The following is a 55544-nucleotide window of genomic DNA, read 5'->3' as shown; positions in this document are numbered from 1 at the left end:
CGCACGCGCACGGCTATAGCGACAGCAAGGGCATCATGTCCGCGCGTCGCGCGGTCGTCTCGCGTTACGAGCAGGAGCCGGGCTTCCCGCAGTTCGACCCCGACGACGTCTACCTCGGCAACGGCGTGTCGGAGCTCATCACCATGACGATGCAGGCTCTCCTCGACGAGGGCGACGAGGTGCTGATCCCGGCTCCGGACTACCCGCTGTGGACAGCGATGACGAGCCTCGCCGACGGCACGCCGGTGCACTATCGCTGCGACAACGAGAACGGCTGGCAGCCGGACCTCGAAGACATCCGCGCCAAGATCACGCCGGGCACCAAGGCGATCGTCGTCATCAATCCCAACAACCCGACCGGCGCGGTCTACACGCGCGACGTGCTGCAGGGCATCGTCGAGATCGCCCGCGAGCACTCGCTGCTGCTGCTCTCGGATGAGATCTACGACCGGATCCTGTACGACGACGCACAGCACATCCCGCTGGCGACGCTTGCCCCGGATCTGCTGTGCCTGACGTTCAACGGCCTGTCCAAGACCTACCGGGTGGCGGGGTTCCGCTCGGGCTGGCTCGTCATCACCGGACCGAAGAAGCACGCCGCCGGCTTCCTCGAGGGCATCCAGCTCCTCGCCTCGACGCGGCTGTGCCCCAACGTCCCGGCGCAGCACGCCGTGCAGGCGGCGCTCTCGGGGGTGCAGTCGATCGAGGCGCTGGTCGCTCCGACTGGACGTCTTCACGAGCAGAGGGATGCCGCGTGGGAGGGTCTCGAGCGGATCCCCGGTGTCACGTGCATCAAGCCGCAGGGTGCGCTCTACGCGTTCCCGCGGCTGGATCCCGAGGTCTACGAGATCCGCGACGATGCCAAGCTCGTCTACGACTTCCTCGTGGCCGAGCACGTGCTCCTGGTGCAGGGAACAGGTTTCAACTGGCCGACACCGGATCATCTCAGGATCGTGACGCTGCCCGAGGCGCGAGTGCTCTCGGAGGCCGTCGAACGGCTGGGCAACTTCCTGTCGTCGTACAAGCAGTGAGGTCGTGAGAGCGGCTTCGGGGCGTTCGTCAACCCCTTCCGTGACAGCGGTGCTCGTTCCTAGCCTCGCGGCATGGCCATTCAACTGAATCAGCCCGCCTTGCGGCACGCGCGGGCACTCATCCGCCAGGGCAAGGTCGTCCGCGACGAACGGGACGACTGGTCGGAGGCTGCGCCGACGGCCGATGAGGAGAACGCCTTCATCGAACGCGAGGGCTGGACGGAGTTCTCGCACTGGCATCTCGGCATCGATCGCCGCGAGGACCCCGAGACCAAGGGGGCGTACTCGTTCCCGGTCGGGGACTTCCGGCGCGTGCACCGCGCGGGAGTCATCTCAGCCGAGAGCCGGGCGGGGCAGTACGACCACTATGAGATCCGCGACGCTCTGAAGGCGCTTCTGCGCCTGATCGACGAAGACGACGAGAAGTGACGATCGGGCCGGCCACGACGCTGGGGTCGGCCCGTTCGCCTGTCGGGACCCGTGCTCAGAGCAGGGCGAGGGATGTCGCGCGCCAGCGCCCGTCCATGCCCTCCAGGCGCATGGCCACCGCGCGGGTGCGCGCCGGCCCCTGCACGATGACGACCGCCTCGATCACGCCGTCGGCGGGGGAGGACTCGTGCACCGAGAGGATCGCATGCGCCGGCCGCTTCGCCGGCACGCCGCGCGCGCTGCGCGCCCGGGTGGCGAGGTTCGAACGCGTCACCAGCTTGCGGTACGGGTCTTCGGTGAGCCATCGCGCGAGCTGATCGACCTCGCGCACGCCCGCCAGGACTTCGAGGACGCCCCTGGTGAGGTTGCGCAGGAAGGGCTCCGGATCGGGGAGCGCCGTGGACGGTGTGCGCTGCGGGGCGAAGAACTCGGAGAGTTCCGCGCCGCGCGGCGCATGGGAGACGCGGACCGAGCCCGCGGGCGTCGTTGCCATGGGTGCCTATCTCGACAGTGGGGGATGTCTTGGGGACAGTACAACACACGGCGAACTCTCAGGAAAATCCGCGGCCCGGTTCCTGTGGATAACTCGGTGGCCCGCCGCGGGGATTGCCCTAGCCTCGCTGAGTGCGCTGGGATCGCTTCTTCGACGACCTCGAGGATCAGCTCGCCTCCGAATGGGAGGCCGAACGGGCCGCGCTCGACACGGAGGCGGAGCGGCTGCGCCTGTCGCGGGTGGCCCTCACTGAGCGGCTGACGTTGCTCACCGGCGGCGAGGCGGGTGCGCCGGGCGCCGTGTTCGAGCTCGCCGACGGCACGACCCTGCGCGCCGGGGTGACCGGCGTGGGCGCCGACTGGGTGGCGCTCGCTCCGGCAGAGGGTCGTGCCGGCGCCGTTCTCGTGCCGATCGGGGCGATCGTGGCGATCGGGATGCCCCACGCCGACCTGCTGCGGACGGCACGGCCTGCGCCCGCCCGGCCGGCGCTCGCCGAGCGCCTCACATTCGGATTCGTGCTGCGCGACCTCGTGCGACGACGCGCGGGCGTCGCGGTGCATCTCTCATCGGGCAGGTCCTTCACCGGGACGATCGATCGTGCCGGCGTGGATCACTTCGACCTCGCGCTGCACGACCCCGGCGCCGCGCGCCGCGCGGAGGCGGTGTCGGGCTACCGGATCGTGCCGTTCGCTGCGGTCGCCTGGATCCGCGCCGATGAGGCGCCCGCGCTGCCCTGACGATCACAGGCGGGCGAGGGGATGATCGGCGGCGCGCCGCTCCGCTCGTCCGGCCGCGCGCTCAGTCCGGATTGCGGACCTGGCCGGTGCCCCACAGCTCGGGGAAGCTGGCGTTCTGCGACTGGCGCCACAGCGCCATGCGACGCGCCTCCTCGGCCTGCTCGTCGAGGTACTCCGACACACTCGCCCCGTCGATCCGCCAGCGGGCCGGTGCGCCGACGCGCATGCCGCGGAGTCGCCCCTCGTGGACCAGTGCCATGACCTCGTCGACCGACACGCCGAGCACCTCGCCCACCTGTGCGGGCGCGAGCAGACGCACGTCGGACGTCGGGTCTTCGGGCATGCCCCCATTATGGCGCGGTGCCCGTGGGCGGGGCCGGGTGCGCAGGGTGCTGTGGATAACGCCGGACGCTGCTCCGGCCGTTGGGCGACGATGGGAGGCATGACCGTGAGCGACCCCGTCCGCACTCCGCGCCGCGCCTTCTGGGGAGACGCGCGCTTCTTCCTCGGCATCCTCCTCATCGTCGCCTCCGTGGCCGGTGTCTGGCTGGTGGTCGCGGCGGCGCGCAACACGGTTCCGGTGTACGCGGCGACGCACACGATCGTGCCCGGCGAGCCCATCTCGGCCGACGACGTCCGGGTCGTCGACGTCGCGTTGGGACCGCTCGCCGACAAGTACCTCACCCCCGACGACATCGGCGAGGCGGCGGTCGCGACGCGCACGATCGACGAGGGAGAGCTCGTGCCGACGGCATCCGTCGGCGCCGCCGATTCGGCGCGCACCACCAGCGTGGTCGTGCGCAGCGCGGTCGATGTGCCGGCGTCGGTCGCCGCCGGCACGGTCGTGGAGGTGTGGTCGGCGCCGCTTCTCGAGCAGGGCAGGTACGACGCCCCGCGCATCCTGGTCGCCGACGCGACGGTGGTCTCGGTCACGCGCGACGAGTCGATGATCGGCGGCGGATCGGCGGCGCTCGAGCTGGTGATCCCGCGGGCCGACGTCGCGAGCACCCTTGCTGCGATGGCGGACGAGTCAGCTCTGTCGGTCGTGCCGACGGCGGGCGCCGGCTCGTGAAGGTCATCGTCGCGGTCGGTGACGACGACGCCGGCGTGATTCCCGCAGGGCTTCGCCGTGAAGGGATCGACGTGATCGCGGAGTTCGCGGCATCCGCCCTCGCGATGGCGGCGGAGGAACGGATGCTGGGCGCCGAGGCAGAGACGGTGCTGCGGGCGATCGCCGAGGCCGACGCGGTGGTCGTCGAGGTGTCTCGTGTGACGATGTCGCCCACCGTCGTGGCGATGTGCGACCGTGCGGGCACGCGGATCGTCCCGCTCTGCGACGACGAGGCCGATCGCCGGCTGGCGGCGGCCTGCGGGCTCGAGGCTCCCCTCGCGCGCGATGCCGACCCGTGGCGGATCGCCGATGCCCTCGTGGAGGCGCCGGGGCGCGAGCCCGCGGCATCTGCCTCCCGCCCGCAGCCCCGGGTGATCGTGGTGTGGGGGCCGGCGGGAGCGCCCGGCCGTTCGACCGTCGCCACCGAGCTCGCGGTCGAGCTCGCCCGTGGCGGGCGCCATGTCGGACTCGTCGACGCCGACACCCACGCGCCGTCGATCGCGCTCACGCTGGGTCTCGCCGATGAGGGGCCGGGGTTCGCCGCGGCGTGCCGCCAGGCCGAGCTCGGAGGGCTCGACGCGCGGGAGCTGACACGCATCGCCCTGCCGCTCGGGCGGACCGGCGTCGACGTGCTGACCGGGCTGAATCGTCCCTCGCGGTGGCCCGAGCTCAGTGAGCGCCGCGTGACGGCCGCCCTCGCCGCGTGCCGGGAGTGGGCCGACTACACGGTCGTCGACGTCGCCGCGCCGCTCGAGCGCGACGAGGAGATCATGAGCGACCTCGACGGCCCGCGCCGCAACGCCGCGACCCTGGCGGCGCTGCGTGCGGCCGACCTCGTGGTCGCAGTCGCCGGAGCCGATCCGCTCGGTGTGGCGCGGTTCCTGCGCGCGCACGCCGATCTGCGGGCGACCGTGGGCGCGACGCCCGTCGCGGTCGTCGCCAACGGGCTGCGACCGGGTGCGCTGGGAATCGACGCCCGCGGCCAGGTGCGCCGGACGCTCGACCGCTTCGGCGGCGTGGGGGAGGTGTGGTTCCTGCCACAGGACCCGCGGTCGGCCGATGCCGCGCTGCTGGCGGCGCGCCCGATCGCCGAGGTGGCGCCGCGGTCGCCGCTGACCCTGGCCGTCCGCCGGTTCGCCGGAGAGGCCGTCGTCGCCCCGCCCGAGGCATCGCAGACCGCGCGCGGCAACACCGCCCGCAGCATCCGCCCCGCCCGGCGGGTCGCGAGGCGGCGACCCTGGTCGCGGCGAGATGGCGGCGAACAGGCGGACCACCAGACGGACTCCGACCACACGCCCGTCGAGCGGTCGCGTGACGCGCGCGCCCTAGGCTAGGGACGTGTCGACCCTCAGCGATCTCGTCTACGCCCAGGGCCGTTCGAGCGAGGAAGACGTCGAATGGCTGCACCGACTCGCCGGTGACGGCCAGCTTCTGGCCGATCTGGCCTTCGCCGACATCGTGCTCTGGGTCCCGACCTCCGACGACGCCTTCGTCGCGGTCGCACACACCCGCCCGAGCGGCGCGGCGACGCTCTTCTATCGCGACATCGTGGGCGACCGGGTGCGCCCGCAGTGGCGCACGCAGGTGCGTGACGCGTTCCAGACCGCGAAGATCGTCGACTCGGCCTCGCCCGACTGGTTCGAAGAGACCCCGACGCGGGTGCGCGCCGTGCCGGTGGTGCGCGGCCGCGGCGCACAGGCTCAGACGATCGGGGTGCTGACCCGCCACACGAACCTCGGCGAGGCACGCACGCCGTCGCGGCAGCAGATCACGTTCAACGACTGCGCCGACGACATCTTCGGGATGGTCGCCTCGGGCGAGTTCCCCGATCTGGCCGCTCCCACCTCGCCGCGTCGCGGCGCGCCACGCGCCTCGGACGGGCTGATCCGGCTCGACGTCGACGGCATCACGACCTTCGCGAGCCCCAACGCGCTCTCGGCGTTCAACCGGCTCGGCTTCGAGGACGAGCTCGAGGGGGAGTCACTGGTCGAGGTCGTCACGCAGATCCTGCCCGCCAAGCGGCAGTTCGACGAATCGCTCCCGGTCGTCGTGACGGGGCGCGCGCCGTGGCGCACCGACCTGGAATCCCGCGGCGTCACCGTGTCGCTGCGCACCATTCCGCTGCGCGACAACGGCAGCCGCATCGGCGCGATCGTGCTGTGCCGCGATGTGACCGAGATCCGTCATCAGGAGCAGGAGCTCATCACCAAGGATGCGACGATCCGCGAGATCCACCATCGCGTCAAGAACAACCTGCAGACGGTCGCGTCGCTGCTGCGCATCCAGGCACGCCGTTCGCACACCGAAGAGGCGCGCGAAGCGCTGACGCAGGCCATGCGACGCGTGTCGGCGATCGCTGTCGTGCACGACACGCTCTCGGAGGGACTCGCGCAGAACGTGGACTTCGACGAGGTCTTCGCGCGTGTCCTGAAGCTCGTCGCAGAGGTCGCGGCGGCGCCGAACACCCGCGCGCGCACGCACTCGACGGGCACCTTCGGCACTCTGCCCAGCGAGTACGCCACACCGCTCGCGCTCGCACTGACCGAACTGGTCACCAACGCCGTCGAGCACGGCCTGGCCGGTCAGGAGGGCGACGTCGAGATCATCGCGGACCGCTCCGACGATCGCCTCGAAGTGCGCGTGCGCGACACCGGTTCGGGCTTGCCCGAGGGTCAGGTCGGCCGGGGGCTCGGCACGCAGATCGTCCGCACCCTGATCCAGGGCGAGCTCGGCGGCACGATCGACTGGCACACGATCATGGGCAGCGGCACCGAGGTCACGATCGACATCCCGCTGCGCTACATCGAGCGGGCCAAGCAATGAAAGAAGCGGATGCCGGGAGCCCCGGCATCCGCTTCTTGAAGGTCGTCGTTATGAAGCCCGTCGGGCCCGCGCAGCGCGGCGCTTGAGAGCACGGCGCTCGTCCTCGGACAGACCACCCCACACGCCGGAGTCCTGTCCGGACTCGAGTGCGTACTGGAGGCAGATCTCGGTCACCGTGCAACGCGCGCACACCGACTTGGCCTTCTCGATCTGGTCGACCGCCGGACCGGTGTTCCCTACAGGGAAGAACAGTTCGGGGTCGACGGTAAGGCAGGCGGCTTTGTCGCGCCAGTCCATGGTGATGCTCCTTGATGCAGTGGTGGGAGATGAGGGCCGGTTCGGGTCCGATACCCTGTGGGAAGTGCGAGACTTGCTCGCCCCACGTCGCTGTGGGAGCACACGGCTTCACCAATCGTCCCATAGCGGTTTACCTGAATCAAGGGTTGACCGGCGGGTACCTGTGGTACTTGCTGTGTGTTCTCTCAGTGGTATGGAGGATTCACACAAACCACCCCGCCGGGTGGGAAGGAGTCGACGGAGAATGCGGACAAACGTGTCCGGAAGGGTCGCCGCGGTCCTGGTCATCCTCGAGGGACTGGGCGTCCTCGTGCTCGCCGTCTGGCAGCTCGTCGCCCTGTTCTCAGGCGACACCGGTTCGATCGAGAGTGCGATCGCATTGGTGGTCCTGACCGTCGTCGGTGCGGCGGCTGTGCTGGCCTTCGGCGTCGCGACCTGGCGCGAGCAATCGTGGGGTCGTTCCGGCGCGATCGTCACGCAGCTGCTCATCCTCGCCGTCGCACTCGGCGCGGCAACCGGGGCCTACGCCGACCCGGGCATCGCTCTCGTGCTCGCCGTGCCCGCGGTCGTGGTGCTCGTCCTGCTGGTGCTCGCCGTCCGCGAGGCGGGCCGTGCCGCGCGCGGCGGCGGGCCGGTCTAGACGCCGACGAGCGTCCGGACGCGGGCGACGTGCCCCGTCGCCTTCACGTTGTACAGCGCCTGGTCGACCTTGCCGTCCTCGTCGATGACGAAAGTCGAGCGGATGACACCCATCACGGTCTTGCCGTAGTTCATCTTCTCGCCCCACACACCGTAGGCCTCGTGCACGGAGTGATCGGGGTCGCTCAGCAGGTCGTAGGTCAGCCCGTCGCGCTCGCGGAAGCGCCGGAGCTTCTCGGGCTCGTCGCGCGAGATCCCGAGCACGGTGTACCCCGCGGCCTGCAGCGGTGCGAGGCTGTCGCGGAAGTCGCACGCCTCGCTGGTGCAGCCCGGCGTCATCGCCTCCGGGTAGAAGAAGAGGATCACGCGCCGGCCGCGGAGGTCGCGCAGGCTCACGGGTCGCTCGTCCTGATCGACGAGGGTGAAGTCAGGGGCGGGGGAACCGGATTCGAGGCGCGTCGTGGTCACCGGTCCAGCCTAGGCCGGTCACGGCCGCAGGGCACGGTTCAATGGCGGTCGGTGAAGGTCTCGAGCAGACGTTGCAGCGACTCGAGACGCGCGGGGCCGCCCGGACCCAGACGGCCGGCTTCGACCGCTTCGGTGATCGCACAGTCCGGCGCATCGGCGCGATGGGTGCAACCGCGTGGGCAGTCCTCGGCGACCTCGGCGAGGTCGGTGAAGGCGCGCAGGATGTTGGCCACGTCGACGTGCCCGAGGCCGAACGAGCGCACGCCCGGGGTGTCGATCACCCACCCCCTGCCGTGTTCGCCGCTGTAGCGCAGCGACACTGTGGAGCTGGACGTATGCCGTCCGCGGCCCGTGACGACGTTGACGTGTCCGGTCGCGCGGTGCGCGTCGGGCACGAGCGCGTTCACGAGCGTCGACTTGCCGACGCCGGAATGGCCGACGAACACGGTCGAGTGGCCGGCGAGGGCTGCACCGATCCGGTCGAGGGGCATCTCTTCGCGGCCGCTCGTGAACACCTCGAGATCCAGCCCCTCGAAGTGCGCCAGGAACTCGGACGGATCGGCCAGATCCGTCTTGGTCACGACCAGCAGGGGACGGATGCCGGCATCCAGCGCCGCGACCAGGTAGCGGTCGACGAGCCTCGGCCGGGGCTCGGGATCGGCGGCCGCCACGACGACCAGCATCTGGTCGGCGTTCGCCACGACGACCCGCTCCACTTGATCGGTGTCGTCCGCGCTGCGCCGCAGCAGCGACGTGCGCTCCTCGATGCCCACGATACGGGCGAGCGTGCCCTCGGCCGCGGTGGTGTCGCCCACCACGCGCGCCCGGTCACCCGTCACGATGGGCACCTTGCGCAGCTCGCGGGCCCGGGTGGCCAGCACGGTGCGCTCGGACGGCAGGTCCTCGTCCACGAGGACGGTGTAGCGGCCCCGGTCCACGCCGAGCACGCGCGCGATCTCGGCGTCGGCGTGCGCCGGACGGCGCTTGGTACGGGGCCGATTGGCCTTCGGGTTCGGCCGGACCCGCACGTCGGCCTCGTCGAACTCGGGCTCGTCGTCGTCTTCGAGATCGTCGAGCCAGCTCACAGCATCCTCAAGTCAGCATCCGGGCGAGCCTCGTCACGAGGCGCGCATCGACTCCTCGGACATCGCCCCGGGCGCGCCCTCGCCGGCCAGCATGCGCTGCCACATCTGCGGGAACTCGGGCATCGTCTTGGCGGTGGTGCCGATGTCGTCGACTTCGACGCCGGGCACGGCGAGACCGAACAGCGCGCCGGTCGTGGCCATGCGGTGATCGTGGTGGGCGTGCCACGTGCCGCCGTGCAGCGGGCGAGGAACGATCCGGATGCCGTCGGCGAGCTCGTCCGCCTCGCCGCCCAGGCCGCGCAGCTCGGCCACGAGCGCCGCGATGCGGTCGGTCTCGTGCCCGCGGATGTGCCCGATGCCGTGCAGTGTCGACGGCGCGTCGGCGAATGCCGCCAGCGCGAAGATGGTGGGGACGAGCTCGCCGGCCGCCGACAGGTCGAGGTCGATCCCCTGGATGCCGGCGCCCGCGGTGATCGTGAGCGAACCGCCGCGGCGCACGGCGCGGGCGCCCATCAGGGTGAGGATCTCGGTGAGCATCGCACCGGGCTGAGTCGAGTGGGCAGGCCATCCCGGCACCGACACCGACCCGCCGGCGATCATGGCGGCGGCCAGGAACGGGGCCGCGTTGGAGAGGTCGGGCTCGATCGCGACATCCTTGCCGCGCACGGGGCCCGCGGGCACGATCCATTCGCCGGCGGCCGGTCGCTCGACGTGGACGCCGCGGTGCGCGAGCGTCTCGACGGTCATGTCAATGTGCGGGATGCTCGGGAGCCGTGCGCCCTCATGCACGAGGTGCAGTCCCACGTCGAAACGGGGGGCTGCCAGCAGCAGGCCGGAGACGAATTGGCTCGACGCGCTGGCGTCGATGGTCACCTCGCCGCCGCGGACGTGACCGTGTCCGCGCACGATGAACGGCAGCGCCCAGCGGCCGCCGTCGTCGATGTCGACGCCGACGTCGCGCAGCGCGGTGATCATGGCGCCCATCGGGCGGTGCAGAGCACTCTCGTGCGCCGTGAGGGTGACGTCGCCGTGAGAGAAACCGCCCAGCCCGGCGACGAACCGCATCACGGTGCCCGCCTGGCCGCAGTCGACCTCGGTGTCGCCGCGCAGGGGCCACACCGGGGTCACCTCGATGTCGTCGCCGTAGGCGCCCGATCCCGGCACCAGCTCGATGCCGACGCCCAACGCGCGCAGGGCGTCGATCATGCGAGCGGAATCGTCCGAGTGCAGCGGCGCCGCCAGGCGGCTGGGCGCGTCGGCGAGCGAGGCCAGGACGAGTTCACGATTGGTCAGCGACTTCGACCCCGGCACGGTCACCGTGGCATGGATCGGCCCGTCTGCGACAGGCGCACGCCAAGGCTCGCGCCCGATCGGCGCGGAGGTGGGGGAATACCCGTCGGCTCTCATCGGGTTCTACCCTACTGAACCCGACCCACAGCGGCCGGAAAGCACCACACCGATCCACCACGACGACCCATCACACGAGCGGAGCCGGATGTTCGCCACTCTCGATCGCCTCGACCTCGAGGGATCCCTCCGTCAGGCCACAGGGGCCCTGGCAGACGCCACCGTAGACTGGCGCGTGATGAGCGACTCGATCGACCAGGCCCACGAGAGCGACAAGGCACTGGATCCGCGAACCCAGTTCGAAGAGCAGGCGCTGCCCTTCATGGATCAGCTGTACGCCGCGGCCATGCGCATGACGCGCAATCCCGCCGATGCGGCGGATCTCGTGCAGGAGACGTTCGTCAAGGCGTTCGCGTCCTGGAAGACGTTCACGCAGGGCACGAACCTGAAGGCGTGGCTCTATCGGATCCTCACGAATACCTATATCAACACCTACCGCAAGAAGCAGCGCGAGCCCTATCAGGGCACGATCGACGAGCTCGAGGACTGGCAGCTCGGCGGCGCGGAATCCACGACGGCCACGAGCACGCGCTCGGCCGAGGCTGAGGCGATCGACCACATGCCGGCTTCGGTCGTCAAGGACGCGCTGCAGTCCATCCCGGAGGATTTCCGGCTGGCGGTGTACCTCGCCGACGTCGAGGGCTTCGCCTACCAGGAGATCGCCGACATCATGAAGACCCCCATCGGCACGGTCATGAGCCGTCTGCACCGTGGCAGGCGAATGCTTCGTGAACTGCTGGCCGACTACGCAAGAGAGCGCGGCATCACCCCCGCCGCCACGAGGAGCACGAAATGAGCGATTGCGGCTGCGAGAAGGCGCGGCGCGACCTGGAGGAGTACCTGCGCCACGAGGTCTGCAAGACCGAGCACTCCGACATCGCGGAGCACTTGGAGAACTGCGCGGGCTGCCGCGACGAGGCGCTGGTGGCGCGTACCCTCACCGAGGTCGTCGCGCGTGCCTGCAAGGAGTCGGCTCCCGAAGAGCTGCGCGACCAGGTCCTCGCGAAGCTGCGCGCGGTGCAGGCCGCGCACTGAGCGGCGTCAGACCCGCGGGCTGAAGACGGTGAGCGCTCCTCGCGCGACATCGATCGTCAGCGGCAGCGCCCCGATGGGATCGCCGTCGGCGTAGGCCGTCACGCCGGGCGCGGACAGACGCGCTGAGCGTGCTCGCCGCATCGTGACCTCGGGCACGCTCGCGTGCGTGCCGCGGTAGACGCGCGGCAGCAGGCGGAGCAGCCGCAGCCGTCCGGCCGGCCGGACGGTCACGATGTCGAGCAGCCCGTCGGCGGGATCGGCATCCGGGCAGATCGGGATGCCGCCGCCGTAGGTGCGGCCGTTGCCGACCGTCGCCATCACGAGGTCGCCGGTGAACCGCTCGCTCGTCCCGTCCGCGAGCTCGAGGACGATCTCGTAGGGGATGCCGCGCAGTGCCACGAACTCGCGGAGGATCGCGATGTTGTACCGTGACCCGCCGCGCGGCCACCGCATCGCGTTCGCCCGGTCGTTGACCTTCGAGTCGAATCCGCTCGCGAGTACCGACCCGAAGTAGGCGGCCGTGCCGTCGGCGCGGGTGACGCGTGCGAGGTCGACCCGGCGCGTCGCCCCGGCGGCGATGGCGTCGGCGGCCGCGACGACGTCGAGCTCGCGCAGTCCCAGCGTGGCCGCGAAGTCGTTGCCGGTGCCTACCGGGATGATGCCGAGCGGGATGCCGGTGCCCGCCAGCAGCTGGAGGGCGAGGTGGACGGTGCCGTCGCCGCCCGCGACGGCCACCGCGTCGACGCCGACGTCGATGGCGGTGCGCAGCAGTGACGAGGACTCGTCAGCGCTGCCGCCGCTGACGATCGCGGTCTGAACGCCGTGCTCGCGCAGCCGCCCGGCGGCGCGCATGGCCGCGCCCGCGTGCGCGCCGGCGCGGGCGGCCGGGTTGGCGAGGAGTGCGACCTTCATGCGCTGGGCGGTGCCGGGGGGCTGGGCGTGTGGGTGGGCGCCGTGTCTGCGTCCGAGAACGTGTCGGAGCCCGGCGGCACCAGTGCCCCGGGGTTCATGATCCCGTGAGGGTCGAGGGTGGCCTTCACCGCGCGGAGGATCTCGACTCCGAGGTCACCGATCTCGGCTGCCAGGTACGGCCGGTGATCCCGGCCCACGGCGTGGTGGTGCGTGATCGTCCCGTAGGCGTCGCCGATGGCGCGGGACGCGGCATCCTTCGCCCTCCTCCATTGGGTCTGCGGATCCTCGGCCAGCGCGGCGACGACGGTGAAGTACAGGGAGGCGCCGGCCGGGTAGACGTGCGAGATGTGGCACAGGACGATCGGCTTGGTGCCGGTGGAGGTCAGGCTGCTCGCGAGTGCCGCGGTCACGGCATCCTTCAAGGCGGGCAGGCGCGCCCACGTCGTCGCGGTCTCGAGCGTCTCGGCGAGCACGCCGACGTCCATGAGGGTGTCGCGCAGCGCCGGCGATGAGAACCGGCCGCGTTCCCACGAGCGCGCAGGATCCTCGCCGCGCGGCTTCGCGCCGTGCGCGCGGAAGATCGTGTCGAGCGCCGCGCAGACGGCTTCGGCCTCGGCGGGGCTCGTGCCGTCGACGGTGGCGACGGCGAGGCATCCGCTCATCCGTGTGAGATGGCCGCCCAGCACGGCGTTCACGCGCGTCTCGGTCTCGTCGCTCAGACGCAGGACAGTGGGACGAACTCCTCTGTGCGTCGCCTCGCGCAGCGCCGCGGCGCCCGCGGCGAAGTCGGGGAACGTCCATGCGCGGTACGCGGTGGCGACGGGGAGGGGCCGGATGCGGACCGTGACCTCGGTCAGGACTCCCAGCGCCCCCTCCGAGCCGAGGAAGAGCTGGCGCAGGTCCGGCCCCGCGGCGCTGGCGGGGGAGCGGCCGAGCGTGAGCTCGCCCGCCGGCGCGGCGATGCGCAGGGCGTGGACGAGGTCGTCGAAGCGACCGTAGCCACGCGAAGCCTGGCCGCTCGAGCGGGTCGCGGCGTAGCCGCCGAGCGAGGCGTACTCGAAGCTCTGCGGGAAATGGCCGAGCGTATAGCCGCGCGCGGCGAGCAGCTCCTCGGCCTGCGGCCCTGTGGTGCCGGCGCCGAAGGCCGCGAGCAGCGACGTCTCGTCGAGGTCGAGCAGGGCAGCCGTGCGCACCAGATCCAGGGCGACGACCGCGCGATGCGCGCCGCGTTCAGGTTCGACGCCGGCGACGACCGAGGTGCCGCCGCCGAACGGCACGACGGCGATGCGCCGCTCGACGCAGACGGCCAGGACGGCGACGACCTCGTCGTGCCCCGCGGGCGAGACGACGCCATCGGGCGCAGCCTGGCGTTCGTCCAGGCGCCGGCGCAGCAGATCCGGTGTGCTCTTGCCGCCGAGATGGAGGATGCGATCCGCGTCGTCGCGTGTCGCATTCGCGGGTCCGACCACTGCGGCGAAGGCGGCGAGGTCTTCGTCGGTGAGCCGCGAAGCCGTGAGCACCGGCCGCGCGCGACGCGGGACCGGATGCGCCTTGCCGGGGATGAGCGTCGCGATCAGCGCCTTCGCGCCGGCGGGCAGGTGGGCGGGCTTCGTGCCCCACGCGTCCCACGCCGACCGCGGACGCGGAGCCGGGACTGCGAGCGGGTGAGGCGGCGTCGCGTCGGGTGGCGTCGTCGGCATCGGGCCAGTATCGCACCGCGACCCGCGGTCGGCGCGACTCGTTGCGCCCTCGCGCCATCACGCGCCCGCGGGCTGCGCCATAGTGTGAGGGTGCAGACCCACATCATCGGCCGCACGGCGTTCCCCTCCGCACTGACGGCCGCGCGACGCGCACGCGAACTCGAGGCACTCGCGGAGGGCCCCGAGATCGACGTCCTCGTGATCGGCGGCGGCATCACCGGGGTGGGGATCGCGCTGGATGCCGCGAGCCGCGGCCTGCGCACGGTGCTGGTCGAACGGCACGATCTCGCTCACGGCACGAGCCGCTTCAGCTCCAAGCTGGTGCACGGCGGACTGCGCTACCTCGCGACGGGACAATTCGGCATCGCCCACGAGAGCGCGAGCGAACGTCATGTGCTCATGACGCGGACGGCGCCGCACCTCACGCGCCCGCTCGCGCAGATCGTGCCGCTGTACGAGCCCGGCGGGGCGAGCCGCGGCGCGTACATCGGACTCGGCTACGGACTGGGCGACGGTCTGCGGAGGGTCGTCGGCACACCGGGCACGCTCCTTCACGGGCCCTCGGCGGTGGGGCGTGCCGAGACGCTGCGGCTCGTTCCGGCGGTGCGCGCCGGCGCCCTCCGTGGCGCCGTGCGCGGCTGGGACGGCCAGCTCATCGATGACGCCCGGCTGGTCGTCGCGGTCGCACGGACTGCGGCCGGGTACGGGGCATCCGTCCTCACGCGGGTCGAGGCGGTGTCGGCGAGCGGAGACGGCGCTCAGCTGCGTGACGCGGTGACGGGGCACATTCTCGCCGTGCGGGCGCGCGCCGTGGTCAGCGCCACCGGCGTGTGGGCGGGCGAGCTCGCCCCGGATGTCCGGCTGCGCCCTAGCCGGGGCACGCATCTCGTGGTCGAGACGCATCGTCTGGGCGGAGCGGACGCGTCGCTCGCGGTGCCCGTCGCGGGGTCGTCGAGTCGCTTCGTCTTCACGCTGCCCGCCATGCACGGGCGCACCTATATCGGGCTGACCGACGTCCCGGCCGACGGGCCGGTGCCCGAGGTGGCCCTCGCGACGGATGCCGAGATCGACACCCTCCTGGACACCGTCAACACGGTGCTCGCCGAACCGCTGCGGCGCGACGACGTCGTCGCCACCTTCGCAGGACTGCGGCCGCTCCTGGACGCCGTGCGCGACGACGACACGAGCGACCTGTCGCGCCGGCATGCCGTCATCGAGTCGGCATCCGGGCTGCTGAACGTCGTGGGCGGCAAGCTCACGACGTACCGGCGCATGGCAGAGGACGCCGTCGACGAGGTCATCCGCCGAGATCCCGGATTCCCTGCCCGATCGTCGCGTACGCGCACGGTGCCGCTCGTAGGCGCCTGGCCACGGAACAGGCTCGGCGAGATCGCCGCGCCCGCGCGGTTCGTGCGACGATACGGCGCCGAAGCGACGTTCGCGCGCGGCCTCCCGGACGGTCCCGCCGCGGCCCGGGGCGTCACCGCGCAGGAGCTGCAGTGGGGGATCGCGGTGGAAGGCGCGCTGAGCATCGACGATCTCCTCGACCGGCGGACGCGCCTGGGCCTGGTGGAGGCGGACAGGACCGCGTCGACGGATGCCGCAGCCGCCGCCTTCGCCCGTGCCGGCGTGGAGCCGCTCGACGCCGGCTGACGGGCGGCGAGCCGCGCGGAATGGCAGGAATCCGCGCGAGGACGGCGCCGCACGCGCGGCCGGCTGTCGTCCGCCCCCGCGACACTGGGAGCATGGCCTCGCACACGGACGCACCCCGCGGCACCCTCGGCGTCGTCCAGGGCACCGCGCTGTACATCGCGTCGGTGCTGGGCACCGGGCTGCTCGTGCTGCCGGGGCTCGCCGCCGAGGTCGCCGGACCCGCCTCGATCGTCGCGGTGCTGGCCGTCATCGGCCTGTCGATCCCATTGGCCGGGACGTTCGCCGTGCTCGCCGCGCGCTATCCCGATCCCGGTGGCGTCGCGAGCTACGTGCGTCGGGCGCTGGGAGGGACCGCGGCGCGGATGACCGGGTACTGGTTCCTGTTCGGGGTGTGCGCCGGTGCCCCCGTGGTCGCCGTGCTCGGGGGCGAGTACGTGGTCGCCGTGCTGGGCGTCGACCGCGCCCTGGTGCCGGTGCTCGCGCTCGCCATCCTGGTGCCGCCGTTCGCGATCAACGCGTTCGGCGTGCGTGTCGCCGGCTGGGTCCAGTTCGTGCTCACCGCACTCCTGCTCACGGTCGTCGTGGGCGTCGTCGCGCTCGCGGCTCCGTCGGTCGAGCCGCAGAACTTCACGCCGTTCCTGCCGAACGGCTGGATGGGCGTCGGCACGGCCGTCAGTCTCTTCGTCTGGGCGTTCGCCGGCTGGGAGGTCGGCACGCACATCTCGGGCGAGTTCCGCGATCCGCGTCGTGCCATCCCCATCGGCACCGCGATCGCGCTGGTCGTCACCGGCGTCTGCTACCTCGTGCTGCAGGTCGTGACGGTGGGTGCGCTCGGCGACGAAGCGGGCGGCGGCGCCGTGCCGCTGCTCGAGCTCGCGCGGCTCGGCTCTCCCGGGTTCGGAGCCGCCGCGGTCGGCGCCATCGCCGCGATCGTGGCGCTCGGCGTGATGAACGCCTATCTGGCGGCGTTCTCGAAGCTCGGGGCATCCCTCGCCGCCAACGGAGACCTCCCGCGCTGGTTCGCCGCCGGCGCGGAGTCGGGTGGCGTTCCGCGTCGAGCGCTGAGTCTCACCGGCGTGGTCGTCGTGGTGTATTTCGCGCTCATGCTGTGGGCGGGCCTGGATCTGACGCCGTTCATCCTCGTGCACACCAGCAGCATGGTCGCGATCTACGCCGTCGGCATGGTGGCGGCGCTGCGGCTGCTGCGTCCTCGCACGGCCGGCTGGTGGATGGCACTCGTGGCCGCCGTCCTGTGCGCGGGCATGCTCGCCCTCGCGATCGGGTCGCTGCTGCCGGCCGCGATCCTCGCGGCCGCCGCCGTGACCGTGACGCTCGTGCGTCGCCGTCGCCGTGCGCGCACGGCCGCCGCGCTCTCCGCTGAGGTGAAGGCAGCGGAAGAAAGCACATCGTCCCTGGGCGCTACGCGCTCAGGGACGATGTGACGGCCGGCGTCGCCGCCGTCAGAGCGTCAGCGCCTTCTGAATGATCCCGGCCTGCTCGACCGCGTGGACCTTGGGCGACCCGGTGGCCGTCGAGGCGGCGGCCGGACGCGACACGCGCCGGATCGTGCGCCCGTTCAGGTGCTGCATGAGATCGAGCGCGATGAACGGCCAGGCGCCCTGGTTCTCGGGCTCGTCCTGGACCCACACCAGCTCGGCGTTCGGGTAGGCGTCGATGACGGCGTTGAGCTCGGCGACCGGTGCCGGGTAGAACTGCTCCAGGCGTACAAGGGCGATCCCGGGGTTCGGGTTCTTGTCGAGCTCGGCGCGCAGATCCCAGTGGATCTTGCCCGAGTGCAGCAGTACGCGCTTCACGGCCGACTTGTCGAGCCCGCGGTTGTCGTCGAGCACCGGCTCGAACTTGCCCGTCAGGAAGTCATCGACCGGGCTCGTCGCGCCGCGCAGACGCAGCATCGCCTTGGGAGTGAAGACCACGAGCGGGCGGCGCGGGCGGGCGTAGGCCTGCCGGCGCAGCAGGTGGAAGTACGACGCGGGCGTGGAGGGCCGGGCCACTGTCATGTTGTCCTGCGCGCACATCTGCAGGTAGCGCTCGATGCGACCCGATGAGTGGTCAGGTCCCTGACCCTCGTAGCCGTGGGGGAGCAGCAGCACGACGCTCGACTGCTGACCCCACTTCTGGTCGGCCGACGAGATGAACTCGTCGATGACCGACTGGGCGCCGTTGGCGAAGTCGCCGAACTGCGCCTCCCAGAGCACGAGGGCGTCGGCGCGCTCGACCGAATAGCCGTACTCGAACGCCATCGCCGCGTATTCGCTCAGCAGCGAGTCGTAGACCCAGAACCGCCCCTGATCGTCGCTGAGGTTCGCCAGCGGGATCCACTCCTGGCCGTTCGCACGGTCGTGGAGCACAGAGTGGCGCTGCACGAACGTGCCGCGGCGCGAGTCCTGGCCCGCCAGACGCACATTGGTCTTCTCCAGCAGCAGTGAGCCGAACGCGAGCAGCTCGCCGAAGCCCCAGTCGATCGAGCCGTTGCGGCTCATGTCGAGACGCTTCTCGAGCAGCTGCTGCAGCTTGTTGTGAACCGTGAAGCCGTCGGGCTTGTTCACGAACGTGTCGCCGATGAGGTGCACCACCTCGCGCGAGACCCCGGTGCTCTCGGGCTCTCCGGCGGCGGGCTCTGCCGGGGCATCCGGCACCACCACCGGCGAGGAGCCGGTCTCGGCCGCGTGCGTCTCGGCGAACGCGATCTCGAGGCGGTACTGGAAGTCCTGCTTGGCCTTCTCGTACTCCTCCTCGGTGATGTCGCCGCGTCCCACCAGAGCCTCGGTGTAGAGGCGGCGGACCGAGCGCTTCGCCTCGATGAGGTTGGTCATGAGCGGCTGCGTCATCGACGGGTCGTCGCCCTCGTTGTGACCGCGGCGCCGGTAGCACACCAGGTCGATCACGACGTCGCGGTGGAACCGCTCGCGGTACGCGAACGCGAGCTGGGCGACGCGGGTGACAGCCTCGGGGTCGTCGCCGTTCACGTGGAAGATGGGCGCCTGGATCGTCTTGGCGACGTCGGTCGCGTACACCGAGGTGCGCGCGTCGACCGGCGTCGTGGTGAAGCCGACCTGGTTGTTGACGACGACGTGGATCGTGCCACCGGTGCGATAGCCGCGCAGCTGCGACATCTGCAGCGTCTCGACCACCACGCCCTGACCCGCGAATGCGGCGTCGCCGTGCACCAGGATGGGCAGCCACGAGAAGGTGCCGATCGGCTTGCGGTCCTGCTTGGCCCGCACGATGCCCTCGAGCACGCCGTCGACGGTCTCGAGGTGCGACGGGTTCGCCGCGAGGTAGACCGGCAGCTCCTGGCCGCCGTCGCCGTCGGCGACGAACGTGCCCTCGGTGCCCAGGTGGTACTTGACGTCGCCCGAGCCGCTCTTGGAGCCGATCGCGACCGATCCCTCGAACTCGCGGAAGACCTGGCCGTACGTCTTGCCGGCGATGTTGGTGAGCACGTTCAGGCGGCCGCGGTGCGCCATGCCGATCGCCGCGCCGTCCAGGCCCGCCTCAGCAGCGCCCTGCAGGATCTCGTCGAGAAGGGGGATGAGTGACTCGCCGCCCTCGAGGCTGAAGCGCTTCTGCCCGACGTACTTCGTCTGAAGGAAGGTCTCGAACGCCTCGGCCTGGTTCAGCTTGTCGAGGATGCGCAGCTGCTCGTCGTGGCCGGGCTTCTGGTACTTGACCTCGACGTTCTGCTGGAACCATGCGCGCTGGCCCGGGTCCTGGATGTGCATGTACTCGATGCCGATGGTGCGGCAGTACGAGTCGCGGAGCACCCCGAGGATGTCGCGCAGCTTCATCTGGCGCTTGCCGCCGAAGCCGTTCGTGACGAACTCGCGGTCGAGGTCCCAGAACGTCAGCCCGTGGCTCTCGATCTCGAGGTCGGGGTGCGTGCGCTGCATGTACTCGAGCGGGTCGGTGTCGGCCATCAGGTGGCCGCGGACGCGGAACGAGTTGATGAGCTCCTGCACCCGCGCGGTCTTGTCGACGCGCTCGGCGGTGTCGACGTTGATGTCGGCCGCCCAGTGGATGGGTGCGTACGGGATGCGCAGAGCGGAGAAGATGCTCTCGTAGAAGCCGCGCTGCCCGATGAGCAGCTCGTGCACCTTCTTGAGGAACTCGCCCGAGCCGGCGCCCTGGATCACGCGGTGGTCGTAGGTGCTCGTGAGCGTGATCGTCTTGCCGATGGCCAGCTCGTTGAGCGTCTTGTCGCTCGCACCCTGGAACTCGGCCGGGTACTCGAGGGCGCCGGCGCCGACGATGCAGCCCTGACCCTTCATGAGCCGGGGCACCGAGTGGACGGTGCCGATGCCGCCGGGGTTGGTCAGCGAGATCGTGGTGCCTTGGAAGTCCGCCGCGGTGAGCTTGTTGTTGCGCGCGCGGCTGATGAGGTCCTCGTACGTGGTGAGGTACTCGCCGAACGTCAGCTGGTCGGCCCGCTTGATGCTCGGCACGAGCAGTGCGCGAGTGCCGTCGGGACGGGGAAGGTCGATCGCGATGCCCAGGTTCACGTGCGACGGCGCGACGACGGACGGCTTGCCGTCGACCTCGGCGTAGAAGACGTTCTGGCTCGGGAACTCCTTGAGCGCCTGGATGATCGCCCAGCCGATGAGGTGCGTGAAGCTCACCTTGCCGCCGCGCGTGCGGGACATGTGGTTGTTGATCACGATCCGGTTGTCGATCATGAGCTTCGCCGGCACGGTGCGCACGCTCGTCGCAGTGGGCACCGTGAGCGACTCGTCCATGTTCGCCGCCAGGGTCTTCGGCATCCCCTTGAGGACGGTGACCTTGTCTTCGGCGGTGCCCTCGGGGGACGAGGGCTGCGACTTGGGCGCCTGCGCCGGAATCGGCTGCGGCGAGGCGGGGCGAGCCGTCGTGCGGGCGACCGGCTGCGTGCCGATCACGGGGATCGGCGCGGTCACAGGGCGGGGCTCGGCGGCCGCCGGCTGCGACGGCGGTGGTGCCGCCGTCGCGGGTGCCGGTGCGGTGGTCGCCGCGGGCGCCGAGGGCGCCGCCGCTCCTTCCCCGTCGACCGGGTGGTAGGCCTCGAGCACCGGCCACCACGCCTTGTCGACGGAGTTCCGGTCGATCTTGAACTGTTCGTACAGCTCGTCGACGAGCCACTCGTTGGCTCCGAACTCTCCCTCGTTCGAAACCCCGACGCCCGTCACCTGGCTCGACACGCTGAATCGCCTGCTTTCATCGGTGAAGTTCTGGGTCCGCGCGGCGGGCTCCGAAGCCCGCGCACGCGCCTGTTAAGCGTAGCCCAGTCTGGGAGCACGATCCCGGCGCACGGGAGCCGGCGGCCTGAAAGAACGCTCATCGTTATCCGTACAGGAACTGTCACTACCCTTGGCAGTCATGGAGTTCTACGGCGCAGCGCCCGATGTCGACCTGACGTATTCGGACGTCTTCCTGGTTCCGCGCAGGTCGGCGGTCACCAGCCGCCTGGACGTCGACCTGTCTCCGGGGGACGGCACCGCCGCCACGATTCCTCTCGTCTCGGCGAACATGAACTCGGTGACCGGCGCACGCCTGGCCGCGACTCTCGCTCGGCGGGGCGGGCTCGGCGTGCTTCCCCAGGACATGCCGCTGCAGGAGCTCGACGCCGCGATCCGGTGGGTCAAGGACCAGCCGGTCGCGTGGGACACCCCCCTCGTGCTGCCGCCCGAGGCGACCGTGGCCGACGCCGCACGCCTGCTTCCCGCATCCGACGGTCACGGCATCGTCGTCGCCGTCCCCACATCGGGCAGGGTCGACGCCGACGGCATCCTCGGGGTCATCCCGGCGACGCGGCTGGCGACGGCGCTGCCAGATGCCCGGCTCGGCGACCTCGCCCGTGGGCGTTCGGCCTCCGTGGACGCGGACGACATCGAGAGCGCGCGCCACGCGTTCGACGTGATCGTCGCCGCCGGGGCCGAGACGGTGTGCGTGCTGCAGCACGGGCACCTCGTCGGCACCCTGTCGCGCCGCAGCGCGCTGCGCTCGACCCTCTACACTCCTGCCGTCGACGCCTCGGGCCGTCTCATCGTCGCGGCAGCAGTGGGGATCAACGGCGATGTCGGCGCGAAGGCCAAGGCGCTCGTCGCCGCAGGCGTGGACGTCCTCGTCGTCGACACCGCCCACGGTCATCAGGAGGGCATGCTGCGCGCGCTGCGGGAAGTGGCCGACCTCGATCTGGGCATCCCGATCGCCGCCGGCAACGTCGTCACCGCCGAGGGCGTGCACGACCTCGTGACCGCGGGCGCGACCATCCTCAAGGTCGGCGTCGGGCCGGGCGCGATGTGCACCACGCGCATGATGACCGCCGTCGGCCGCCCGCAGTTCTCCGCCGTGCTCGAGACCTCGGAAGCGGCCCGCATCATGGGCGCGCACGTGTGGGCCGACGGGGGAGTGCGCTATCCGCGCGACGTCGCGCTCGCGCTCGCGGCGGGAGCGGCATCCGTCATGGTCGGCTCCTGGTTCGCCGGCACGATCGAGGCGCCCGGGGAGCTGCAGACCGACGAGGCCGGGCGCGTGTACAAGGAATCGTGGGGCATGGCCTCGACCAAGGCCGTCCACGAGCGCTTCGGCCGCCTGGACCCGTACGAGCTGGCCCGCAAGGAGCTGTTCGCCGAGGGCATCTCGTCGTCGCGCATCTACCTCGATCCGCTGCGTCCTGGCCTCGAGGACCTGCTCGACATGATCACGTCGGGCGTGCGCTCGTCGTTCACCTACGCCGGCGCCGCCACCGTGGCCGAGTTCCACGACCGTGCCCGCGTCGGACTGCAGTCCGCCGCCGGCTACGAAGAGGGCAAGGCGCTCCCGGTCAGCTGGTAGGAGATTCCGGATGCTGCGGCCCGCGGCATCCGTCAGTCTGTTCGCGCCTGCTCGGAGTCGTTGCCATCGTCCGCGTGTGCCTCGCGAATGCGGCGGCCCTCGGCGACGTCCTTCTGCTCCTTCTCGGACGCCTTGTCACTCTTGCGCGTGTCGCGTGGTGGCAGCTGGATGTCCTCCTCGGCCGCGATGCCCGCCTGCAGCTGACGGCCGCGCTCGAGCTCGGCATCGAACTCGGCGCCGAACAGCAGCGCGATGTTCGCGATCCACAGCCACAGCAGGAAGATGATGACACCGGCGAGCGAACCGTAGGTGCGGTCGTAGTTCGAGAAGTTCGCGACGTAGACGCCGAACAGCAGCGACGCGATCGCGAGCGCGATGATCGCGAGGAGCGCGCCGAGGCTCATCCACCGGAACTTGGGCTGCTTCGCGTTGGGTGTCGCGTAGTAGAGGATCGCGACCATCAGCACCACGATGAAGGCGAGCACGACCCATCTGCCGAACGACCAGATGGTCACGACGGCCTCGCTCAGGCCGAGCGCCGACCCGATGGCGTCGGCGACGGGTCCTGAGACGACCAGGATGACCACGGCGAGAGAGACCAGGGCGATGCCGATGACCGTCACGAGCAGGAGCGCCGGGACGAGCTTCCAGAACGGACGCCCTTCGCGGATCTCGTAGATCCGATTCATGCCCCTGCTGAACGCCTTGACGTATCCCGAGGCCGACCAGATCGCCAGTACCAGTCCGGTGACGAGTGCGAAGCCTGCGGCGGGTGCGTCGGCGAAGCCCTCCAAGGGACCGCGGATCGTCTCCGCCGCGTCGGGTGCGACCTGTTCGACGATGCCCACGATCGCGGTCACTGCCTGGTCGCCCTGACCCATGACGCCGATGATCGAGAACACGGCGAGGAGCGCCGGGAACAGCGCCAGGACGGCGTAATAGGTCAGGGCCGCGGCGATGTCGGTGCACTCGTCCGCGCCGAACTCGCGCGCGGTCTTGACGAACACGTACTTCCACGACCGCTTCTCCACCTCGCGCGGAGTGTCGGGCTTGTCGGGGTGCTCCGGGTCTGGAGCGGTGCGGGGATCGGTGCTGCGGTCGGCGGTCGTGTCGGTCATGCCGTCATCGTGGGAAGCGCACGTGTGCGCAGACAGGGGCTTGACGCCGTGGTCCGACATGTGCGGCAGCGCGGCGAATCGGGGCTGCGGATACCTGAGGCGGCTCTGGGAGTCATCGGCGCTGTTTCAGGGATCGGGCGCCGATCGGCTGAGCGAAGCCGGCGCCCGGACCGGCCCGCGGTTCGCCGCCTGGCCTGTCGTAGACTGTTCGGCACGATGGACGACCCTCCCAGTTGCAGACGCTCGCCCCACCGACCCGCCTCCCGCTTGAACGGGGGTGATGCGTGATGGATTACGTCATGCTGGGCGTGGGGCTCCTGCTCACCATCGGCACCGGTCTGTTCGTCGCGAGCGAGTTCGCGCTCGTCAACCTGGACCGCGCCGACCTCGAGGCCCGTCAGGCGGCGGGCGAGACCCGTCTGGCGCTGACCATCAGCGCGCTGCGGATCACCTCGACGCATCTCTCGAGCGCGCAGCTCGGCATCACGCTGACGACGCTGCTCACCGGTTACACGATGGAGCCGGCGATCTCGAACCTGCTCGCGCCGGTGTTCGACGTCTGGGGCATCCCCGAGGGGGTTTCGCGTCCGCTCGCCGCCGTGATCGGTGTCTCGATCGCGACGATCTTCTCGATGATCGTCGGCGAGCTCGTGCCCAAGAACTTCGCGCTCGCGATCCCGCGGCAGACCGCCAAGCTGGTGATGCCGTTCCAGGTCGGGTTCACCACGGTGTTCCGTCCCGCGATCGTCGTGCTCAACGGCAGCGCCAACGGCGTGCTCCGAGCCATCGGCATCGAGCCGAAGGAGGAGCTGTCGGGCGCCCGCACGGCCGAGGAGCTCTCGAGCCTCGTGCGGCGTTCGGCCAGCGCGGGCCTGCTCGAGGAGGACACGGCGTCACTGCTGGATCGCAGCCTCACCTTCTCGCGCCTGACCGCAGCCGATGTCATGACGCCCCGACCGAGCGTGCATGCGATCGCCGCCGACGATTCGGCCGAGGACGTCATCCAGCTCGCCCGGCGCACCGGTCACAGCCGCTTCCCCGTGTACGGCGAATCCATGGACGACATCACCGGCGTCGTGCACCTGAAGGCCGCCGTCGGCGTTCCGCGCGATCGGCGCCGCGACGTCCCGGCCGCGGCGCTGGCGAACGAGCCGGTGCGCTTCCCGGAGGCGGTCCATCTGGACGTGCTCGTGTCGGAGCTGCGCGCACGCGGGTATCAGATGGCCATCGTCGTGGACGAGTACGGCGGCACGGCGGGTGTGGTCACGCTCGAGGATCTCGTGGAAGAGATCGTCGGTGAGGTGCTCGACGAGCACGACCGGCGCCGCGCGGGCATCGTGCGCGTCGAGGACACCGTCATCTTCCCCGGCGAACTCCGGCCCGACGAACTGCTCGACCGCACCGGCATCCGCATTCCCGAAGGAGACGTGTACGACACCGTGGGCGGGTTCATCATGAGCGTGCTCGAGCGCATCCCGACAGTGGGCGACACCCTCGAGCTCGAGGACGGCTCCATCGAGGTGCAGCGCATGGACGGACGTCGCGTGGAGCGGGTGCGCTTCATCCCGAAACCGATGCCGCACGCGGATGCCGCGGCGGAAGGCGGTGAGCGCCGATGAACGACTGGGCCGGAATCGCCTGGCTGGTGGTGCTGCTCATCGCCAACGCCTTCTTCGTCGGCGCCGAGTTCGCTGTCATCTCGGCGCGGCGCTCGCAGATCGAGCCGCTCGCCGAGCGTGGATCTCGGTCGGCCAAGACCGCCCTCTACGCGATGGAGCACGCGACCCTGATGCTGGCCACCAGCCAGCTGGGCATCACGATCTGCTCGCTGCTGATCCTGAACGTGTCGGAGCCGGCGATCCACCACCTGCTCGCCGAGCCGCTTCACCTGACGGGGCTCAGCGAGGGCGCCGTCGACACGATCGCGTTCCTCGTGGCGCTGCTGCTGGTGTCGTACCTGCACGTCGTGTTCGGCGAGATGGTGCCGAAGAACCTGGCGTTCTCGGTGCCGGACCGGGCCGTGCTGATGCTCGCGACCCCGCTGGTGTGGGTCTCGAAGCTCTTCCACCCGGTGATCGTGACCCTCAACTGGATCGCGAACCACGTGGTGCGTCTGTTCCGCGTCGAGCCCAAGGACGAGGCTTCCTCGACCTTCACGCTCGAGGAGGTCGCCACCATCGTGAATCAGTCCCGCATCGAAGGCGTGCTCACCGACACCGCCGGCACCGTCCGCGCGGCCGTCGAGTTCACCGACAAGAAGGCGAAGGACATCGCGGTGCCCCTGGCCGACCTGGTGACGCTGCCCGAGACGACCACGCCTGACGAGATCGAGCGGGCTGTGGCCAAGCACGGGTTCTCGCGGTACGTGATCGTCGACGACGCGGGCCTGCCCCTGGGGTACGTGCACCTCAAGGACATCCTGCGTGCGGCAGAGGGACCGGATGCTGCGACCGATGTCGCGCGTCAGATCCCGCCGAAGCGCATCCACCACATGGTGCCGGTGCTCGAGTCGACCGACCTCGAGGACGCACTCGCGCTGATGCGGCGGGCGGGACGTCACCTTGCCCAGGTGCGCGACGACTCCGGCGACATCACGGCCGTGCTGTTCCTCGAGGACATCATCGAGGAGCTCATCGGAGAGGTGCAGGACGCCACCCGCCGCCGCGGCTACTGACGCGGCAGGGCGGCGGCGCTCAGCGGCGCCGGGCGCGGAGGTACTGCGGCGGCCAGTAGTCGATGTCGGCGCCGAGCTGGCCGGCGGCGCGCAGCGCGTAGTGCGGATCGCGAAGCCATTCGCGCCCGGCCATCACGGCGTCGGCGTGGCCGTCGGCCAGCACGCGCTCGGCGTGCACCGCGTCGTCGATCATGCCGACGGCGCTCACGGGGACGCCGGCCTCGGCGCGGATGCGGGCCGCGAGGTCGACCTGGTACCCGGGGCCGGTCGTCAGCCGCTGGTGCGCGACGAGGCCGCCGCTGGAGATGTCGAAGAAGTCGACTCCGTGATCCGCGGCCCAGCGCGCGACGGTCGCGGTCTGGTCGGCGTCCCAGCCGCCGTCGGCCCAGTCGGTGGCCGAGAAGCGTGTCAGGAGCGGCACGCCGGGCGCGGCATCCCTCACGGCGTCGATCACGCGCAGCACCAGCCGCGCGCGGTTCTCGAGCGAGCCGCCGTACTCGTCATCGCGCAGGTTCGACAGCGGGGACAGGAACTGATGCAGCAGGTAGCCGTGCGCCGCATGGATCTCGAGCACTTCGAAGCCGGCGTCGACGGCACGACGCGCGGCTGCGGCGAACGCGGCCACCACGCGGTCGATACCCGCAAGGTCGAGTGCGAGGGGCTCGGCGTAGCCGTCGAACGGGATCGCCGACGGTGCGACCGTCGTCCAGCCTCCGTCGCCGGCGGGCACGGATCCGCGGCGTCCGGACAGCGGCGACAACGTCGAGGCCTTGCGGCCCGCGTGCGCCAGCTGCACCGCAGGCACCGCGCCGCGGCGGCGGATGCCGTCGACGATGGGCGCCCATGCATCCCGCTGGGCATCGTTCCAGAGCCCGGTGTCATCCGGCGAGATGCGTCCTTCGGGCAGGACGGCCGTCGCCTCGGCGATGACCAAGCCCGCGCCGCCCGAGGCGAACTGCGTGAGGTGCGTGTGATGCCACTCCTGCGGGACGCCGTCCACGGCGCTGTACTGGCACATCGGCGAGACCCACAGCCGATTGCGCACCGTGATGTCGCGCAGGGTCATGGGGGTGAAGAGTCGGCTCACGCGTGCGGCCTCCGCGGTTCGGGTCGGGATGCGGCGGCGTAGGCCACCAGTACTGTGAGGGCATGACGGGGTCCTGGACGATCCACGACGCGGCACGTGCCCTGCGGAGGCCAACGGCCGCCGACGACAAGTATTCCCGAGGGGTGCTGGGCATGCGCACCGGCTCGGAGGCGTACCCCGGCGCTGCGGTGCTCGGCGTCGAGGCCGCGTGGCGCACGGGCCTGGGGATGGTGCGCTACCTCGGACCGCCGCGGCCGACCGCGCTCGTGCTCGCCCGGCGCCCCGAGACCGTGACGGCGGACGGCCGCGTGCAGGCGTGGACCATCGGATCCGGAACCGACCCGGGCTCGCGCAGCACGACCGAGTCCGACGCGTTGCGGGCCCTGCTGTCCGACACCGACCCCGTCGTCGTCGACGCCGGGGCGCTCGACCTCGCCGCCGGCGCCTCGGCTCCCCGCATCCTGACGCCGCACGAGCGCGAGCATGCCCGGCTTCGCTCGATGCTGGGGCTGTCGCCCGCCGGTCACGACCGCGTCGCGGCGGTGCGCGATACCGCAGCCGCGACGGGCGCCGTCGTGCTGCTCAAGGGCGCATCCACGGTGGTGGCGGCACCCGACGGCTGGGCCACGGTCGTCGAGGTCGGCACGCCGTGGTTGGCGTCCGCGGGAACGGGCGACGTCCTGGCCGGCGTCATCGGCGCACTCGTGGCCGGTGCGGTCGCCGACGGCCGCGCCGGCGACACCGCGGCGCTCGGGCGGATGGCGGCATCGGGGGCCTTCCTGCACGCGCGCGCAGCCGCGCTCGCGTCACAGACGTTCGGGCCGGCCGGAGGCCCGATCACGGCGCTGGATGTCGCCGAGGCGCTGCCCCATGCCGTCGGCGAGCTGCTCGCACTGCCGGGCGGCGAGGGTGGCGCGGCCTAGGATCGGTAGCGTGTCGAGGCGAGGCTGGTTGTGGATCGCCTTCGTGGTCGTCCACGTCATCGTCGCAGTGCTGGGATTCGTCCTCCCGAACATCCCGATGGGTGACGTCTACCTCGTCTACGAGCCGTGGGCCCGCGATGCGATCGAAGGCCGCGGCATCGCCGGCATCTCGTACGAGTGGATCTACCCGCAGCTCGCCATCGTGCCGATGGTCCTCGCGCTCGGGCTGGAGTGGATCGCCGGATACGAGATCGCGTGGGCACTGGTCGTCACGCTGGCCGATGCGCTCGCTTTCGCGATGCTCGTCGGACGGGGTCGTTCGAACGGCCGCACGATCGCTGCGGGCTTCTGGCTCGTCTTCATGCTGCTCCTCGGTCCGGTCGGGATGTACCGGCTCGACGGCGTCACCGTGCCGCTCGCGCTCGCCGGATGCCTGTGGCTGGCGGGGCGCCCGCTGGTGGCGTCGATCCTCCTGGCCGTCGCGACGTGGATGAAGGTGTGGCCGGCGGCACTGCTCGCGGCCGCCGTCATCGCGCTGCGTCGCCGGCTCGTCGTCGTCGGCGGAGCGCTCATCGTGACGGCGATGACCGCGGTCGCGGTGGTGGCCGGGGGAGGCGGTGCCCACCTCCTGGGCTTCGTCGCGGGTCAGACCGGACGCGGACTGCAGCTGGAGGCGCCGGTCTCGGCGATCTACCTGTGGCAGGCGGTCGCCGGGGTGCCCGGCGCGTTCGTGTATTACGACCGCGACATCCTGACCTTCCAGGTGACGGGATTCGCCGTCGATGCCGTGATCGCGGCGATGACTCCGGTGCTGGCCGTCGCGGTGCTGGGCGTCGCCGCGCTCGGCGTCTTCCTGGCGTGGCGCGGCGCACGGTTCGCGACGCTGTTCCCGCCGCTCGCGCTGAGCCTCGTGCTGGCCTTCATCGTGTTCAACAAGGTCGGATCCCCGCAGTTCCTGACGTGGCTCATCGCGCCCGTCGCGATCGGGCTCGTGCTGGACCGGCGCCGCTGGCTGCTCCCGGCGGCGGTGGCGCTCGTCGCCGCCCTTCTCACCCAGCTCGTCTACCCGGTGTTCTACGACCGGATCATCGTCGCCGACGCCTTCGGCGCGACCATCCTCACGCTGCGCAACCTCGTCATGCTCGCGCTGTTCGCATGGGCCGCCGTGCGGCTGGCGCGCGTCCCGCGCGGGACTCGCCTGCGTCCCAGCGCTCGCAGGACGCAGCATCCGATCATCCCCTGACCCCACCCACAACCGGAGGTTCTCATGCTCGTCGCCTTCTCCGTCGCTCCCAGCGGCACCGGAAACGCCGATGGATCCGTGCACGATGCCGTCGCTGCCGCCGTTCGGGTGGTGCGCGAGAGCGGCCTGCCGCACCGCACCACCTCGATGTTCACCGAGATCGAGGGGGAGTGGGACGAGGTCTTCGACGTCGTCCGGCGCGCGACCGAGGCGGTGCAGCCGTACGGGTCTCGCGTCGGGCTCGTGCTCAAGGCCGACATCCGCCCCGGCTACTCGGGCGAGCTGGACGGCAAGATCGACCGGCTCGAGGCCGCGATCGAACGCCAGGACGACACCGACTGACCCGCTCGGCACCAGCCCGGAGAGCGGCCCCGAATCGATTCGACAGGATGCCGCGCCTCCGGCTAGCATGACGCGGTGACCTCCTCGAACCTGACGAGGGGTGCGGCGACGTGGGCGCTCCTCTCCCTCGCCGTCGGCAGCTTCGGCATCGGCATGACCGAGTTCGTGGTCATGGGCCTGTTGCCGAACATCGCAGAGGACCTGACCCCGGCGCTGTGGGCATCGAGCCCCGAGGATGCGATCGCCCAGGCCGGATGGCTGATCTCGCTCTACGCCCTCGGTGTCGTGGTGGGCGCGCCGACGATCGCGGGCTCGGTGGCGAAGTACCCGCGCCATCGCGTCATGATCGGGCTGGCGCTCGCGCTCACGGTGTTCAACGCGCTCACCTTCCTCGCGCCGACGTTCGAGATGGTCGCGGCATCCCGGTTTCTCGCCGGTCTGCCGCATGGCGCGTACTTCGGCATCGGCGCCCTGGTCGCAGCGGACGTGCTCGGACCCGGCATGCGGGCGAAGGGCGTCGCCTTCGTGCTCACCGGCCTCACCGTCGCGAACGTCGTCGGCGTGCCGCTGGGCACCTACCTCGGTCAGCAGGTGGGCTGGCGGGCAGCCTTCATGGTGGTCGCGGCGATCTTCGCCGCCGCCACGATCCTGATCGCGATCTTCGTCCCCGAGCATCCGGGGGATCCGGGCCGCACGCTTCGCGCCGAACTCAAGGTGTTCGGCATCCGGCAGGTGTGGCTGGCTCTCGGCGTGGGCGCGATCGGGTTCGGCGGCTTCTTCGCGGTGTACAGCTACGTCGCGCCGATGGTCACCGAGGTCGCCGGATCGCCGGAATGGGTCGTACCCGTCGTGCTGGTGCTGATGGGGCTCGGCATGACCGTCGGCAATCTGGTCGGCGGTCATCTCGCCGACGTGAACCTCAAGCGCACCCTCGTCGGGGGCCTCATCGGACTGGCGGTCGTGCTGGTGCTGCTTGCTGTGACGGCACAGTGGATCTGGGCGCTCGGTTTCTTCGTGTTCGCGACGGGATTCGTCGCGTCGGTGCTCAGCCCCACCATCCAGACGCGTCTCATGGACGTCGCAGCCGACAACCAGTCCATCGCCGCTGCCCTCAACCATTCCGCGCTCAACATCGGCAACAGCCTGGGCGCCTTCCTGGGTGGCCTCGTGATCGCCGCCGGCTGGGGCTTCGTCGCTCCGGCATGGGTCGGTGTCGCCCTCGCGCTCGGGGGTCTCGCCCTGGCGCTCACGAGCCTCGCGTTCGAACGGCGCCGGGTTTCGGTTCCGGCGTAGCCGCCGCATCCGTCGTCTGCCCGCGGCTGAGCGGCCGACGCCGTAGCTAGAGTGGGCGGATGCTCGCCACGCCCCCTCCACTCGCCGCTGGCGCGTCGAGCGGAGCCTCCGGCCGCGTGGGTCCACAGCCGAACCCCGCCGACCGTGCAGTGCGCGCGCTCGCCGACGTCGTCGGGGACTCGCGGCCACGTGTCGCGTCAGACGCGTCCGACCCGGCGATTCCCGTCGCTGCGACGGTCGTGATGGTGCGTGACGGCGCCGACGGGGCAGAGGTGCTGCTGATCGAGCGTCCCGATCGTGGCTCGTTCGCGGGCGCGTGGGTGTTCCCGGGCGGCAAGCTCGAGGAGACCGATCGGCGCGACGCGGGGGAGGCCGAGGAAGACGCCGCTCGCCGGGCGGGCGTGCGCGAGACGTTCGAAGAGACCGGGCTGGTCCTCGACCCGGCCACGCTCGTGACGCTGTCGTGCTGGGACCCGCCGCCCCGGATGCCGCTGCGGATCCGCACGTGGTTCTTCGTCGCTCCTGCGCCCGGAGGGCCGCTGGCGCTTTCGGCCGACGAAGCCGTCGCCGCCGAATGGATCCGTCCGGCGGAGGCGATCGCGCGGCATGGCCGCGGTGAGCTCACCCTCTACCCGCCGACATGGGTCACGCTGTTCGAGCTGAGCGTGCACTCCGACGCCGCATCGCTCGCGGATGCGGTGCGCCTCGCGGGGGTCCAGCGCTTCGAGACGGTCGCGCGCCGCGGTGGCGAGGGGCCGATGCTGCTGTGGCAGGACGACGCCGAATACGACCCGGATGCCGTGGCCGAAGCATCCGGCGGTCGTCATCGCCTCGAGATCGGTGCGCTGCCCTGGCGCTACGAGCGCCGCAGCTGAGGTCGGGGACGGGGCCGATCCCGGCTTCCTAGGCCGCGCCGAGGTCGTTCAACCGCTGACTCACGACCCACTCCACGAACTCAGCCGGAAGCTGACTGGCCAGGGTGAACCGGATTGCCCCACCGGACGCGTCGTACGCGCCGAGCCGCTCGGCGTGCGTCCGGGTGAAGTCGGTGTCCATGACGTAGAGGCTCAAATGCTTCGCCGCAACGCCGAGCGACACGAGCGGCTTGCCGCTCACGCGGTACGTGGGGATACCGTATCCGAGCACTTCGGCCGCCTGCGGGGCCGCTCGGCGGATGATCGCGCGGAGTCGCTCGAGCTCGACTCTCGTGTCGTAGGGCAGCGCCGCGAAGAATTCGTCCGGCGTCGACGCCTTCGTGGCGGTCATGCTGCCGCCTCCTCACGCGAGCGCGCGGAGGCGGCAGGCATGCCGCCCCGGACCTCGCGAACGAGGTCCCACGCGATGACGGCCGGCCAGCTCCAGATGATCGCACCACCCGCCAGCACCCAGCGGAAGTCCCCGAGAGGGAACGCGACGAAGCCCAGAAGGAGGTAGGCGACGGGCGTGGCGATGCAGTAGGCCATCCACCCCCAGCGCTTCATGCCGGCGAAGCGTCGGGCGAGCACGATGCACGCCGCGACGAGACTGACCGCGATCAGGGTGGGCGAGAGATTGTGCAGGGTGCCGATGGCGGTCGGCTCGGGGATGCCGGCGGGTGCGTCGTCGGGGAATCCGAGCCCCGCGTCCGTCGGAAACAGCCCGCCCCAGATCAGTCCGACCCCGAAGAGGCCGATGAGGACCGGGCCCCAGGTTCGTCCGCGTCCGGGGGACAGCGCGCGACGGAATCCGGCGACGGAAGCCAGGATCAGCGCTCCGCTCAGGACGAAGGTGAGCGTCTGGATCCAGCCGATGTCGCCCAGTGCCAGCATGCTCAGCGCATGGACTCGGGGGTCGAAACCGGCTCTCGTGAACGATTGCACGAGGACGGCCACGACGAACAGAGAGGACCCCGCGATGGCGCAGGCGAGCAGCCTGACGGTCGCGGCGGACCGTTGATCGATCGGGATGTTGCTCATGAGGAGGCCCCTTCCTCGGCGAGCCAGATGGGCCGCCAGTCGGTCAGTTCGTGGAACCGCCGCAGCTCTGCGATCCCGCTGAGGACGCCCATCCACGATGCGTAGGGCGGCTCGCCCGGGTCGAACCCGCTCTGGGCGATCGTGAGACGCGTGTGCCCGCCGGACCCCTCGAGCGTCCAGGTGGCGACCCCGGTGCCGGGGAAGTCGACGGACATGCTGCGGTCGGGATCCCACTCGACGATGCGGCCGGAGCCGAATCGGCCGCCTTGTCTCGGCTCGATCTCGATCGGGAAGCCGAACCACGCGCTCACCTTCTCGGAGGCGACGAGCGAGTCGAAGACGGCATCCGCGGGTGCGGCGATATCGACTTGTGCCCGCAGCTCCGCGTCGGTCAGGTCGGCGCGCGGAGTCGTGCTCCGCTCCTCCACGAGATCGACGAGATTGGCCAGAGCCAGTGCCCAGAAGGTCTGCAGCTGGCCGGGCGGTCCGGCGTCGGCGGAATCGATGCCCGCTTGGGTCACCGTGATTGCCGTCGCGAGGTCGTCGATCGGCCGAAGACTGATGGTGGTCACGCTCGGCACCTCCGCGAGGAGCCACTCGAAGCGCAGCGACGTGTCGGTGGCGCCGATGAGCGTCTGCCGGGGCACATCTCCGCCGGGAACGTAGCGGCCCCAGAAGCGGTAGTAGTGGGGGAGTTCCACGTCGGCGTACTCCGAGAGCCATTCCACCATCGCGGCCGGCTGCGTCATGGCGTCGTAGACGTCGCCGACAGGGGCCCCGGCACGGACGCTCATCGTGATGGGATCGCTCACGATCGACCTCCATTCATCGGATAGCAGGCGATCGCGACTTTGAACGCATCGCCGTCCTGGCCGCCGTAGCGGGTGAACAGCTCTTTGAGCGAAGCCTCGAGGGCGGCGAGGAACCCCTCGCGCTGCTCGGGAAGCACCCTGATGTCACCCGAGATGCCGATGGAGGGCAGGCGGGCGGCCTCCGCGTCGAGAGTGGCGATGTCTCGCTGCACCTGCTCGGACAGGTCGAGCAGCCGAGCGAGATTCTGATCGTCGCCATGACGGGCGGAGTCCTCGAGGGTTCCGACGAGAGCGGGCGAGAGCCAGTACTTCCTCGCTTCGGCCTGGTAGACGCCCTCGGTCAGGCCTCTGACCTTGCGTTCGGACACGAGGCGCACGAGTCCCGCGGCCTGCAGTCGCTTGACGTGGTAGTAGATGCGCTGCGGGGACTGGTCCAGACGGGCGGCCAGCTCGGTGCACGTGCTCGGCGTCGCCAGTTCTTTGAGCACGGTGAGACGGTGAGGCTTGAGCAGGGCTTCGGCCTGCTCAATGCGTTCGAGGTAGACAACTTCTTTCATACAAGAGAGTTTTTATGTAAAGGAAGATTTTGTCAATAGGGAACGAAGACACGCCCCCGACGTCGTGGTCGGCGAAGCCGGACTCGCGTTGCTCTGAAGTTCAGCTCTCGAGCAGGCGCCGCACGTGTGCGCCCACGGCGTGCGTCTCGATGAGGAACCCGTCGTGGCCGAAGTCGCTGGTCAGCACGACGGAGCGGTCGCCGTCGAGGGTGTTGCGGATGCCGCGCGCGATGCGGTGCTGTCCGTCGATGGGGAACAGGCGATCGCTGTCGATCCCCAGCACGAGCGCGGTCGCGGTCACGCGGGCGAGGGCGTCCTCGATGCCGCCGCGATCCCGGCCGACGTCATGTGAGTTCATCGCCTCGACCAGCGTGATGTAGGAGTTCGCGTCGAAGCGTCGCGTGAACTTGTTGCCGTGGAAGTCCAGGTAGGACTCCACCGCGAACCGTCCGCCGTGGCCGAGCGGGCTCACGCCGGACTGCCACGTGCGCTGGAACCGCTGATTCAGCTCGGTCGGGGAGCGGTAGTTCAGCAGCGCCATGCGGCGCGCGAGAGCGAGGCCGCGCGTGGGGCCGTCGCCATCGGGCGCGTCGTAGTACTCGCCGGACAGGAAGCGCGGGTCGATGCGGATCGCCTCGATCTGCACCGAGTTCAGCGCGATCTGGTCGGCGGTGTTGACCGGGGGCGCCGAGAGGATGCCGACGCGTGCCACGCGCTCGGGAAGACCCACCGCCCACTCCAGCGCATGCATCCCGCCCATCGAGCCGCCGACGACCGCCGCCCACGCGTCGATGCCGAGCGCGTCGGCCAGGCGCACCTGCGCGGCGACCTGATCGCGGATCGTGAGGTAGGGGAACCGTGCGGCCCACTCGTAGCCGTCGGGAGCGATGGATGCCGGACCCGTGGACCCCTGGCAGCCGCCGAGCATGTTCGGGGCGATCACGAACCAGCGGTCCGTGTCGATCGGAGCGCCCGGCCCGACGATGTCGTCCCACCACCCCGAGGTCGGATGCCCCGGCCCGGCCGGGCCGCGCACGTGACTGTCTCCCGTCAGCGCATGCAGCACCAGCACAGCGTTGTCGCGCGCGGCGTTGAGCTCACCCCAGGTCTCGTACGCCAGCCGGTAGCCGGGCAGCTCGCCGCCCCCCTCGGTGCGGAACGACCCGAACGCCGCGAACCGGCGATCACCCGGCGGATCGCCGTCGCGCCAGGCGCCGGTGGCCGGCGGACGGCCGAGCAGCTGGCGGGCATCGGCCTCCGTGACCGGTGCGCTGGGCACGGTGTCTTCGGAGGTCTGCCAGTCCATCCGCCCATTCTCTCGTCTTCCCTCTGGAGAAAGGGGTCTGTTACGCGCAGCGGCGCGTCACGCCCGGAACGGGGTGGTCTCGTAGACCGCGCCGTGCTGCCCGGCCAGCGCGATCGGCACGCCGTTGCGCGTCTGGACGAACCGCTGCGCGGAGTCGAGGTTCTCCGGCAGCTGCGCGTCGACGGCGGGGAAGGTGTGCACCGTCTCGTTCGACAGCCAGATCACGGTGCGTCCGACGGCGTCCCCCAGTCCGCGCATGATCGAGGCGAACCGCTCGCGGCCGTCGGCGTCGAGATACAGGAGTACCGCGCTGTGGAACACCACGAGGGTGGCGTCCGCGGGGGCGGTGGCCGCAGCATCCGTCACCGTCTCGAGCAGGTCGCCGCGGAGGATCTCGGGAGGGTCGGATGCCGCGACCGCCGCGGCCGCCCGCAGCCGCGCGACCCGCGCGTCGTGGTCGGGGCCGGGCCAGATCAGCGTCGCGAGCCAGTCGACGGCCTCGGCGTCGCGCACGTCGATCGGGGACAAGTCGATCCCGCGGCGCCACGCCACACGCGGCATGCGCGCCGGCACGGACGCGTCGTCATCGACGCGGCACTGCAGCCGGACCGGAGACGGGCCCGCGTCGGGCTCGATGCGGTGGACGCCGCTCGGAGCATCGTAGGTGTAGCCGTAGCGATCCGGGTACAGGCAGAGCCCGGCGGCCGTGCCGACCTCGAGGAGGGCGACGGGTCCGTCGATGCGCGAGAGCTGCGGCAGGAACGTCGCGCAGCGATTGGGCTCGTTCGTCTGCGTCGCCCGGGACGCGCCGATCTCGACGACCTCGCCCCAATGGGCGTCGAGCCACTCCCGCCACTCCGGGAACGAGGCGAGCGGCGCGCCCGCCCACCGCGCGGCGGCGAACAGCAGATTCGGCTGCTGCTGCCGGCGCGGAAGCCCCGCGAGGAGCGCCGGCAGTTCGGGGTCGGCCCCGACGCCGATGGACCATTCCTCGTACAGCGGCGAGGTGCCGTGCGCCCACCGGCGTCCGAAATCGTCGTAGATCGCCGCGATGCGCGCGGCGTCGTCGTGTCCGGCCACGGCTTCACCTTATGCGCCGCCGCCGTGCATGTCGTCGAGCCGGTCTAGCATGCGTGGCATGGACGCCGTCGTCGACTACCTGCTCACCGGAGACCCTGCGATCCGATGGCAGGTGCTCCGAGATCTCGCGGATGCGTCGCCCGACGAGGTCGCGCCCGAGAGGGCGCGCGTGGCCACCGAGGGCTGGGGAGCGCGGCTGCTCGCCGAGCAGGCCGCAGACGGGCGGTGGGACGGCGGCACGTACCGTCCGGGGTGGGTCGACGAGTCGCGGCCGTTCTTCGACGCGTGGACCGCGACGCACTTCTCCCTGCAGACGCTGGCCGAGTTCGGTCTCGATCCGGCCTCGCCCGAGGCCCAGCGCGCCGTTGCGCTGGTGCGCGACAACGTGCGCTGGGAGTACAACGGTGAACTCTACTTCCAGGGTGAGGCCGAGCCCTGCATCAACGGGATCGCGCTGACCACCGGCGCGTACTTCGCGCAGGACGCCGCCGCCATCGCGGCCACGATCCTCGCGACGCAGCACGACGACGGGGGCTGGAACTGCTGGGAGGAGGATGCCGCGGCGCCCGGCTCCTTCCACTCCACGATCTGCGCGCTCGAGGGACTGCGGGCATGGGAGCAGCGGAGCGGGGCGGACCCCGAGTTGACGGCGGCCCGCCTGCGGGGGGAGGAGTTCCTGCTCGAGCGCGGCCTGTTCCGGCGCAAGTCGACCGGCGTGATCCCCGATCTGCGGATCACGCTGACGTCGTCACCGGTGCGGTGGTTCTACGACATCCTGCGGGCGCTCGACTACTTCCGCCTGGCACGCCCGGAGCGGGATGAACGGTGCGCCGAGGCCGTGGAGCTGCTGCGTTCGAAGCGCCTCGAGAACGGCCTGTTCCGCCTCGAGAACGATCACGCGGGCCCGACGCTGTTCTCGATGGACGGCGAGCACGAGGGCTTTCCGAGTCGCTGGGTGACCTTGCGGGCGCTGCGCGTGCTGCGCTGGTGGGACGCCGCCTGATCCGCAGCAGCCCCCGCAAAGACGACGGATGCCGCAGCCCGTGGGGGCTGCGGCATCCGTCGTGGAATCGGCTAGATCAGGCGCGTGCGGCCTCTGAGACGCGTCGGGCGACCACGAGCGCCTGCTCGAGGTCGGCCTTGAGGTCGTCGATGTTCTCCAGGCCCACCGAGAGGCGAACCAGACCGGGGGTCACGCCCGTGGTCAGCTGCTGCTCGGGGGTGAGCTGCGAGTGCGTCGTCGACGCGGGGTGGATGACGAGCGAGCGGACGTCGCCGATGTTCGCCAGGTGGCTGAACAGGTTGAGCGAGTTGACGAACTCGCGCCCGGCCTGGACGCCGCCCTTGAGCTCGAACGAGAGCACCGCGCCCACGCCCTTCGGGGCGTAGTTGTTGGCGGCGGCGTACCACGGCGACGTGGGCAGGCCGGAGTAGTTCACCGAGGCCACATCGGGCTGGTTCTCGAGCCACTCCGCGATCTCCTGGGCGTTCTGCACGTGACGCTCGACGCGCAGCGACAGCGTCTCGATGCCCTGGATGAGCAGCCATGCGCTGTTGGGCGAGATCGCCGCACCGAGGTCGCGCAGCAGCTGCACGCGCGCCTTGATGATGTAGGCGAGGCCGTCGCCGACCGCGGCGGTGTAGGACGCGCCGTGGTAGGACGGGTCGGGCTCGGTCAGGCCCGGGAACTTCTCGACGTTCTTCGACCACTCGAACTTGCCGCCGTCGACGATGACGCCACCGATGGTGGTGCCGTGGCCGCCGAGGAACTTCGTCGCGGAGTGGATGACGATGTCGGCGCCGTGCTCGAACGGACGGATCAGGTAGGGCGTCGCGATCGTGTTGTCCACGATGAGCGGCACACCGTTCTCGTGTGCCACGTCGGCGATGCCGCGGATATCGAGCACGTTGATCTTCGGGTTGCCGATGGTCTCGGCGAAGAAGAGCTTGGTGTTCGGACGAACGGCCGCGCGCCACTCGTCGGCGTCGTCCTGGTTCTCGACGAACGTGACCTCGATGCCGAGCTTGGCGAGCGTGTACTTGAACAGGTTGTACGTGCCGCCGTAGATCGAGCTGGAGGCCACGAAGTGGTCGCCGGCCTCGGCGATGTTGAGGATCGCGAACGTCGATGCCGCCTGGCCGCTGGCCAGCAGGAGGGCGCCGGTGCCCCCCTCGAGCGCCGCGAGGCGCTCCTCGACGACGGCCTGCGTCGGGTTCTGGATGCGCGTGTAGATGTTGCCGAACTCGGCCAGCGCGAACAGGTTCGCGGCGTGGTCGGCGTTGTCGAAGACATACGACGTGGTCTGGTAGATCGGCGTCGCGCGAGCCTTCGTCACCGGATCGGGCTGGGCCCCCGAGTGGATCTGCTTGGTCTCGAAACGCCAGTTCTCGGGTGCGGACATGGCTTTCTCCTGCGGTCTCGGATGCCGGAGGCACCTGCCCCCAGCCGTGTTCGAGGTTACGGAGACCTCGGTGACGGTGCCAACGCTGTGGACACGCGGCGTAACGTCGCAGCGGACGGGCTACCGTGGAGGCATGGCGACCAGACGTGCAGTGGTGACCGGAGCGAGCTCGGGAATCGGCGAATCCGTCGCCCGGGCACTGCGGACCTCGGGATGGGATGTCGTGGCCGTGGCGCGGCGAGCCGAGCGTCTCTCCGCCCTTCAAGAAGAGACCGGTGCCGTGGCTTACGCGGCGGACCTGACCTCGGATGCCGACATCCAGGCGCTCACCGCCTTCCTGGACGAGACCGGTCCGGTCCACGCGCTCGTACACGTGGCCGGTGGCGCGCGCGGCGCGGATCGCGTCGAGGACGGCCGCGTCGAGGACTGGCAGTGGATGTTCGACGTCAACGTGCTCTCGGCACAGCGGCTGGTGGCGGCCATCCTCCCGCAGCTGCGCCAGGCCGCGGCATCCGACGGCCACGCCGACACGCTCTTCGTCACCTCGACCGCTGCGCAGACCGCCTACGCGGGCGGCGCCGGGTACAACGCGGCCAAGGCTGGGGAGTCCATGCTCGCGCACGCGCTGCGGCTCGAGCTCAACGGCGAGCCGATCCGGGTCGTCGAGGTCGCTCCGGGCATGGTGCACACGCCCGAGTTCACCGTCAACCGGCTCGGCGGCGACACCGTCGCGGCCGAGCGGGTGTACGAGGGCGTTCAGGCGCCGCTGACCGCCGACGACGTGGCCGACGTCATCGCGTACGCCCTGAACGCCCCCGGGCACGTCAACCTCGACCTCATCACCATGCGCCCGGTGGCCCAGTCCGCCCAGCACCTGCTGGCACGCGGTCCGCTGCGTCCTCGCGGCGTCGAGAGCCAGTGAGCCGAGAGACGCCCGACACGATGGCGAAGACGCTTGCGGAGCTGGCGGACGCGGGGCTGATCGATGCGGGCTGGGCCGACGCGCTCGCACCCGTCGCCCCCGACATCGCCGCCCTCGGCGAGCTGCTCCGCGCCGAGGTCGCCGCCGGGCGGCGGTACCTCCCTGCCGGTGACCGTGTGCTGCGGGCGTTCCAGCGGCCGCTGGCGGACGTCAAGGTGCTGATCGTCGGGCAGGATCCGTACCCGACGCCGGGCCATCCGATCGGCCTCTCGTTCGCCGTGGACGCGCATGTGCGCCCGCTGCCTCGCAGCCTCGCCAACATCTATCAGGAGCTCGAAGCCGACCTCGGCATCGCGCGAGCACCCCACGGCGATCTCTCGGCATGGAGCGATCAGGGCGTCATGCTGCTCAACCGCGTCCTCACCGTCGCGCCCGGCGCTCCGGCATCCCATCGCGGCTGGGGCTGGGAGAAGGTCACCGAGCACGCGATCCGCACGCTGGTGGCGCGCGACCAGCCGCTCGTCGCGATCCTGTGGGGGAGGGATGCCGCGGGCCTTCGTCCGCTCCTGGGCTCGACACCGATCATCGAGTCGGCGCATCCGTCGCCGCTGTCGGCCAGTCGAGGGTTCTTCGGATCCCGGCCGTTCTCCCGTGCCAATGCGCTGCTCGCCGAGCGCGGCGCCGCGCCCGTCGCATGGGAACTGCCGGCGATCGCGCCGGCGCCGGAGGTCTCAGCCGCAGCCCCCGTCGGCCACGGGCAGCCCGCGTAGGCTGACGGCATGCTCGAGGAGGAATACGACCGCGACAGGCGTTCACTGCCCCGGCACCTCCGGCGGCAGCCAGAGCCGGAGCGGCCGTTCGCCTTCTCGATCCGGCCCGTCGAGGATGGCGACATCCCGGACGTGCGCGAGATCTACAACCACTACGTGACCAATTCGGTCGTGACCTTCGATGAGGACACGTGGTCGATCGCCCAGTGGCGCGAGAAGCGGGACCAGCTGCAGCGCCTCGGCCTGCCGTTCCTCGTGGCGCAGTCGCCCGCCGGCCAGGTACTCGGTTACGCGCTCGTGCAGCCGATGTCGAGCAAGTCGGCGTACCGGTACTCCGTCGAGAACTCCATCTACCTCGGCCAGGCGGCGACGGGGAAGGGCCTGGGCCGCGCGCTGCTCGAAGCGCTCATCACGGCGTGCGAAGAGGCGGGCATCCGTCAGATCGTGGCCGTCATCAGCGACAAGGGCGCCGAAGGGTCGATCGCACTGCACGAGAAGCTCGGCTTCGTCGAGGTCGGCCGCATGGGTCGGGTCGGATTCAAGTTCGGCCGCTGGCTCGGCACCATCTATCTGCAGAAGTCGCTCAAGCCGGCGAAGAAGTCCGGCCGATCGGGTCGCTGATCAGCGCTCGCGCGATCGCGGGGCATCGGCCTCGCGGTTCCAATCGCGCACCGCGTCGACGAGCTCGCGCCACGCGCCGGTGATGGCGTCGTCGGGCAGTTCAGCCTCCTTGGTGAATGCGCCGGACCAGCTCGCGCGGATCCACCAGACGAAACCGTCCGGCACCGGGTCGCGGTCGGCGACGACGGGCGCCGGCGCCGCCGTGCGACCGGTCGGGGTGGGAGTCGGCGCGTCGTCCCACGGGCAGCGGTCGATGAGAGAGATCCACTCGGATGCCTCCTCCGGCGGTGGCTGCGCCGTCCAGCGCCTCGTGATGCCGGCGAATCCGCCCGTGCGGGCGACGTCGATCTCGATCGGCGCGGCCGGCTTCGGCTGGCCGGTGGGCGCCGCTTCGCCGGCGCCGCCGGGGGCACCGGCATCCGGTGCGCCGCCGTCAGCGGGGATCTTCTGATCGCTCCTCATCGCGCATCACGCCGACGCCCGTCCACCCGGCGCGGACGGCATCGACCTCCTCCGACTCCTCACCGTACTCCGACGCGGCCGCCGCCAGGGTGGCCCGTGCGAACGCGGTGAAGTCGGCCGTCGGCGACAGCGTGCCCGAAGTGATCGTGCGGTACCAGATCAGTCCGGCACGCTCCCACGCGCGACCGCCGAGCGCGGTGGCGGTCAGGTAGAACGCGTGGTTCGGGATGCCGGAGTTGATGTGCACCCCGCCGTTGTCGTCGCGCGTCTCGACGTACGCGTCCATGTGAGCGGGCTGCGGGTCCTTGCCGAGAACGTCGTCGTCGTAGGCCGTGCCGGGTGCCGACAGTGAGCGCAGCGCCGAGCCCTGCACAGCATCGGTGAAGATGCCCTCGCCGATGAGCCACGACGCGTCGGACGTCGTCTGGCCGAGGTGATGCTGCTCGGCCAGGGCACCGAAGACGTCGGCGATCGACTCGTTGAGCGCGCCCGACTGCCCGTGATACTGCAGGCCGCCCTCGTCTTCGATGACCCCGTGGGCGAGCTCGTGCGCGATCACCGTCAGCGACCCGGTGAAACCGGAGAAGACCTCGCCGTCGCCGTCGCCGAACACCATGCGCTCGCCGTTCCAGAACGCGTTGTCGTAGTCGCGGCCGTAGTGGACGGTGGCCAGCAGCGTGCCGCCGATGCCGTCGAGGCTGTTCCGGCCGAACGCGTCCCACAAGAAGTCGAACGTCGCGCCGAGCCCGTCGAACGCCTCGTCGGCGGCGGTGTCGCCCGTCGCCGGGTCGTCCTCGCCGCGCACGCGGACCCCCGGCAGCACCTCCAGCCGCTGCGCGTCCGAGACCTCGCGGTCGGGGGCGGGCGTCGCCTCGGCCACGAGCGTGCCGGGCTCTTCGATCGACAGCCGAAGCCGCGACCGCGTGGGCCGGTACTCGCGCGGGGTCGCGAGGGTGGACCGCGCCGCCTCGGCTGCGCGCTGCCATCCCGGCTCCTGCACGGCGGCGATGCGAGCGAGGAGGTACGGAGGGACGATCGCGGGTGCCATGCTCCGAACCTAGCGCCGGCTCCCGACGCGCAGGTTACGCGCCGGGGTCGATCACGGGGATCGAGGCGAGCAGCCGCCGCGTGTACGAGACCTGCGGCTGCAGCAGCACCTTCTCGGTGGGACCCTCCTCGAGGATGCGGCCGTCCTTCATCACGACGACCTCGTCGCACAGGTTCTGCACGACGCCGATGTCGTGCGACACCATCAGCAGCGTTAGGCCGTCACGGACCCGCAGCTCGCCGAGCAGCTCGAGGATCTGCGCGCGCACGGTCACGTCGAGCGCCGACAGCGGCTCGTCGCCCACGAGCAGCCGCGGCCGGTGCACGATCGCCCGCGCGAGTGCGATCCGCTGCCGCTGGCCACCCGAGAACTCATGCGGGAACCGCTCCGCCATGTCGGCCTCGAGGCCGACGTCCTCGAGCACTTCTCGCACCCGCTCGCGCCGGCCGTCCCCGCCCTGCTCGCCGTCGCCGCCGAGGCCCAGCGCCCACAGCGGCTCGCCGACGATGCGGCCGACGCTCATGCGAGGGTCGAGCGACGCGTACGGGTCCTGGAACACGATGCCGGTCTGCCGTCGCAGCCAGTGCAGCGAACGCGCCGGCGCCGAGGCGTCCACCGCCTGCCCGTCGAACTCCACGGTGCCCTCGGTCGGTGCGTCGAGCGCGAGCAGCAGCCGGACCAGGGTCGACTTGCCCGACCCGGACTCGCCGATGACGCCGACGGCCGAACCCTCACGCACGTCGATGTCGGCATCCTCCAGCGCCGTCGTGTGGCTGCGGGGCTCGAAGAGCCGCGTCTTCGGAGCCGGGTAGCGGCGAGTCAGCCCTCGCGCCCGCAGGAGGGGCGGCCGGACTCCGGGCCTCGCGGCGCTCATGCTGCACCTCCGGGGCGCCAGAGGGTGGCGGTGGCGTCGCGCAGCAGGCCTTGCGTGACGACGGATGCCGGAGCCGAGAGCAGTTGCGACACGGGGGCGTCCTCGACGACACGGCCGTGCTCGAGCACGACGCCGTGCGTGGCGATCTGCGACAGCACGGCCAGGTCGTGGGTGATGAACACGAGCGACATGCCGTCGTCCTCGACGAGCGAGAACAGCAGTTCGAGGATCTCGGCCTGGATCGTCACGTCCAGCGCCGTGGTCGGCTCGTCCGCGATGAGCAGCCGTGGCCGGCAGGCGAGGGCCATCGCGATCGCGACGCGCTGGCGCTGACCGCCGGAGAGCTGATGCGGGTACCGCGCCACGACGCGCTCGGGATCGGGCAGGGCCACGCGGGTGGCCTCGGCGACGGCGCGGGCCAAGGCATCCCGTTTCGACAACCCCTCGTGGATGCGGACCGACTCGGCGATCTGCCGGCCGACGGTGCGGATCGGGTTGAGCGCCGTGCGCGGCTCCTGGAACACGATGCCGATCTCGTCACCGCGCAGCTCGGCCAGGTCGCGGTCGGGCAGCCCGAGGATCTCGCGACCGTTCCAGCGGACGCTGCCTGTCGCCTCCGCGCCATCGGGCAGGAGCCCCAGAATCGCCAGCGCCGTCACCGACTTGCCCGAGCCCGACTCGCCGATGAGTCCCACGCGGGCGCCGTCGGGCACCGCGAACGAGATGCCGTCCGCGACGCGCCGGCCGCCGATGTCGATGGCGAGGTCCTGCACCTCGAGGCTCACGAGACCACCTCCCGGTCTCTGGGCGCTCGCAATTCAGTCTGGACGCGGGCGGCGCCGACAGTCGGGCGCGTGACCACGCGGATCTCGACCGCGCGCTCGCGCGCACAGACTGAATTGTGAACCGGCGATGCAGTCACGCCACCACCTCCGGGATGTGCAGGCGAGCGCGCCGCGTCGCGAACGGGCTGCGCGAGAGCGTCGGGTCGGTGGCCTCGCGCAGGGCGTCGCCGAGGAGATTCAGCCCCAGCACCGTGAGGGTGATGGCAAGGCCCGGCCAGACCACCGAGAGGGGATGCACGGTGATGAACTGCTGCAGCTCGGCCAGCAGCAGCCCCCACGACGGCTCCGTGACGGGGGCTCCGAAGCCGAGGTACGAGAGCCCTGCCTCGGCGAGCACCGCGACGGCCATGCTCCACGACAGCTGCACGATGAAGACCGGGGCGACATTGGGCAGCAGGTGCCGCACGAGGTTCTGCGTCGGTGTGAGACCCGAGGCGCGACCGGCCAGGACGAAGTCGCTGTGCAGCACGCGGCGCAGCTCGGGCCGCGTCACGCGGGCGATGTTCACGCCGAAGCCGATGCCGACCGACCAGATCACGACGCCGAGCGACCCGCCCCACACCGCCGAGATCATCATCGCGATGATGAGCACGGGGAAGGCGATGAGGATGTCGACGAGCACCGCGACCGATTCGCGCAGCCACCGGGCAGTGAGCGCGCCCAGGGCGGCGAGGGCAACGCCCAGGATCGTCGCGACGGCACCCGAGCCCACGGCGACGAGCACCGTCGTGCGCGCGCCGGCCATGAGCAGGCTCAGGATGTCGCGGCCCGACGCGTCGGTGCCGAGAAGGTGCGGCCAGCCCGGCGGTGCCCAGCGGTTCGAGATCTCGACCTGCTGCGGATCGAACGGCGTCCACGCCAGCGAGACGGCGGCGGTCGCGACCACCACGGCCACGACGATCAGCCCGAACCGCCCGGTGGACATGCGCCACAGCCTCCGCAGCCACGCCCCGCGTGTGCGTCGGGACGGGGCGGCGGCATCCGTCCTCACGGTCTCGGGTGATCCGTCCTGGCGAGTCATGCCGCCTCCCGCTGCCGGGGGTCGATGACGCGATGCACCAGGTCGACGACGAAGCCGACGATCAGCACGAACGCCGTCAGCGCGAGCAGTTCGCCCTGCACCTTCGGCAGGTCGCGCGCGCTCACGTCGGCCACCAGCATGCGGCCGATGCCGGGCAGCGAGAAGAGCTGTTCGATCACGACGGCGCCTACGATGATGCCCGCGACCTGCAGACCGAGCACCGTGATGATCGACAGGCCGACGACGGGCAGACCGTGCCGGATGAGAGCCGAGTTGCGCGTGAGGCCCTTCGCCGCGGCGGTGCGGACGAAGTCCTGCCCGACGGCCTGCAGCGTCGCGCTGCGCACGAAGCGCAACAGCATCGCGCCCTCGACGATCCCGATCGTGAGCGCGGGCAGCAGCAGCGATCGCAGCGCGGCCCACGGCTCCTGCCAGCCTGCTCGGGGGAATCCCTGGGCCGGCAGCCATCCGAGCCACACCGCGAACACGACGACGAGCATCATGCCCGCCCACACGACGGGCACCGCGGCCAGCGTCTGCGCCCCTACGCTCAGTGCCGTGCCGTCAGGGCGGCCCCGACGCAGAGCCGAGAGCACTCCGAGAGGCACGCTGATGAGCACCGCGATCAGGAGGGAGAGGATGCCGAGGGGCAGGGTCACCTCGGCCTTCTCGGCGAGCTCGTCCACCACGCGCGACCCGGTCAGCAGCGAGGTGCCGAGGTCTCCGCGCAGTACGCCGCCGATCCACTCGAGGTACTGCTCGGGAAGCGGCCGATCCAGGCCGAGGCGCGCCCGGACCGCGGCGAGCTGTTCCGGTGTGCTGTTGACCCCGGCGATCAGCTGGGCGATGTCGCCGGGGAGGACCCGGAGGGTCAGGAAGATCACCACGCTGGCGACGAACAGCCCGAGCAGAAGCAGGGCGAATCGGGTCAGCGTGTACCGGATCACCCGTTGCTCTTGGCGATCTCGGCGAGGTTCAGGCGCTCGTTCACGTTGATCGAGGGCATACCCGAGATGCTAGTGCCGACCGCGACGACCGAGGCGCCGTTGTACAGCCAGTCGGCCGCAGCGTCCTCTGAGACCAGCTGCGCGGCCTCGGCGAGGAGGTCGGCGGCCTCGGACTCATCGGTCGCCGCGAGGGACTGCGCGTACAGGTCCTGCACCTCGGGGTTGTCGTAGGTGAAGTAGTACTCCGGGTTGGCCCAGTTCTCGAAGTCGCGCGCTTCGGTGTGCAGCACGAAGCTCAGCTCGTAGTCCCGGTTGGTGTAGACGTCGTTGAGCCACGTGGGGAAGTCGACGGACTCGACCTCGAGCGTGATGCCGACCTCGTTGAGATCCGAGACCAGGATCTGGGGGATGGTCGTGGGGTAGAAGTTGGGGATCGTGAGGGTGAGCTCCAGATCCTCCTCGCCGGCCTCTTCGAGGAGCGCGCGGGCAGCCTCGGGGTCGTACGGGGCGACGTCGGCGAGGTCCTCATAGCCCGGGTCGAGCTCGGGGATGGGCCCGTACTGGGTCTGCCCGGCGCCGAGCGCCTCGACGAACGCGTCGTGGTCGATGGCCTGGCGGATCGCCTGACGCACCCGCTGATCGGCGAGGGGGCCCGAGGTCTGGTTGAAGGCGAGGGTGCCCTTGTCGGTGGACTGGCCGAGCACGAGGGCGAAGTCGCCCGTCTCTTCGACCTGTTCCTTGAGCGTGGCGTCGAAGCCGGTCACCACGTCGATCTCGCCGGCCAGGGCCGCGTTGAGCGCGGCCTGGTTGTCGGGGATGTAGTCGAAGACCACTTCGGCCACGCCGGCGGTGTCGCCCCAATAGGCGTCGTTGCGGACGAAGACGATGCTGTCGCCCTCGCGCCAGTCGTCGAGCACGAAGGGTCCGGTGCCGTTCGCGGCCGTCTGGTAGTCGACGGTGTCGCCCTCTTTCAGGATGATCCCGGCGCGCCCCGTGAGGTTCCACAGCAGGCTCGAGTCGGGCTCGGCGAGCGTGAGGACGACGTCCTGCCCGTCGGCGGCGATCGTCGTGACATTGGCCAGACGCGCGGAATCACGCCACTCCGGCGTGTTCTTGCGGGTGGTGAGCGACCACACCACGTCCTGCGGCGTCAGCGGCTGCCCGTCGTGGAACGTGACGCCCTCCCGCACCGTGAAGGTGTACGTCAGGCCGTCGGGCGAGACCGTCCACTCGCTGGCGAGAGCCGGCACGATGTCCTGCTCGGGGGTGCGCGCGACAAGGCCCTGGTAGATGTTGTCGACCAGGATCTGGTCCAGCGCGGCGCCTGCGGTCTGCCGGATGTCGAGGTTGCTGGGCTCGAGCACCAGCCGGATCGCCACCGATGCGTCGGGGTCGGGCTCGCCCGTCGCGGTGGGCGCACTCGGCTCGCTCCCGCCGCTGCAGGCGGTCAGGGCGAGGACGCCGGCGGCGAGCAGAGAGGTCGCGGCGAGAACGGTGCGACGGAGCATGGAGGTCCTTTCGAACGGATCCGGTGGACTGCGCAGGAACGGGCGCACGTGATCGGGGATCGCCGTGGCCGGTGCGATAGTCCAGCCTAGGGATATCGCGACGGGGTGCGGGCGAGCGCTACCCGGAACGCAATAGAAGCGTTAAGACGCGCTGCCGCGTGGATCGGCGCTTGCCGGTCGCGGCCGGCCGGGCGTGGTGGCCACGGTGCGCAGGCGCTCGCCGAGCTCGAGAGGGATCTCCTCCTGCACGTTGTGCCCGGCGGGGACGGCGACGATGGATGCTCCGGGCACACGTCGCGCGAACTCCTCGGCGTCGTCGTCCGTGACGTAGCCGCGCTCGCCGCGGATCAGGGTCGTGGGCGCGGTCACCGCCGCAAGGTCTTCCCAGCCCGCCTCGCCCAGCACGGACGCGACCGCGTCGGACGACGCGGGCGCCTCCGTGGGGGCGTCGGCGCCGGCATCCGCCATCGCGTTGGCCAGGCGAGCGAAGTGATGCTTCCATTCCACCCGGCCGTCAGGACGGATCCGGGAGTTGAAGAACACGCCGCGCTCGGCCCTGCGGCGCGTGCCGCCGCCCAGACCGAACGCGAGAGCACGGTCGACGAGCTCGTCTCGGGACGCCCAGTCGACCGGGCCGGCGAAGAAGTCGCGGATCTGCGACGGCCCGGCGTTGGAGTCGAGGCCCGGCGTGATGTCGATGACGACGAGTTCACGCACGAGCTCCGGGCGCGAGGCGGCCACTGCTGCGGCCGTCAGGCCGCCGAGCGACTGCCCGACGAGCACCTGGGGCGCCTGCGTCCACGCCTCCATCCCGGCGGCGATGTCGGGTGCCATCACTCGGCCGACGTAGGCCGCGTCGTCCCGCCATGACGAGTCGCCGTGGCCGGGAAGGTCGATCGCCAGCGCCGGCAGTCCGAGACCGAGGATCGTGGTGTCCCACGTGTGGGCGTTCAGGCCCGCGCCGTGCAGGAACGTCACGACCGGGGCGTCGTCGGGCGCACCAGCGGGCGTGTAGCGCAGGGCGCTCAGGGTCCGCCCGTCGGGCAGCCGCAGCGACAGTCGCTCGCCGCGCGGCACCGGCCGGTCGACACCCGCCTCGGACGCCTGATCGGGGAGAAAGGAGAACTCGTCGATGGGTTCGCTCACCCGCTCATTGTGCCGCACCTCTCGTACGACCCGGACCGGCGCCACCGTGGGTAGTCTGGCGCCATGACGGAAGAACACCGCGTCCATCTGTCGCGATCCGCGCCCCCGGCGTACAAGGCGCTCGCGGCCGTGTCGAAGACCGTGGGCGAGCTCGCCGCTGCGAACGGCGTCGATGACCGGCTCAAAGAGATCGTGCAGATCCACACCTCGCAGCTCAACGGCTGCGCGTACTGCGTGCGCGTGCATGTCGAGCGTGCCACCGCGGCCGGCGTGACGCCGGACGTTCTCGCGCAGATCCCGGTCTGGCGCGATTCCGGCGTCTTCTCCGACCGCGAACGTGCGGGCCTGGAGCTTGCCGAGGCGTACGTCTACATCCACGACGAGGGCGTGTCCGACGAGGTGTACGACCACGTCGGCGGAGTGCTGAGCGAGCAGGAGTACGTCGCGCTCAGCTGGATCCTCGTCGCCATCAACGCGTTCAACCGCATCGCGATCGCCGGTCGGTACAGCGTGCCGCCGCGCGACGACCTCGCCGGCGAGGACCGCGACGCGGCATCGGGCGCCGCCTGGTGACCGACCTCTCCGGGCCGGGCGGTCCGCCGGGCGACCCGGTGGTCTCGGGCGCGGTCAACTTGCGCGACGTGGGCGGACTGGCCGCGGGCCGGGCGGTCACGCGCCACGGTGTGCTGTACCGGTCGGGCAACCTCGCGCGGCTCGACGCGGACGGGACCCGCGCGCTCGCCGACCTGCGGCTGCGGCGCATCATCGACCTGCGCGCCGACGACGAGGTGCGTTACGAACCGAGCCGGATCGACGGCATCGAGGTCGTGACGCAGCGCGTGCCGCTCTTCCTCGGCTCGGTCGAGTCGTTCTTCCGCGACGACATCAGCCTGGACGAGATGTACCGCCGGCTCATCGAGGACTCGTCGGCAGGCGTCGTCGACGTCGTGCGGGGCATCCTGGCCGACCAGCCGGTGCTGGTCCACTGCACCGTGGGCAAGGACCGCACGGGCGTCACCGTCGCCCTCACCCTCGCCGCGGCTGGCGTCGACCCCGAAGCGGTCGTGGGCGATTACGCCCGCACCGAGGGGCTCCTGCCGCAGGCGCGGAATCGTCGCATCGTCGAGCTGCTTCGGTCGATGCATCCGGAGGCGGTGCATCTCGAGGATCTCGCGACGAAGTCCCCGGCTCCGGTGATGCGCGCGCTGCTGGACGGCGTGGCCGATCGCTACGGATCGGCGGCGGACTATCTGCGCGCGCACGGTCTCGCCGACGACGAGCTCGTCGAGCTGCGGCGCGTGCTCCTGCGCGAGTCGTGAGCCGGCGCGATCGTTCCGTTCTGTGACGCTGAGGTAAGGCAACCCTTCATTGCGGGTATAGTGGAACCGTCATGGCCCACATCACCGAGCACCAGAAGGTCGAGCACAGCGCATCCGCCTGTCGTTCGTCGCGTCACACGCGCGTGCAGCAGCTGATCACCGCCGACGAGACCTCGCTGGCCGAGCTCGAGGCGATGCTGGCGACACTGCCCATCTGCTCGACGGGCCGGGTGTTCATCGAGATTCCGGATGCCTCATGGCAGGGCGAGATCACCGCACCGAGTCGCATGGTGGTGACGTGGCTCGACCGCTCGCAGCGCAGCGGCGCTCCCGGCACCGGCCGCGGCTGCGCGTCGGGTGAGGCGCTCTCTCGCGCCGTGACGGCATGGGCCGACGAGATGCTGTGCACCGAGGACGATGAGACGCGGATCCACCTGCTGGGCGGCTTCCTCGGCACCGCCGACATCTTCGATCACCTGATCGAGATGGGCATCCGTCGCGACGCGATCCATGCGCCCGAGCAGTACCGCCTCACCGTCACGCACTGAGCCTCCGCGGCACGAGTCGGACCCGAGTCGATCCCCGGCTTGGACGGCAGCGATCGGTACAGTCATGCCCATGACGCAGTCCGCTGCCCTCACGCCGTCGTCCGTCGCCGATCCGCGCGATCTGCGCATGCCGACGTGGGTCATCGTGTGGCTCACGGTCTCGGCCGTCATCCAGACGTACGACGCGTGCTACGTGCTGCTGGGGCCGCTCTCGCACGCGGGCGGTCCGCTCGAGGCGCTGTGGCCGGGCCACGTCTTCTACGGCACCTTCGACCACCGGTACGGACAGTTCGACGCGTTCGGCAGTGCTCAGAGCTGGGCGAACCTCGTCGAGGTCGTCGTGATCGTGTGGGCGCTGCTGCACGCGAGACGCTGGTCGGGCGTCGTGGTCGGGCTGATCGTGACGGTGGCGACGTTCTGGAAGACGGTCATCTACTTCCTCGTCGAAGCCTCCAGCGGCCTCGAGATGACACGCCAGTCGCTCGAGCGCGGTGACATCATGGGGTTCCTCATGGTCGCCGTGCTGCCGAACCTGTTCTGGATCGTCTTCCCGCTCGCCGTCGTGATCGCGCTCGGTCGGCAGGTGCTGCGGGTCGGGCGCGCACTGCAGGATCAGGCGGTGCCGCGCGCCACGTAGTTGCCGTCTTCGAGGCCGGCCTCAATCTCGAAGCGATTGCGCAGGGGATCGCGTCCCGCAAGCAGATACAGCAACGGCATGAGGAATCCGTAGCGCTGCCACTGCCGTTTGTGGACCGCCTCGTGGCGCAGCAGCGCGCGTGAGATCCGGGCGTCGCCGGTGAGGAAGCATCCGCCGACGCACACGCCGCCGCGGGGGAAGGCCCATTCCGGCATCCCCCGGAAGACCCACAGCCCTTCGCGCTTCTCGACGCGGCCGGTGCTCCACAGCGAGCCCCACACCCACCCCACGGTGCAGCCGTACCAGTAGCCCACGCGGCTGATCGGCGAGTCCAGGAGAAACGACGGGATCAGCCGGTCCAATCGCCGGCCGCGCTCGACCCGGCGCTCGGCGACCGCGCGCCAGCCCGCCGGTGGGGCGGGGCGCGGACTCACGCCAGGGCTCCGACGACGCGCAGGATCGCACCGAGGTCGTCGGTGGCCGATACCGCGGAGGCAGGGGAGTAACCCGCCAGCGACGCGCCCGCGAGGGGCAGCAGCGCCCGCAGTCGCCCGATCGCTGCCGTGAGCTCCGACACCGTGATGCCGAAGGGCTCGGGGTGGGCGTTCCCGGCGATCTCGGCGGGATCCAGCGCGTCGATGTCGATGTGGATGTAGACCGCGTCCGCGCCGGTGGCGGCCACGGCGGTGGCGAGGGCGTCCGGATCACGCAGCGCCTCGACGGTGAGCGCCGCGATCCCGAGATTCGCGACCGCCTCGAGTTCAGCGTCGTCGTACGACCGCGCCGCGCCGATCACGACGCGGTCCGATGCCACGATGCCCGTCTCGAGCAGCAGTCCGGGGTCGCCTTCCCCGAGGACGGCGCGCAGCACCATGCCCGCGAACGCGCCGGACGGAGAGGACTCGGGGGAGTTGAGGTCGGGGTGCGCGTCGATCCACACCACCGCGAGGCCGGGTGCACGGCGCGCGGCGTGCGCGATCGGCGCGAGTGCGATGCCGCAGTCGCCGCCGATCGTCAGCACCGGCTCGTCGTGGCCGTCGAGCGCGTCGGCGACGAGCGAGCGCACGCGCTGCAGTGCGCTGAGGCGATGGATGCCGCTGCCGAGCCCTTCGCCGGCCTCCATCGGCACGTCGAGGATCGTCGTGGCCGACCGGGGCAGGTCGCCGGCGATCGCCTGTGCTCCGTCGATCAGCTGCATCGCGCGCGACGAGGGACTGCCCTGCCACTGCGGCACCACCAGGTATCGCGTCATTCCCTCATCCTCCCGCACGCCGACCCGCCGCGGAACGCGTCGGGGCGCCGCGTCCGAAGACGCGACGCCCCGATGCCGTTCGCACGCGGCTCAGTTGCCGATGGCCGCCTGGGGCGTGCCGCCGGTCTTCAGCGCGGCCAGCCGCGCCTCGACCTCGGTGAGCTCGCCCACGTCCTCGAGCTGGTTGAACTGCGCGTCCAGGGACGACGCCGCCAGCTCCTGCTTGCCGGTGGCCAGTGCCTCCTGCCGGCGGACCTTGTCTTCGAACCGCCCGAGCTCGCTGGTCGGGTCGAGGACGTCGATCGACCGGACGGCGTCGTGCACCTTGGTCTGGGCCTCGGCGACCTTGGAGCGCGCGAGCAGCTCTGTCCGCTTGGACTTGAGCTGCTCGAGCTTCTGCTTCATGCCGTTGAGGCCGTCTTTGAGCTTGTCGACGACCTCGTTCTGGGCGGCGATGGTCGGCGCGATCGCCTTCGCCTCGTTCTCTTCGCTGATCTGGCGCTGCAGCGCGATCTTCGCGAGATTGTCGAACTTGTCGGCGTCGGTCGTGTTGCCGGCCGTCCGCAGCTCGTCGGCCTTGCGGCTGGCGGCGAGAGCCTTGCTGCCCCACTCGTTCGCCGCCTGGATGTCTTCCTGGTGGTCGCGCTCGAGCAGACGCAGGTTGCCGATCGTCTCGGCGATCGCCGACTCGGCATCGGCGATCGAGTTGGTGTAGTCGCGCACCAGCTGGTCGAGCATCTTCTGCGGGTCCTCGGCAGAGTCGAGGAGCGCGTTGATGTTCGCCTTCATGAGGGTCGAGATGCGACCGAAGATGGACTGCTTCGCCATCGTATTTCCTTCCTTGTCGGACAGAGTCGTGGTGTTCGGGTTCAGGATGCCGCGGCCTGCGCGGCGGGATGGTTCGGGGCGTGTGCGCCTCGTCGTGCACGCAGGCTCAGAAGCGACCACCTCCACGTCGGGCGCGTGTGCCGCCGCCGCCGAAGCTGCCGGGACGGAAGCCGCCGCCGCCGGACGAGCCGCCGCCGAACATGCCGCCGAGGCCGCCCGAGCCGCCGGACGAGCGTCCGCCGCCGAGCATGGAGTTCAAGACGATTCCGCCGAGCACGGCACCCAGCATGCCACCGCCGCCCGACGACTGGCCCCCGCCGAACATGCCGCCGCCGCCCCCGGCACCGCCGAACGCGCCGACATCTCCCTGGGCGAGCTGAATCGCGAGGCCGGCGAGCTGGTCGGCACGCTGCGCATGCTGCATCGCCTGCTCAGGGTCGCTCTGCTGCATCGCCTGCGCGCGGGCCAGCGAGGCGCCCGCCTCCGCGAGCCTCGTCCGCGCCTCGGCGCCGACGGCACCGCGCCGCGCGGTGATGTAGTCCTCCGCCGTCGACACCTGCGCCTGTGCCTGCAGGATGACCTGGCCGACCATCTGGCGTGCGCGCTGCGCTTTGGCCTCGGCATCCCGCACGCCCTGCGTCAGCGCGTCGATCTGGGCGTTCGCCGCCTCGAGGCTCTGCAGCGCGACGAGGGGTCGCTTCGCCGCGCCGGTGAGGTGCTCGCGGGCGGCTTCGAGCTGCTGCCGCGTCGCGGCGATGACGCCGGCGACGCGACCGTCGGGGTCGGGGAGGGCGGATGCCGCGGCGATGTCGCTCTCTAGTTCTGCGACCAGCGCGGTCGCGCTCCTCTCGCCTTCGGCCAGGTCGGTCGCGAGCTTGTCGATCGCCTTCTCGAGCAGCTCCGCCTGGCCGACGGCCTCTTCGGCGGCGCGGATGCCGACAGCCGCCTGCCCTCCGTTGCCCGCGCCGATGGCGCTCTGCGCGGCAGTGAGCTGCTCGTCGGCGAACGCGAGCCGCTGGCGAGCCTGCTCCGGGTTGTCGGCGACCGTGGCCAGCGCTTCGGCTGCGTACGAGGACTGCAGGGTCTGCAGGCGCCGCACTGCCTCGTCGAGTGCCTCGGCCGCTTTCGCGCGCTCCTCGTGGACGCGTGCGAGCGCTTCGGGGGCGTTCTGCTCGAGCTTGCGCAGTTCGTCGAACGCAGCCGCCTTCTCGTCGAGGAGGGCGTTGGCCGCCTCGCAGAGCGCGATGACGCGCTCGTTCCACGCGCGCGTGTCGGCTTCGGCATCCGGCGTCGCGTCGTCGAGCTGCTGCTTGAGCGAGAAGGCCTCGTCGAGGTTCTGCTGCGCGGTCGCGAGGG

57 protein-coding genes (2 of these 57 only partly in view) are annotated in these 55544 nt (G+C 70.9%); 27 read left to right on the top strand and 30 right to left on the bottom strand.

Going from position 1 to position 55544, the window contains the following annotated elements:
- Together HF576_RS08440 and HF576_RS08435 are read left to right on the top strand one after the other, a co-directional pair.
- On the top strand, positions 1-1031 hold the 3' portion of the coding sequence (locus HF576_RS08440) for a pyridoxal phosphate-dependent aminotransferase (RefSeq protein WP_168912360.1). It extends 196 nt beyond the left edge of the window; the window shows 1031 of its 1227 coding nt (coding positions 197-1227); its start codon lies off the left edge, out of view; the stop codon is at positions 1029-1031.
- 72 nt (positions 1032-1103) lie between these two features.
- Positions 1104-1460 (top strand): hypothetical protein, encoded by a 357-nt coding sequence (locus HF576_RS08435; protein WP_168912359.1) that lies wholly within the window; start codon positions 1104-1106, stop codon positions 1458-1460.
- A 55-nt stretch (positions 1461-1515) separates the two neighbouring features.
- On the opposite strand, the gene HF576_RS08430 is transcribed toward HF576_RS08435, so the two are convergent.
- Entirely contained in the window at positions 1516-1953 is a 438-nt protein-coding gene (locus HF576_RS08430; protein WP_168912358.1) for an Rv3235 family protein, read from the bottom strand.
- Positions 1954-2084: 131 nt separating this feature from the next.
- Here HF576_RS08430 and HF576_RS08425 point away from each other — a divergent pair, with 131 nt between their 5' ends.
- Positions 2085-2690, top strand: coding sequence for a hypothetical protein (locus HF576_RS08425; RefSeq protein WP_168912357.1), 606 nt, complete (start codon positions 2085-2087; stop codon positions 2688-2690).
- 61 nt (positions 2691-2751) lie between these two features.
- On the opposite strand, the gene HF576_RS08420 is transcribed toward HF576_RS08425, so the two are convergent.
- On the bottom strand, positions 2752-3033 hold the full coding sequence (locus tag HF576_RS08420) for a helix-turn-helix domain-containing protein (RefSeq protein WP_168912356.1): 282 nt from the start codon (positions 3031-3033) through the stop codon (positions 2752-2754).
- Positions 3034-3132: 99 nt separating this feature from the next.
- Here HF576_RS08420 and HF576_RS08415 point away from each other — a divergent pair, with 99 nt between their 5' ends.
- The 3 genes from HF576_RS08415 to HF576_RS08405 are packed head-to-tail and all read left to right on the top strand — an operon-like array spanning position 3133 to position 6624.
- Entirely contained in the window at positions 3133-3762 is a 630-nt protein-coding gene (locus tag HF576_RS08415; protein ID WP_168912355.1) for an SAF domain-containing protein, read from the top strand.
- Positions 3759-5135, top strand: a complete 1377-nt coding sequence (locus HF576_RS08410; protein ID WP_343234216.1) for a CpaE/TadZ family protein — start codon at positions 3759-3761, stop codon at positions 5133-5135. Before HF576_RS08415 ends, HF576_RS08410 begins: the two co-directional genes overlap by 4 nt.
- Before the next feature lie 4 nt (positions 5136-5139).
- Positions 5140-6624: a histidine kinase N-terminal domain-containing protein gene (locus tag HF576_RS08405; protein WP_168912354.1), complete on the top strand. Its 1485-nt coding sequence runs from the start codon at positions 5140-5142 to the stop codon at positions 6622-6624.
- A gap of 48 nt (positions 6625-6672) precedes the next feature.
- Here the strand turns inward: HF576_RS08405 and HF576_RS08400 are convergent, their stop codons facing one another.
- The gene (locus HF576_RS08400) at positions 6673-6921 is read right to left on the bottom strand and encodes a WhiB family transcriptional regulator (protein ID WP_019182239.1); all 249 of its coding nucleotides are present in this window, start codon (positions 6919-6921) and stop codon (positions 6673-6675) included.
- 256 nt (positions 6922-7177) lie between these two features.
- On the opposite strand from HF576_RS08400, the gene HF576_RS08395 reads away from it, so the two are divergent.
- Positions 7178-7561 (top strand): histidine kinase, encoded by a 384-nt coding sequence (locus HF576_RS08395; RefSeq protein WP_343234215.1) that lies wholly within the window; start codon positions 7178-7180, stop codon positions 7559-7561.
- Here the strand turns inward: HF576_RS08395 and bcp are convergent.
- The 3 genes from bcp to aroA are packed head-to-tail and all read right to left on the bottom strand — an operon-like array spanning position 7558 to position 10520.
- Positions 7558-8028: a thioredoxin-dependent thiol peroxidase gene (gene bcp, locus HF576_RS08390; RefSeq protein ID WP_168912352.1), complete on the bottom strand. Its 471-nt coding sequence runs from the start codon at positions 8026-8028 to the stop codon at positions 7558-7560. The two genes, HF576_RS08395 and bcp, sit on opposite strands and share 4 nt — an antisense overlap.
- A 38-nt stretch (positions 8029-8066) precedes the next feature.
- Positions 8067-9113 (bottom strand): ribosome small subunit-dependent GTPase A, encoded by a 1047-nt coding sequence (gene rsgA, locus HF576_RS08385; protein ID WP_168912351.1) that lies wholly within the window; start codon positions 9111-9113, stop codon positions 8067-8069.
- 33 nt (positions 9114-9146) lie between these two features.
- A complete protein-coding gene (gene aroA / locus HF576_RS08380) occupies positions 9147-10520 on the bottom strand; it encodes a 3-phosphoshikimate 1-carboxyvinyltransferase (protein WP_168912350.1) in 1374 nt (457 codons plus the stop codon).
- A gap of 88 nt (positions 10521-10608) precedes the next feature.
- Here aroA and HF576_RS08375 point away from each other — a divergent pair, with 88 nt between their 5' ends.
- Together HF576_RS08375 and HF576_RS08370 are read left to right on the top strand one after the other, a co-directional pair.
- Entirely contained in the window at positions 10609-11316 is a 708-nt protein-coding gene (locus tag HF576_RS08375) for a sigma-70 family RNA polymerase sigma factor (RefSeq protein ID WP_168912349.1), read from the top strand.
- A complete protein-coding gene (locus HF576_RS08370) occupies positions 11313-11555 on the top strand; it encodes a zf-HC2 domain-containing protein (protein ID WP_168912348.1) in 243 nt (80 codons plus the stop codon). Before HF576_RS08375 ends, HF576_RS08370 begins: the two co-directional genes overlap by 4 nt.
- Before the next feature lie 6 nt (positions 11556-11561).
- On the opposite strand, the gene HF576_RS08365 is transcribed toward HF576_RS08370, so the two are convergent.
- Both HF576_RS08365 and HF576_RS08360 read right to left on the bottom strand, forming a co-directional pair.
- Positions 11562-12467 carry a diacylglycerol kinase gene (locus tag HF576_RS08365; RefSeq protein WP_168912347.1) on the bottom strand — a complete coding sequence of 302 codons (906 nt, stop codon included), beginning with the start codon at positions 12465-12467 and terminating at the stop codon, positions 11562-11564.
- On the bottom strand, positions 12464-14167 hold the full coding sequence (locus HF576_RS08360; RefSeq protein ID WP_168912346.1) for an FAD-binding oxidoreductase: 1704 nt from the start codon (positions 14165-14167) through the stop codon (positions 12464-12466). The genes HF576_RS08365 and HF576_RS08360 overlap by 4 nt, the downstream gene beginning before the upstream one ends.
- Before the next feature lie 90 nt (positions 14168-14257).
- On the opposite strand from HF576_RS08360, the gene HF576_RS08355 reads away from it, so the two are divergent.
- Both HF576_RS08355 and HF576_RS08350 read left to right on the top strand, forming a co-directional pair.
- Positions 14258-15820, top strand: coding sequence for an FAD-dependent oxidoreductase (locus tag HF576_RS08355; RefSeq protein WP_168912345.1), 1563 nt, complete (start codon positions 14258-14260; stop codon positions 15818-15820).
- A 92-nt stretch (positions 15821-15912) separates the two neighbouring features.
- Entirely contained in the window at positions 15913-17262 is a 1350-nt protein-coding gene (locus HF576_RS08350; RefSeq protein ID WP_168912344.1) for an APC family permease, read from the top strand.
- A gap of 18 nt (positions 17263-17280) precedes the next feature.
- On the opposite strand, the gene HF576_RS08345 is transcribed toward HF576_RS08350, so the two are convergent.
- The gene (locus HF576_RS08345) at positions 17281-21012 is read right to left on the bottom strand and encodes a multifunctional oxoglutarate decarboxylase/oxoglutarate dehydrogenase thiamine pyrophosphate-binding subunit/dihydrolipoyllysine-residue succinyltransferase subunit (RefSeq protein ID WP_168912343.1); all 3732 of its coding nucleotides are present in this window, start codon (positions 21010-21012) and stop codon (positions 17281-17283) included.
- Between the two features lie 178 nt (positions 21013-21190).
- Between HF576_RS08345 and guaB1 the strand changes: the two genes are divergently transcribed.
- On the top strand, positions 21191-22648 hold the full coding sequence (guaB1, locus tag HF576_RS08340; protein ID WP_168912342.1) for a GMP reductase: 1458 nt from the start codon (positions 21191-21193) through the stop codon (positions 22646-22648).
- Positions 22649-22680: 32 nt separating this feature from the next.
- Here guaB1 and HF576_RS08335 read toward each other — a convergent pair whose 3' ends face one another.
- A complete protein-coding gene (locus tag HF576_RS08335) occupies positions 22681-23766 on the bottom strand; it encodes a YihY/virulence factor BrkB family protein (protein WP_168912341.1) in 1086 nt (361 codons plus the stop codon).
- A 287-nt stretch (positions 23767-24053) separates the two neighbouring features.
- Here HF576_RS08335 and HF576_RS08330 point away from each other — a divergent pair, with 287 nt between their 5' ends.
- Positions 24054-25385 (top strand): hemolysin family protein, encoded by a 1332-nt coding sequence (locus tag HF576_RS08330; RefSeq protein ID WP_168912759.1) that lies wholly within the window; start codon positions 24054-24056, stop codon positions 25383-25385.
- On the top strand, positions 25382-26440 hold the full coding sequence (locus HF576_RS08325; RefSeq protein ID WP_168912340.1) for a hemolysin family protein: 1059 nt from the start codon (positions 25382-25384) through the stop codon (positions 26438-26440). Before HF576_RS08330 ends, HF576_RS08325 begins: the two co-directional genes overlap by 4 nt.
- A 19-nt stretch (positions 26441-26459) precedes the next feature.
- Here HF576_RS08325 and HF576_RS08320 read toward each other — a convergent pair whose 3' ends face one another.
- Positions 26460-27527: an NADH:flavin oxidoreductase/NADH oxidase gene (locus tag HF576_RS08320; RefSeq protein ID WP_343234214.1), complete on the bottom strand. Its 1068-nt coding sequence runs from the start codon at positions 27525-27527 to the stop codon at positions 26460-26462.
- 62 nt (positions 27528-27589) lie between these two features.
- On the opposite strand from HF576_RS08320, the gene HF576_RS08315 reads away from it, so the two are divergent.
- The 5 genes from HF576_RS08315 (at position 27590) to HF576_RS08295 (ending at position 32203) form a co-directional block, all read left to right on the top strand.
- A complete protein-coding gene (locus tag HF576_RS08315) occupies positions 27590-28450 on the top strand; it encodes an ADP-dependent NAD(P)H-hydrate dehydratase (protein ID WP_168912339.1) in 861 nt (286 codons plus the stop codon).
- Between the two features lie 10 nt (positions 28451-28460).
- Positions 28461-29693, top strand: a complete 1233-nt coding sequence (locus HF576_RS08310; RefSeq protein WP_343234213.1) for a hypothetical protein — start codon at positions 28461-28463, stop codon at positions 29691-29693.
- Positions 29694-29717: 24 nt separating this feature from the next.
- Positions 29718-30035 (top strand): thiamine-binding protein, encoded by a 318-nt coding sequence (locus HF576_RS08305; protein ID WP_168912337.1) that lies wholly within the window; start codon positions 29718-29720, stop codon positions 30033-30035.
- Positions 30036-30110: 75 nt separating this feature from the next.
- Positions 30111-31328, top strand: a complete 1218-nt coding sequence (locus HF576_RS08300; protein ID WP_343234212.1) for an MFS transporter — start codon at positions 30111-30113, stop codon at positions 31326-31328.
- 59 nt (positions 31329-31387) lie between these two features.
- Positions 31388-32203 carry an NUDIX hydrolase gene (locus HF576_RS08295; RefSeq protein ID WP_168912336.1) on the top strand — a complete coding sequence of 272 codons (816 nt, stop codon included), beginning with the start codon at positions 31388-31390 and terminating at the stop codon, positions 32201-32203.
- Positions 32204-32231: 28 nt separating this feature from the next.
- On the opposite strand, the gene HF576_RS08290 is transcribed toward HF576_RS08295, so the two are convergent.
- The 6 genes from HF576_RS08290 to HF576_RS08265 form a co-directional block, all read right to left on the bottom strand.
- On the bottom strand, positions 32232-32594 hold the full coding sequence (locus HF576_RS08290) for an iron chaperone (protein ID WP_168912335.1): 363 nt from the start codon (positions 32592-32594) through the stop codon (positions 32232-32234).
- Positions 32591-33283 carry a DUF998 domain-containing protein gene (locus HF576_RS08285; RefSeq protein ID WP_168912334.1) on the bottom strand — a complete coding sequence of 231 codons (693 nt, stop codon included), beginning with the start codon at positions 33281-33283 and terminating at the stop codon, positions 32591-32593. The genes HF576_RS08290 and HF576_RS08285 overlap by 4 nt, the downstream gene beginning before the upstream one ends.
- On the bottom strand, positions 33280-34095 hold the full coding sequence (locus HF576_RS08280; protein WP_168912333.1) for an SRPBCC domain-containing protein: 816 nt from the start codon (positions 34093-34095) through the stop codon (positions 33280-33282). Before HF576_RS08280 ends, HF576_RS08285 begins: the two co-directional genes overlap by 4 nt.
- Positions 34092-34652, bottom strand: a complete 561-nt coding sequence (locus HF576_RS08275; protein ID WP_168912332.1) for an ArsR/SmtB family transcription factor — start codon at positions 34650-34652, stop codon at positions 34092-34094. The genes HF576_RS08280 and HF576_RS08275 overlap by 4 nt, the downstream gene beginning before the upstream one ends.
- Before the next feature lie 100 nt (positions 34653-34752).
- Positions 34753-35958 (bottom strand): homoserine O-acetyltransferase MetX, encoded by a 1206-nt coding sequence (metX, locus tag HF576_RS08270; protein ID WP_168912331.1) that lies wholly within the window; start codon positions 35956-35958, stop codon positions 34753-34755.
- 57 nt (positions 35959-36015) lie between these two features.
- Positions 36016-37038, bottom strand: coding sequence for a DUF2332 family protein (locus HF576_RS08265; protein ID WP_343234211.1), 1023 nt, complete (start codon positions 37036-37038; stop codon positions 36016-36018).
- A gap of 58 nt (positions 37039-37096) precedes the next feature.
- Between HF576_RS08265 and HF576_RS08260 the strand changes: the two genes are divergently transcribed.
- A complete protein-coding gene (locus tag HF576_RS08260) occupies positions 37097-38041 on the top strand; it encodes a hypothetical protein (protein WP_168912330.1) in 945 nt (314 codons plus the stop codon).
- Positions 38042-38117: 76 nt separating this feature from the next.
- Here the strand turns inward: HF576_RS08260 and HF576_RS08255 are convergent, their stop codons facing one another.
- Complete coding sequence (locus HF576_RS08255) at positions 38118-39440, bottom strand: bifunctional o-acetylhomoserine/o-acetylserine sulfhydrylase (protein ID WP_168912329.1); 1323 nt, start codon at positions 39438-39440, stop codon at positions 38118-38120.
- 133 nt (positions 39441-39573) lie between these two features.
- Between HF576_RS08255 and HF576_RS08250 the strand changes: the two genes are divergently transcribed.
- Genes HF576_RS08250 through HF576_RS08240 form a run of 3 tightly spaced genes read left to right on the top strand, consistent with a single transcriptional unit; the run spans position 39574 to position 41753 of the window.
- Positions 39574-40362 carry an SDR family oxidoreductase gene (locus HF576_RS08250; RefSeq protein WP_205835061.1) on the top strand — a complete coding sequence of 263 codons (789 nt, stop codon included), beginning with the start codon at positions 39574-39576 and terminating at the stop codon, positions 40360-40362.
- 20 nt (positions 40363-40382) lie between these two features.
- Positions 40383-41132 (top strand): uracil-DNA glycosylase, encoded by a 750-nt coding sequence (locus HF576_RS08245; protein WP_168912328.1) that lies wholly within the window; start codon positions 40383-40385, stop codon positions 41130-41132.
- Between the two features lie 9 nt (positions 41133-41141).
- Positions 41142-41753: a GNAT family N-acetyltransferase gene (locus HF576_RS08240; RefSeq protein WP_168912327.1), complete on the top strand. Its 612-nt coding sequence runs from the start codon at positions 41142-41144 to the stop codon at positions 41751-41753.
- On the opposite strand, the gene HF576_RS08235 is transcribed toward HF576_RS08240, so the two are convergent.
- From HF576_RS08235 to HF576_RS08200, 8 genes are all read right to left on the bottom strand, one after another.
- A complete protein-coding gene (locus HF576_RS08235; RefSeq protein ID WP_240948792.1) occupies positions 41754-42215 on the bottom strand; it encodes a protealysin inhibitor emfourin in 462 nt (153 codons plus the stop codon). It lies immediately after the preceding gene.
- Positions 42187-43263 (bottom strand): M4 family metallopeptidase, encoded by a 1077-nt coding sequence (locus HF576_RS08230; RefSeq protein ID WP_168912326.1) that lies wholly within the window; start codon positions 43261-43263, stop codon positions 42187-42189. Before HF576_RS08230 ends, HF576_RS08235 begins: the two co-directional genes overlap by 29 nt.
- Positions 43264-43297: 34 nt before the next feature.
- Positions 43298-44137 (bottom strand): ABC transporter ATP-binding protein, encoded by an 840-nt coding sequence (locus HF576_RS08225; protein ID WP_168912325.1) that lies wholly within the window; start codon positions 44135-44137, stop codon positions 43298-43300.
- Positions 44134-44922 carry an ATP-binding cassette domain-containing protein gene (locus tag HF576_RS08220; RefSeq protein WP_168912324.1) on the bottom strand — a complete coding sequence of 263 codons (789 nt, stop codon included), beginning with the start codon at positions 44920-44922 and terminating at the stop codon, positions 44134-44136. The genes HF576_RS08225 and HF576_RS08220 overlap by 4 nt, the downstream gene beginning before the upstream one ends.
- 133 nt (positions 44923-45055) lie before the next feature.
- Complete coding sequence (locus tag HF576_RS08215; protein ID WP_168912753.1) at positions 45056-45907, bottom strand: ABC transporter permease; 852 nt, start codon at positions 45905-45907, stop codon at positions 45056-45058.
- Between the two features lie 92 nt (positions 45908-45999).
- Entirely contained in the window at positions 46000-46950 is a 951-nt protein-coding gene (locus HF576_RS08210; protein ID WP_168912323.1) for an ABC transporter permease subunit, read from the bottom strand.
- The gene (locus tag HF576_RS08205; protein ID WP_168912322.1) at positions 46947-48458 is read right to left on the bottom strand and encodes an ABC transporter substrate-binding protein; all 1512 of its coding nucleotides are present in this window, start codon (positions 48456-48458) and stop codon (positions 46947-46949) included. Before HF576_RS08205 ends, HF576_RS08210 begins: the two co-directional genes overlap by 4 nt.
- 141 nt (positions 48459-48599) lie before the next feature.
- Positions 48600-49604 carry an alpha/beta fold hydrolase gene (locus HF576_RS08200; RefSeq protein ID WP_343234210.1) on the bottom strand — a complete coding sequence of 335 codons (1005 nt, stop codon included), beginning with the start codon at positions 49602-49604 and terminating at the stop codon, positions 48600-48602.
- Positions 49605-49667: 63 nt separating this feature from the next.
- On the opposite strand from HF576_RS08200, the gene HF576_RS08195 reads away from it, so the two are divergent.
- The 4 genes from HF576_RS08195 to HF576_RS08180 all read left to right on the top strand — a co-directional run bounded on the left by HF576_RS08195 (position 49668) and on the right by HF576_RS08180 (position 52108).
- Complete coding sequence (locus HF576_RS08195) at positions 49668-50177, top strand: carboxymuconolactone decarboxylase family protein (RefSeq protein ID WP_168912320.1); 510 nt, start codon at positions 49668-49670, stop codon at positions 50175-50177.
- Positions 50174-50923 (top strand): tyrosine-protein phosphatase, encoded by a 750-nt coding sequence (locus tag HF576_RS08190; protein WP_343234209.1) that lies wholly within the window; start codon positions 50174-50176, stop codon positions 50921-50923. The genes HF576_RS08195 and HF576_RS08190 overlap by 4 nt, the downstream gene beginning before the upstream one ends.
- A gap of 71 nt (positions 50924-50994) precedes the next feature.
- Complete coding sequence (locus tag HF576_RS08185; protein WP_168912319.1) at positions 50995-51471, top strand: SIP domain-containing protein; 477 nt, start codon at positions 50995-50997, stop codon at positions 51469-51471.
- 70 nt (positions 51472-51541) lie between these two features.
- Positions 51542-52108, top strand: coding sequence for a hypothetical protein (locus tag HF576_RS08180; protein ID WP_168912318.1), 567 nt, complete (start codon positions 51542-51544; stop codon positions 52106-52108).
- Here the strand turns inward: HF576_RS08180 and HF576_RS08175 are convergent.
- The 4 genes from HF576_RS08175 to HF576_RS08160 all read right to left on the bottom strand — a co-directional run.
- Positions 52084-52542: a Fe-S oxidoreductase gene (locus HF576_RS08175; protein WP_168912317.1), complete on the bottom strand. Its 459-nt coding sequence runs from the start codon at positions 52540-52542 to the stop codon at positions 52084-52086. The two genes, HF576_RS08180 and HF576_RS08175, sit on opposite strands and share 25 nt — an antisense overlap.
- Positions 52539-53360, bottom strand: a complete 822-nt coding sequence (locus tag HF576_RS08170) for an arginase family protein (protein WP_168912316.1) — start codon at positions 53358-53360, stop codon at positions 52539-52541. Before HF576_RS08170 ends, HF576_RS08175 begins: the two co-directional genes overlap by 4 nt.
- Positions 53361-53450: 90 nt before the next feature.
- Positions 53451-54188: a PspA/IM30 family protein gene (locus HF576_RS08165; protein ID WP_168912315.1), complete on the bottom strand. Its 738-nt coding sequence runs from the start codon at positions 54186-54188 to the stop codon at positions 53451-53453.
- A gap of 106 nt (positions 54189-54294) precedes the next feature.
- Positions 54295-55544, bottom strand: partial view of a TPM domain-containing protein gene (locus tag HF576_RS08160; protein WP_168912314.1) — the 3' portion only. Its footprint extends 778 nt past the window's final position; 1250 of the gene's 2028 nt are visible here — the last part of the coding sequence; its start codon lies off the right edge, out of view; it ends in the stop codon at positions 54295-54297.

The organism is Microbacterium salsuginis (assembly GCF_012524205.1).
GTDB lineage: Bacteria > Actinomycetota > Actinomycetes > Actinomycetales > Microbacteriaceae > Microbacterium > Microbacterium salsuginis.
This window is presented reverse-complemented; position numbering and strand designations above follow the sequence as displayed.

What these genes read in the sequence shown, in the direction of transcription:
- HF576_RS08285 (WP_168912334.1), bottom strand. Translation starts at nt 33,283, where the DNA reads ATGAGCAACATCCCGATCGATCAACGGTCCGCCGCGACCGTCAGGCTG.
- HF576_RS08290 (WP_168912335.1), bottom strand. Translation starts at nt 32,594, where the DNA reads ATGACCGCCACGAAGGCGTCGACGCCGGACGAATTCTTCGCGGCGCTG.
- metX (WP_168912331.1), bottom strand. Translation starts at nt 35,958, where the DNA reads ATGGACTGGCAGACCTCCGAAGACACCGTGCCCAGCGCACCGGTCACG.
- HF576_RS08335 (WP_168912341.1), bottom strand. Translation starts at nt 23,766, where the DNA reads ATGACCGACACGACCGCCGACCGCAGCACCGATCCCCGCACCGCTCCA.
- HF576_RS08240 (WP_168912327.1), top strand. Translation starts at nt 41,142, where the DNA reads ATGCTCGAGGAGGAATACGACCGCGACAGGCGTTCACTGCCCCGGCAC.
- HF576_RS08255 (WP_168912329.1), bottom strand. Translation starts at nt 39,440, where the DNA reads ATGTCCGCACCCGAGAACTGGCGTTTCGAGACCAAGCAGATCCACTCG.
- HF576_RS08305 (WP_168912337.1), top strand. Translation starts at nt 29,718, where the DNA reads ATGCTCGTCGCCTTCTCCGTCGCTCCCAGCGGCACCGGAAACGCCGAT.
- HF576_RS08275 (WP_168912332.1), bottom strand. Translation starts at nt 34,652, where the DNA reads ATGAAAGAAGTTGTCTACCTCGAACGCATTGAGCAGGCCGAAGCCCTG.
- HF576_RS08430 (WP_168912358.1), bottom strand. Translation starts at nt 1,953, where the DNA reads ATGGCAACGACGCCCGCGGGCTCGGTCCGCGTCTCCCATGCGCCGCGC.
- HF576_RS08185 (WP_168912319.1), top strand. Translation starts at nt 50,995, where the DNA reads ATGGCCCACATCACCGAGCACCAGAAGGTCGAGCACAGCGCATCCGCC.
- HF576_RS08230 (WP_168912326.1), bottom strand. Translation starts at nt 43,263, where the DNA reads ATGGCACCCGCGATCGTCCCTCCGTACCTCCTCGCTCGCATCGCCGCC.
- HF576_RS08245 (WP_168912328.1), top strand. Translation starts at nt 40,383, where the DNA reads ATGGCGAAGACGCTTGCGGAGCTGGCGGACGCGGGGCTGATCGATGCG.
- HF576_RS08315 (WP_168912339.1), top strand. Translation starts at nt 27,590, where the DNA reads ATGACGGGGTCCTGGACGATCCACGACGCGGCACGTGCCCTGCGGAGG.
- HF576_RS08330 (WP_168912759.1), top strand. Translation starts at nt 24,054, where the DNA reads ATGGATTACGTCATGCTGGGCGTGGGGCTCCTGCTCACCATCGGCACC.
- HF576_RS08400 (WP_019182239.1), bottom strand. Translation starts at nt 6,921, where the DNA reads ATGGACTGGCGCGACAAAGCCGCCTGCCTTACCGTCGACCCCGAACTG.
- HF576_RS08260 (WP_168912330.1), top strand. Translation starts at nt 37,097, where the DNA reads ATGGACGCCGTCGTCGACTACCTGCTCACCGGAGACCCTGCGATCCGA.
- aroA (WP_168912350.1), bottom strand. Translation starts at nt 10,520, where the DNA reads ATGAGAGCCGACGGGTATTCCCCCACCTCCGCGCCGATCGGGCGCGAG.
- HF576_RS08325 (WP_168912340.1), top strand. Translation starts at nt 25,382, where the DNA reads ATGAACGACTGGGCCGGAATCGCCTGGCTGGTGGTGCTGCTCATCGCC.
- HF576_RS08165 (WP_168912315.1), bottom strand. Translation starts at nt 54,188, where the DNA reads ATGGCGAAGCAGTCCATCTTCGGTCGCATCTCGACCCTCATGAAGGCG.
- HF576_RS08235 (WP_240948792.1), bottom strand. Translation starts at nt 42,215, where the DNA reads ATGAGGAGCGATCAGAAGATCCCCGCTGACGGCGGCGCACCGGATGCC.
- HF576_RS08180 (WP_168912318.1), top strand. Translation starts at nt 51,542, where the DNA reads ATGACGCAGTCCGCTGCCCTCACGCCGTCGTCCGTCGCCGATCCGCGC.
- HF576_RS08420 (WP_168912356.1), bottom strand. Translation starts at nt 3,033, where the DNA reads ATGCCCGAAGACCCGACGTCCGACGTGCGTCTGCTCGCGCCCGCACAG.
- HF576_RS08250 (WP_205835061.1), top strand. Translation starts at nt 39,574, where the DNA reads ATGGCGACCAGACGTGCAGTGGTGACCGGAGCGAGCTCGGGAATCGGC.
- HF576_RS08195 (WP_168912320.1), top strand. Translation starts at nt 49,668, where the DNA reads ATGACGGAAGAACACCGCGTCCATCTGTCGCGATCCGCGCCCCCGGCG.
- HF576_RS08415 (WP_168912355.1), top strand. Translation starts at nt 3,133, where the DNA reads ATGACCGTGAGCGACCCCGTCCGCACTCCGCGCCGCGCCTTCTGGGGA.
- HF576_RS08370 (WP_168912348.1), top strand. Translation starts at nt 11,313, where the DNA reads ATGAGCGATTGCGGCTGCGAGAAGGCGCGGCGCGACCTGGAGGAGTAC.
- guaB1 (WP_168912342.1), top strand. Translation starts at nt 21,191, where the DNA reads ATGGAGTTCTACGGCGCAGCGCCCGATGTCGACCTGACGTATTCGGAC.
- HF576_RS08365 (WP_168912347.1), bottom strand. Translation starts at nt 12,467, where the DNA reads ATGAAGGTCGCACTCCTCGCCAACCCGGCCGCCCGCGCCGGCGCGCAC.
- HF576_RS08350 (WP_168912344.1), top strand. Translation starts at nt 15,913, where the DNA reads ATGGCCTCGCACACGGACGCACCCCGCGGCACCCTCGGCGTCGTCCAG.
- HF576_RS08435 (WP_168912359.1), top strand. Translation starts at nt 1,104, where the DNA reads ATGGCCATTCAACTGAATCAGCCCGCCTTGCGGCACGCGCGGGCACTC.
- HF576_RS08375 (WP_168912349.1), top strand. Translation starts at nt 10,609, where the DNA reads ATGTTCGCCACTCTCGATCGCCTCGACCTCGAGGGATCCCTCCGTCAG.
- HF576_RS08215 (WP_168912753.1), bottom strand. Translation starts at nt 45,907, where the DNA reads ATGTCCACCGGGCGGTTCGGGCTGATCGTCGTGGCCGTGGTGGTCGCG.
- HF576_RS08295 (WP_168912336.1), top strand. Translation starts at nt 31,388, where the DNA reads ATGCTCGCCACGCCCCCTCCACTCGCCGCTGGCGCGTCGAGCGGAGCC.
- HF576_RS08205 (WP_168912322.1), bottom strand. Translation starts at nt 48,458, where the DNA reads ATGCTCCGTCGCACCGTTCTCGCCGCGACCTCTCTGCTCGCCGCCGGC.
- HF576_RS08360 (WP_168912346.1), bottom strand. Translation starts at nt 14,167, where the DNA reads ATGCCGACGACGCCACCCGACGCGACGCCGCCTCACCCGCTCGCAGTC.
- HF576_RS08225 (WP_168912325.1), bottom strand. Translation starts at nt 44,137, where the DNA reads ATGAGCGCCGCGAGGCCCGGAGTCCGGCCGCCCCTCCTGCGGGCGCGA.
- HF576_RS08170 (WP_168912316.1), bottom strand. Translation starts at nt 53,360, where the DNA reads ATGACGCGATACCTGGTGGTGCCGCAGTGGCAGGGCAGTCCCTCGTCG.